48 protein-coding genes and 1 other annotated feature (2 of these 49 cut by a window edge) are annotated in these 57,671 nt (G+C 38.9%); of the genes, 9 read left to right on the top strand and 39 right to left on the bottom strand.

Annotated features, from left to right (window positions below; genetic code table 11):
* On the top strand, nt 1-121 hold the final stretch of the coding sequence (locus T408_RS0100505) for a DUF368 domain-containing protein (RefSeq protein WP_028118208.1). Its footprint begins 734 nt before the window's first position; only the last 121 of its 855 coding nucleotides appear in the window; its start codon lies beyond the left edge, outside the window; its stop codon occupies nt 119-121.
* A 262-nt stretch (nt 122-383) separates the two neighbouring features.
* Nucleotides 384-2,675, top strand: coding sequence for a glycogen/starch/alpha-glucan phosphorylase (locus T408_RS0100500; protein ID WP_028118207.1), 2,292 nt, complete (start codon nt 384-386; stop codon nt 2,673-2,675).
* A 54-nt stretch (nt 2,676-2,729) separates the two neighbouring features.
* On the opposite strand, the gene T408_RS0100495 is transcribed toward T408_RS0100500, so the two are convergent.
* From T408_RS0100495 to T408_RS12305, 21 genes are all read right to left on the bottom strand, one after another.
* Nucleotides 2,730-7,037, bottom strand: coding sequence for a PolC-type DNA polymerase III (locus T408_RS0100495; protein WP_028118206.1), 4,308 nt, complete (start codon nt 7,035-7,037; stop codon nt 2,730-2,732).
* A gap of 64 nt (nt 7,038-7,101) precedes the next feature.
* Nucleotides 7,102-8,367 (bottom strand): RIP metalloprotease RseP, encoded by a 1,266-nt coding sequence (rseP, locus tag T408_RS0100490; RefSeq protein WP_028118205.1) that lies wholly within the window; start codon nt 8,365-8,367, stop codon nt 7,102-7,104.
* 16 nt (nt 8,368-8,383) lie between these two features.
* The gene (locus T408_RS0100485; RefSeq protein ID WP_028118204.1) at nt 8,384-9,181 is read right to left on the bottom strand and encodes a phosphatidate cytidylyltransferase; all 798 of its coding nucleotides are present in this window, start codon (nt 9,179-9,181) and stop codon (nt 8,384-8,386) included.
* Between the two features lie 19 nt (nt 9,182-9,200).
* Nucleotides 9,201-9,923, bottom strand: a complete 723-nt coding sequence (locus T408_RS0100480; protein ID WP_028118203.1) for an isoprenyl transferase — start codon at nt 9,921-9,923, stop codon at nt 9,201-9,203.
* 161 nt (nt 9,924-10,084) lie between these two features.
* Nucleotides 10,085-10,645 (bottom strand): ribosome recycling factor, encoded by a 561-nt coding sequence (gene frr / locus T408_RS0100475; RefSeq protein ID WP_028118202.1) that lies wholly within the window; start codon nt 10,643-10,645, stop codon nt 10,085-10,087.
* 68 nt (nt 10,646-10,713) lie between these two features.
* Nucleotides 10,714-11,466 (bottom strand): UMP kinase, encoded by a 753-nt coding sequence (gene pyrH / locus T408_RS0100470; protein WP_051444690.1) that lies wholly within the window; start codon nt 11,464-11,466, stop codon nt 10,714-10,716.
* Between the two features lie 36 nt (nt 11,467-11,502).
* Nucleotides 11,503-12,381 (bottom strand): translation elongation factor Ts, encoded by an 879-nt coding sequence (tsf, locus tag T408_RS0100465; RefSeq protein ID WP_028118200.1) that lies wholly within the window; start codon nt 12,379-12,381, stop codon nt 11,503-11,505.
* Between the two features lie 111 nt (nt 12,382-12,492).
* Nucleotides 12,493-13,263: a 30S ribosomal protein S2 gene (gene rpsB / locus T408_RS0100460; RefSeq protein WP_028118199.1), complete on the bottom strand. Its 771-nt coding sequence runs from the start codon at nt 13,261-13,263 to the stop codon at nt 12,493-12,495.
* Between the two features lie 178 nt (nt 13,264-13,441).
* A complete protein-coding gene (locus T408_RS0100455) occupies nt 13,442-14,593 on the bottom strand; it encodes an AI-2E family transporter (RefSeq protein WP_028118198.1) in 1,152 nt (383 codons plus the stop codon).
* 143 nt (nt 14,594-14,736) lie between these two features.
* A complete protein-coding gene (gene rny / locus T408_RS0100450; protein ID WP_028118197.1) occupies nt 14,737-16,296 on the bottom strand; it encodes a ribonuclease Y in 1,560 nt (519 codons plus the stop codon).
* 196 nt (nt 16,297-16,492) lie between these two features.
* On the bottom strand, nt 16,493-17,548 hold the full coding sequence (gene recA / locus T408_RS0100445; protein WP_028118196.1) for a recombinase RecA: 1,056 nt from the start codon (nt 17,546-17,548) through the stop codon (nt 16,493-16,495).
* Between the two features lie 78 nt (nt 17,549-17,626).
* Nucleotides 17,627-18,883: a competence/damage-inducible protein A gene (locus tag T408_RS0100440; RefSeq protein WP_028118195.1), complete on the bottom strand. Its 1,257-nt coding sequence runs from the start codon at nt 18,881-18,883 to the stop codon at nt 17,627-17,629.
* A gap of 109 nt (nt 18,884-18,992) precedes the next feature.
* Entirely contained in the window at nt 18,993-19,574 is a 582-nt protein-coding gene (gene pgsA, locus T408_RS0100435) for a CDP-diacylglycerol--glycerol-3-phosphate 3-phosphatidyltransferase (protein ID WP_028118194.1), read from the bottom strand.
* A gap of 13 nt (nt 19,575-19,587) precedes the next feature.
* On the bottom strand, nt 19,588-20,634 hold the full coding sequence (locus T408_RS11595; RefSeq protein ID WP_051444689.1) for a helix-turn-helix domain-containing protein: 1,047 nt from the start codon (nt 20,632-20,634) through the stop codon (nt 19,588-19,590).
* 91 nt (nt 20,635-20,725) lie between these two features.
* Nucleotides 20,726-22,009 carry an EF-P 5-aminopentanol modification-associated protein YfmH gene (gene yfmH / locus T408_RS0100425; protein WP_028118193.1) on the bottom strand — a complete coding sequence of 428 codons (1,284 nt, stop codon included), beginning with the start codon at nt 22,007-22,009 and terminating at the stop codon, nt 20,726-20,728.
* A complete protein-coding gene (locus T408_RS0100420; protein WP_028118192.1) occupies nt 22,002-23,270 on the bottom strand; it encodes a M16 family metallopeptidase in 1,269 nt (422 codons plus the stop codon). The genes yfmH and T408_RS0100420 overlap by 8 nt, the downstream gene beginning before the upstream one ends.
* Nucleotides 23,271-23,335: 65 nt before the next feature.
* Nucleotides 23,336-24,289, bottom strand: a complete 954-nt coding sequence (locus T408_RS0100415; RefSeq protein ID WP_028118191.1) for an ABC transporter permease — start codon at nt 24,287-24,289, stop codon at nt 23,336-23,338.
* Complete coding sequence (locus T408_RS0100410; protein WP_028118190.1) at nt 24,282-25,367, bottom strand: ABC transporter permease; 1,086 nt, start codon at nt 25,365-25,367, stop codon at nt 24,282-24,284. Before T408_RS0100410 ends, T408_RS0100415 begins: the two co-directional genes overlap by 8 nt.
* Nucleotides 25,360-26,919, bottom strand: coding sequence for an ABC transporter ATP-binding protein (locus tag T408_RS0100405; RefSeq protein WP_328285582.1), 1,560 nt, complete (start codon nt 26,917-26,919; stop codon nt 25,360-25,362). The genes T408_RS0100410 and T408_RS0100405 overlap by 8 nt, the downstream gene beginning before the upstream one ends.
* A gap of 66 nt (nt 26,920-26,985) precedes the next feature.
* Nucleotides 26,986-28,011, bottom strand: coding sequence for a BMP family lipoprotein (locus T408_RS0100400; RefSeq protein ID WP_028118188.1), 1,026 nt, complete (start codon nt 28,009-28,011; stop codon nt 26,986-26,988).
* Between the two features lie 109 nt (nt 28,012-28,120).
* Nucleotides 28,121-30,877: an FtsK/SpoIIIE family DNA translocase gene (locus tag T408_RS12305; RefSeq protein ID WP_035419612.1), complete on the bottom strand. Its 2,757-nt coding sequence runs from the start codon at nt 30,875-30,877 to the stop codon at nt 28,121-28,123.
* Between the two features lie 96 nt (nt 30,878-30,973).
* Here T408_RS12305 and T408_RS0100390 point away from each other — a divergent pair, with 96 nt between their 5' ends.
* Nucleotides 30,974-31,249: an acylphosphatase gene (locus tag T408_RS0100390; protein WP_028118186.1), complete on the top strand. Its 276-nt coding sequence runs from the start codon at nt 30,974-30,976 to the stop codon at nt 31,247-31,249.
* Nucleotides 31,250-31,330: 81 nt separating this feature from the next.
* Complete coding sequence (gene yidC / locus T408_RS0100385) at nt 31,331-32,266, top strand: membrane protein insertase YidC (RefSeq protein WP_028118185.1); 936 nt, start codon at nt 31,331-31,333, stop codon at nt 32,264-32,266.
* Between the two features lie 53 nt (nt 32,267-32,319).
* Here yidC and T408_RS0100380 read toward each other — a convergent pair whose 3' ends face one another.
* From T408_RS0100380 to rpmG, 7 genes are all read right to left on the bottom strand, one after another.
* Complete coding sequence (locus tag T408_RS0100380; RefSeq protein ID WP_028118184.1) at nt 32,320-33,786, bottom strand: sensor histidine kinase; 1,467 nt, start codon at nt 33,784-33,786, stop codon at nt 32,320-32,322.
* Nucleotides 33,786-34,487: a response regulator transcription factor gene (locus T408_RS0100375; RefSeq protein WP_028118183.1), complete on the bottom strand. Its 702-nt coding sequence runs from the start codon at nt 34,485-34,487 to the stop codon at nt 33,786-33,788. The genes T408_RS0100380 and T408_RS0100375 overlap by 1 nt, the downstream gene beginning before the upstream one ends.
* 412 nt (nt 34,488-34,899) lie before the next feature.
* A complete protein-coding gene (locus T408_RS0100370) occupies nt 34,900-35,295 on the bottom strand; it encodes a rhodanese-like domain-containing protein (protein WP_028118182.1) in 396 nt (131 codons plus the stop codon).
* Entirely contained in the window at nt 35,295-36,281 is a 987-nt protein-coding gene (locus T408_RS0100365; RefSeq protein WP_028118181.1) for an ROK family glucokinase, read from the bottom strand. Before T408_RS0100365 ends, T408_RS0100370 begins: the two co-directional genes overlap by 1 nt.
* An 8-nt stretch (nt 36,282-36,289) precedes the next feature.
* The gene (locus T408_RS0100360) at nt 36,290-36,958 is read right to left on the bottom strand and encodes a rhomboid family intramembrane serine protease (protein ID WP_028118180.1); all 669 of its coding nucleotides are present in this window, start codon (nt 36,956-36,958) and stop codon (nt 36,290-36,292) included.
* A complete protein-coding gene (locus T408_RS11590; protein WP_051444688.1) occupies nt 36,948-37,535 on the bottom strand; it encodes a 5-formyltetrahydrofolate cyclo-ligase in 588 nt (195 codons plus the stop codon). Before T408_RS11590 ends, T408_RS0100360 begins: the two co-directional genes overlap by 11 nt.
* A 124-nt stretch (nt 37,536-37,659) precedes the next feature.
* The gene (gene rpmG / locus T408_RS0100350) at nt 37,660-37,812 is read right to left on the bottom strand and encodes a 50S ribosomal protein L33 (protein ID WP_028118179.1); all 153 of its coding nucleotides are present in this window, start codon (nt 37,810-37,812) and stop codon (nt 37,660-37,662) included.
* 196 nt (nt 37,813-38,008) lie between these two features.
* On the opposite strand from rpmG, the gene T408_RS0100345 reads away from it, so the two are divergent.
* Both T408_RS0100345 and T408_RS0100340 read left to right on the top strand, forming a co-directional pair.
* The gene (locus T408_RS0100345; RefSeq protein WP_028118178.1) at nt 38,009-38,389 is read left to right on the top strand and encodes a hypothetical protein; all 381 of its coding nucleotides are present in this window, start codon (nt 38,009-38,011) and stop codon (nt 38,387-38,389) included.
* An 18-nt stretch (nt 38,390-38,407) separates the two neighbouring features.
* Entirely contained in the window at nt 38,408-39,010 is a 603-nt protein-coding gene (locus T408_RS0100340; RefSeq protein WP_028118177.1) for an endolytic transglycosylase MltG, read from the top strand.
* Nucleotides 39,011-39,278: 268 nt separating this feature from the next.
* On the opposite strand, the gene T408_RS10320 is transcribed toward T408_RS0100340, so the two are convergent.
* Nucleotides 39,279-41,396 (bottom strand): peptidoglycan D,D-transpeptidase FtsI family protein, encoded by a 2,118-nt coding sequence (locus tag T408_RS10320; RefSeq protein WP_035419607.1) that lies wholly within the window; start codon nt 41,394-41,396, stop codon nt 39,279-39,281.
* A gap of 191 nt (nt 41,397-41,587) precedes the next feature.
* Here T408_RS10320 and T408_RS10315 point away from each other — a divergent pair, with 191 nt between their 5' ends.
* A complete protein-coding gene (locus T408_RS10315) occupies nt 41,588-44,230 on the top strand; it encodes a YfhO family protein (RefSeq protein ID WP_051444687.1) in 2,643 nt (880 codons plus the stop codon).
* A 38-nt stretch (nt 44,231-44,268) separates the two neighbouring features.
* Nucleotides 44,269-45,210 carry a DUF1189 family protein gene (locus tag T408_RS0100325; RefSeq protein WP_028118176.1) on the top strand — a complete coding sequence of 314 codons (942 nt, stop codon included), beginning with the start codon at nt 44,269-44,271 and terminating at the stop codon, nt 45,208-45,210.
* A gap of 69 nt (nt 45,211-45,279) precedes the next feature.
* Here the strand turns inward: T408_RS0100325 and T408_RS0100320 are convergent, their stop codons facing one another.
* From T408_RS0100320 to hisS, 8 genes are all read right to left on the bottom strand, one after another.
* A complete protein-coding gene (locus T408_RS0100320; protein ID WP_051444686.1) occupies nt 45,280-46,500 on the bottom strand; it encodes a sodium/glutamate symporter in 1,221 nt (406 codons plus the stop codon).
* 155 nt (nt 46,501-46,655) lie between these two features.
* Nucleotides 46,656-47,471 (bottom strand): phosphonate ABC transporter, permease protein PhnE, encoded by an 816-nt coding sequence (gene phnE / locus T408_RS0100315; RefSeq protein ID WP_028118174.1) that lies wholly within the window; start codon nt 47,469-47,471, stop codon nt 46,656-46,658.
* 10 nt (nt 47,472-47,481) lie between these two features.
* Complete coding sequence (phnE, locus tag T408_RS0100310; protein WP_028118173.1) at nt 47,482-48,303, bottom strand: phosphonate ABC transporter, permease protein PhnE; 822 nt, start codon at nt 48,301-48,303, stop codon at nt 47,482-47,484.
* Between the two features lie 10 nt (nt 48,304-48,313).
* The gene (gene phnC, locus T408_RS0100305) at nt 48,314-49,072 is read right to left on the bottom strand and encodes a phosphonate ABC transporter ATP-binding protein (protein WP_028118172.1); all 759 of its coding nucleotides are present in this window, start codon (nt 49,070-49,072) and stop codon (nt 48,314-48,316) included.
* Between the two features lie 81 nt (nt 49,073-49,153).
* Nucleotides 49,154-50,185 (bottom strand): phosphate/phosphite/phosphonate ABC transporter substrate-binding protein, encoded by a 1,032-nt coding sequence (locus T408_RS0100300; RefSeq protein ID WP_028118171.1) that lies wholly within the window; start codon nt 50,183-50,185, stop codon nt 49,154-49,156.
* A gap of 131 nt (nt 50,186-50,316) precedes the next feature.
* The gene (locus T408_RS0100295; protein WP_028118170.1) at nt 50,317-51,213 is read right to left on the bottom strand and encodes a deoxyribonuclease IV; all 897 of its coding nucleotides are present in this window, start codon (nt 51,211-51,213) and stop codon (nt 50,317-50,319) included.
* Nucleotides 51,214-51,223: 10 nt separating this feature from the next.
* Nucleotides 51,224-53,005, bottom strand: coding sequence for an aspartate--tRNA ligase (gene aspS, locus T408_RS0100290; protein WP_028118169.1), 1,782 nt, complete (start codon nt 53,003-53,005; stop codon nt 51,224-51,226).
* A 5-nt stretch (nt 53,006-53,010) separates the two neighbouring features.
* Nucleotides 53,011-54,321, bottom strand: a complete 1,311-nt coding sequence (gene hisS, locus T408_RS0100285; RefSeq protein ID WP_035419646.1) for a histidine--tRNA ligase — start codon at nt 54,319-54,321, stop codon at nt 53,011-53,013.
* 56 nt (nt 54,322-54,377) lie between these two features.
* Nucleotides 54,378-54,559, bottom strand: a binding site (T-box leader).
* Nucleotides 54,560-54,662: 103 nt separating this feature from the next.
* Here hisS and T408_RS0100280 point away from each other — a divergent pair.
* A complete protein-coding gene (locus T408_RS0100280) occupies nt 54,663-56,114 on the top strand; it encodes an N-acetylmuramoyl-L-alanine amidase (protein WP_028118167.1) in 1,452 nt (483 codons plus the stop codon).
* A gap of 47 nt (nt 56,115-56,161) precedes the next feature.
* On the opposite strand, the gene dtd is transcribed toward T408_RS0100280, so the two are convergent.
* Both dtd and T408_RS0100270 read right to left on the bottom strand, forming a co-directional pair.
* A complete protein-coding gene (gene dtd / locus T408_RS0100275) occupies nt 56,162-56,614 on the bottom strand; it encodes a D-aminoacyl-tRNA deacylase (RefSeq protein WP_028118166.1) in 453 nt (150 codons plus the stop codon).
* Between the two features lie 12 nt (nt 56,615-56,626).
* Nucleotides 56,627-57,671, bottom strand: the 3' end of a protein-coding gene (locus tag T408_RS0100270; protein ID WP_028118165.1) for a RelA/SpoT family protein. 1,151 nt of this gene lie beyond the right edge of the window; the window shows 1,045 of its 2,196 coding nt (coding positions 1,152-2,196); its start codon lies beyond the right edge, outside the window — the gene reads right to left on this strand; it ends in the stop codon at nt 56,627-56,629.

Below are 57,671 nucleotides of genomic sequence, written 5' to 3'. Positions count from 1 at the left end.
GATTATTCCAACTGATTACCAAGGCTTTACATTTGTTCAATACCTTCTATGTCTTTTGATGCTAATTCTAGGAACCGCGCTTGGTCATTGGATGGCGCAACTAGAAGAAAAATATAAATAAAAGTCTTTTAAGAATTATTTGATTTGTTTTGATGATTTAAGTTTTCCATTTATTTCTTGCGCATACATAAATAAATGGAAATCAAAACAATTAAATAATTCTTTTTTGTCAATTTTATACAAGCGACTACCCCTTTTAGAGATACTAAAAGGATTCTTTCCTTTAAACTATGATTATATTGACTTTTAAATAAAACTGGTCTTATCGAATATTCATGGTATAATATAATAAAATAATAGTTTTTTAGAATAAGGAGATAACTATGGCAAAACTAGAATCCTATGTTACTAAGGCTTTCAATAAGCCTATTCGCGAATGTTCGGATGCTGAACTTTATAAGGCGATTCTTGATTTAGTAGCTGACCGCTCAGATGGCTTGAATACCCACCACAACCAAAAGAAAAAGCTCTATTATTTCTCAGCTGAATTCTTAATTGGTAAACTACTTTCCAATAACCTATTGAATTTGGGTATTTACGACGAGGTCAATAATGAATTAATAGCTAATGGTAAAAGCTTAATGGCGATTGAAGAAGCTGAAAATGAACCTTCTCTTGGTAATGGCGGTCTAGGACGACTGGCTGCTTGCTTTGTCGATTCAATTACCACTTTAGGTATTAATGGTGATGGCGTTGGTTTGAATTATCACTTTGGACTTTTCCGTCAAGTATTTAAAGACAACAACCAAAAAGCAGTTCCTGATGCATGGATCACAGAAAATAGCTGGCTTAAAAAGAACAAAAAATCATACGAAGTTAAATTCGGCCGTTTTAGTTTGAATTCAACCCTTTATGATATCAACGTTTTAGGCTACAAGCATAACAAGCGGAACCGTTTACGTTTGTTTGATCTTGATTCTGTCTCATCAGACATTATTGAAGAAGGTACGATTCACTTTGATAAGGGAAATATTGAAGAGAACTTAACCCTATTTCTATACCCTGATGACTCTGACCACTCAGGTGAATTATTACGTATTTATCAACAATACTTTATGGTATCCAATGGGGCCCAATTAGTTATTGAGGAGGCTATCGAAAGAGGATCTAACGTCCATGACCTAGATGAATATGCCGTTATCCAAATAAACGATACTCACCCAGCACTAGTTATCCCTGAATTGATTCGTTTGATGATTACAGACCATGGTATTAAATTCGACGAAGCAGTCGGTATTGTTAGACGCATGGTAGCCTATACCAACCATACGATTCTAGCTGAAGCCCTAGAAAAGTGGCCGATGAGTGATTTAGATTTGGTATGTCCAGATGCTGCCCATATTATTAGACGATTAGATGAGCTAGTTCAAAACGATTTCCCTAATAACAATGCGGTTAAAATCATTGACGAGCATGGACGTGCTCATATGGCTAATATGTCTATTCATTACGGATACAGCATTAACGGCGTGGCCCGCCTTCACTCTGACATCTTAAAAAATACAGAATTAAAACACTTTTATGATATCTATCCTGAAAAATTCAACAATAAAACTAATGGGATCACCTTCCGTCGTTGGATTATGGACTGTAACCCTGAATTAGCTACTTATTTAGATCAATTAATTGGGTCAGAATGGCGTACTAATTCAGATCTGACCCCATTACTTGACTATCAGGATGATATTAGTGTCAATACTAAATTAAGAGCCATTAAATTTACCAATAAACAAAGATTAAAGGCTTGGTTAGACGTACATCAAGGTGTTGAAATCGATGAGCATTCAATCATTGATATTCAAATCAAACGTATCCACGAGTACAAACGTCAACAAATGCTAGCCCTTTATGTCATTCATAAGTATTTCTCAATCAAGAGTGGCAATATTCCAAAAACACCTATCACTATTATATTCGGAGGTAAAGCGGCCAGTGCTTACACAATCGCGAGAGATATCATCCACATGATTCTCACCCTCTCTCAGATCATTGATAATGATCCAGATGTTAATAAGCACTTAAAAGTTGTCTTTGTTGAAAACTATAACGTAACGGCTGCTCAATACCTAATTCCTGCCGCGGATATATCCGAACAAATCTCTCTAGCCTCTAAGGAAGCTTCGGGTACAGGAAACATGAAGTTTATGTTGAATGGCGCCCTAACCTTATGTACTCTAGATGGTGCCAACGTAGAGATCGCTGAACGCGTTGGACGAGAAAATATTTATATCTTTGGAAAGCAAAGTTCTGAAATTGTGGATATTTATGCTAATAATAGCTATAACGCTCACGATTACTACTACCGCGAAAGAATTAAGCCTTTAGTTGACTTTATTTTAAGTCCGGGTATGCTTTACCTAGGAGATGAAGAAAGACTTCGCCGTCTACACAGTGATATTTCTAACAAGGACTACTTTATGGCCTTAATCGACTTAGAAGAATTCATCGATACAAAAGAAAAAATGTATGCTGATTATGAAGATCATGATAGGTGGACCCGCCGTGTGATTAAGAACATTGGTGAAGCAGGTTACTTCTCAAGTGACCGCACAATCAATGAGTACAATGAAGATATTTGGCATCTAGAACAAGAAAACAAGGCTATCAAGAAATAAATAAAAATCGGACTATCGTTTGAAACGGTAGTCCGATTTTTTTGAGGATAATAACTAAAACAAGCTCAACTGATCTTCATCTGGTAAACCATCTAAAACACCATGTTCCGTGAGATAATCAATAATCGTCTTGGATACCTTACCTCTTTTTTGTAAATCTTCTTTTGAAAGGAAGCTTGCCTCTTCTCTAGCTTTAACAATTTGCTCAGCAACATTAGTTCCCAAACTTGGGACTGCGCGAAACGGTGGAATCAGAGAATCCCCTTCAATAATAAAGTTTTTGGCATCTGATTTTTCCAAATTAACCATCTGGAAATGATAACCACGTTCCAACATTTCATTAGCGATCTCCAATTCAGTAATTAAAACATTTTCCTTGTTAGTGGCGCTAAAACCTTTGTCTCTAATTTCTCTAATTCGTCGTTTGACCATTTCCTTGCCTTGATACATTGCAACCAGGTCAAAATCCTTGGCCCGAACTGAGAAATAAGCAGCATAATAGAGCAATGGGTGGTAGACCTTGAAATAGCCCACTCTCAAAGCCATGATGACATAAGCTGCCGCATGAGCCTTAGGGAACATGTATTTAATTTTTAGACAAGATTCAATATACCATTCAGGTACCTCATGCGCTCTCATTTCTTCTTGCCAATCATCAGGAATTCCCTTCCCTTTACGAACACTCTCCATAATCTTAAAGGCTAGTCCATCGTCTAGGCCATAATGAATTAAATTAACCATAATATCATCACGACAGCCAATAACCTCCGCAAAAGGAATCACATTATTACGGATAAGTTCTTGAGCATTTCCTAACCAAACATCTGTCCCATGGGAAAGACCTGAAATCTTTAATAATTCAGCAAAAGTTGAAGGTCTTGTCTCTGCTACCATGCCTCTAACAAAATTAGTTCCGAATTCTGGAATGCCCAGCGTTCCAGTCTCGGAGTAAATCTGTTCAGGGCTAACCCCTAGGACTTCAACTCCTTGGAAGAGTTGCATGATTCCAGGATCAGTGACATTAATGGTCAATGGATCAATACCGGAGAGATCTTGGAGCATCCGAATCATTGTTGGGTCATCGTGACCTAGAATATCCAGTTTCAAGACATTCTCATCAATAGAATGGAAATCAAAGTGTGTGGTCCGCCACTCGGCTCCTAAGTCATCTGCGGGATATTGAATTGGTGTAAAATCAAAAACATCCATGTAATCAGGAATAACAATAATCCCACCAGGGTGCTGGCCGGTAGTTCGTTTGACTCCTTCAATTCCATGAGCCAACCGTTCCTTCTCGGCTTGGGGTAATTGACCACCCGTATGCTCCAAATAACCTCTTACATATCCAAGGGCTGTCTTTTGTGCGACTGTTCCGATAGTTCCGGCTCGGTAAACGTAGTCTTCACCAAAAAGCTCTTTGGTATAGGCGTGAGCTCGGGCTTGATATTCACCTGAAAAGTTCAAATCAATATCTGGAACTTTGTCACCATGAAAACCTAAAAAAGTCTCAAATGGAATATCCTGTCCTTCACGTTTTAAAGCTTTGTGGCAATGGGGACATTCTTTATCCGGTAAATCATAACCTGAACCGTATTCCCCTTCAGTAAAGAACTCATTGTAATGACAATCCGGACAATAATAATGAGGGGGCAAAGGATTCACTTCTGTAATTCCTGTTAAAGTAGCGATCAAACTTGAACCTACGGATCCACGAGAACCAACTAGGTAGCCATCTTCATTTGATTTGAGTACTAACTTTTGCGAAATCAAATAAATAACAGCAAAACCGTTGGATATGATCGAGGCCAGTTCTTTTTCTATTCGATCTTCCACTAATTGAGGTAATTGATCGCCATACATTTGATGTGCCACTTTGTATGAATAGTCAGTAATTTCTTGCTCTGCCCCTTCAATCTTCGGAGTATATAAATCTGATTTGATGACCTGAATCTCATCAATTGAATTAGCAAGAGCTTGAGGGTTCTCAATAACAATCTCCTGAGCCACTTGACTACCTAAGAAGGAGAAGTCTTCTAGCATCTCATCAGTTGTTCGAAAATGCAATGGAGGTAACTTGACTTGACGGTTTGCGTTGACTTTAAGAGATTGGACAATAACTTCTCGGTAAATACTATCTTTAGGATCGAGGTAGTGAACATTTCCGGTTGCAACCACTGGAATCTTCAATTCCTTACCCAAGTCTATCATCTGTTGTAACAAAGCCTGTAAATCTTCTTGAGATTTGATCCGCTCTTCGTCAATGAGTTGCTGATAAGCCTGAGGGGGTTGCACTTCAATATAGTCATAATTTTTGGCTAATTTTAATGCCTCATCATAGCCTTTTTCTAACAAGGCCGAGAAGACCTCGCCTTCACTGCAAGCTGTACCAATCAATAAATGCTGACTGTATTTGTTTAACAGGCTTCTGGGTACTCTTGGTACACGGAAGAAATAATTCAAGTTAGATTCAGAGACTAGCTTAAAGAGATCTTTGAGTCCTTCTTGGCTCTGAACAAGTAAGCTAGCGTGGAAGGGACGGGCCTGTTTGTAGGCATCGTTTTGCCCCATAAAGTCATTGAGTTGCTGATGATTAGTGATATCATAATCCTCCCGGGCCTGCTCCAACATTTTATAGAGCAAGTAACCGGTTGTCTGAGAATCATAAACGGCACGGTGGTGCTGCTCAAGTGGAATATTATAGCGTTTAGCCAACGTATTTAACCGGTGAGCTCTTAGCTCTGGATTTACTAAGCGTGATAATTCCAATGTATCAATGACTGGATTTTTAGCTTCTTCCATACCTAAATTCTTGTAGGCCTTATTAATAAAACCCATATCAAAACTAGCATTATGGGCCACTAAAATACTTCCTTGGCAAAATTCTTTGAAGTCTTGCATAACCGAATCAATATCCGGTGCGTCAGCTACCATGCTATTAGATATACCAGTTAAATCAGTGATTAAAGCTGAAATTGGGCGATGAGGATTAACAAAGGTTTCAAAGGTATCTACAACTTCACCCTCTTGCATTTTCACCCCGGCTAATTCAATAATAACATCATAAACCGAAGAAAGACCTGTTGTTTCCACATCAAAAACCACATAGGTAGCCGTATCAAGTACTTGATCGGTTAAATTATATGCTACCGGCTCGCCATCATTAACAACATAAGCTTCCATCCCATAAAGCACTTTGATGCCGTGGGCCTTACCTGCTCGATAGGCTTCAGGAAAAGACTGAACCGTTGCATGATCAGTAATAGCTACTGCCGGGTGTCCCCACTTGGCAGCTTGAGCAATAATATCCGTGGCAGAGTTGGTTGCATCTAATTGACTCATTTGAGTGTGAGCATGTAGTTCTACTCGGCGTTTACCTTCTGGTGCTTGATCTTCTCGAACCATCTTAGGTTTAATATTTCTAACACTTCGAGGTCGAAAGTACAGTTCCGAAGTATAATTATCAGGAACCATATCTCCTTCTAATCGGATCCAATCTCCTTTATTATAGAGATCAAATGAAGAAGCCTTGATGCGTCGTCCTGAGATCAACTTAACAGTAACAGAACTGGTATAATCAGTGACTTGCATTATAAGCAAGATGTTCCCACCCTTAAGTTCCTTAGACTCTTTGTGGAAAATATAGCCCTCAATAATCTGACGATATTGATTATCCTCCAATTCATTCATAGGTAGGATTGGACCATTGGGAATGTCCTTACCAATCGGTTCAATTTCTTGATCTATTGGACTGATTTGTGCCAGTTCTTCTTTTCGTGATTGAGCTTCTAAGGCCTGCAAAAGATTTTCTTCATCTTCTTGGGATTGGCGGTCTCTAAATGAACCGATTTCCTGGTCTTTGAGAGATTCATCCAAATAATAATCAATCTCTAAATCACTGATAGCTACTTGTTGTAAACGTTTCATTAATAGTGGATGATACTTGTTGATTAATAAATCTACTGAATTTTGACTAGATAAGCCGACACTAAGTTTTCCATCGTTGTAAGTATAGTTAGCGTGGTCTAAACATGCCTTAATGAAGGGCTTTTCTTTATAAAGACTAGATAGCATAGCAAACCAATAGTGTTGGATTACTTCTTGATCCGGAGAATCTTCGTCGAATTGCCAATAAACCTCAATGTCTCCAACTTCATGGAAGGCTGATTGAATCTTCTCTTGAAAGATTTGGTAAGCATCTGGATGGATCCGTTTAGGATTTCTTAGATAGAAGTGCCAAGCCTTTGACTGAACCATTATATCAACTTTTACTACACTGGCTGCCTGTAAGTGGTCACGTAAATCTTCATTATTTAACTGAATTTGATCTAAAAGCACCTTAAATAAACTTCTTTTATCTTCCAATTAATTGTTGACCCCTTTCGATAAAAGAAAGGATGCTAAGGCTAACCATAACATCCTTCTCTTATTAATTAAATAAACGACTGATATCATTCCAAGTAACTAGGACCATCAGAATCAAGAGTAAGATAACACCAATGAGACTAATGATTCCTTCTTTTTCCTGACTTATTGGTTTACCTCTGACCAGTTCAATTAGATTAGACAGAATCTTACCACCATCCAATGCTGGTATTGGAAAGAGGTTGAGCATTCCGATGTTAGCTGAAAGCATACCCAAAAGCTCTAAAACTGAAAGCCAACCAAATTGAACAACCTGATTAGTCATTTGCGCCATAGCAACCGGTCCACCCAACATATTTAAGTCAAAGTTAACAAATATCAGGCGATAGATGGCTATTACAATGGAAGTCATAATGGCCCATGTGGTCGTAAAACCATACTTAATTCTAGAAAATAAGTCTTTAGACAGACTTTGGGTAATGCCAATTTGTCCATACTCTTGTCCTGTCTGTTCCTGGGTAACCGACCGAGTTTTAACAGTTAAGCTTTTTTGCTCTCCTCCACGTCGAACCATTAAATCGAGTTCTTGGTTAGGATGTGGTAATATTTCGCCTTGAACATCCGACCAAGTTTCAACTTCGACACCATTAATTGACAAAATCTGGTCGCCGGCTACTAGACCAGCTACTTGAGCTGGGGAGTCTTCAATCACTTCCCCTATAACATTACTGCCACTAGGTATTCCCGGCAATAATAGACCCACAACAATAAAAGTTATGACAGACAAAATAAAGTTATTCATTGGTCCAGCAAAGTTAGTCATTAATTTATGACCAACACTGGCGCTTTCATAACGAGTAGATCGAGGAGCCACTTGAATAATTGTTCCATCTGCTTCAATAATTTGAGCATGATCCGATACCTGATATCTAATTAAGTCGTCGCTATTTTGAGGATAGGCTTCGATAACCATTTCATCCAGTAGGTCAACATAATCTACCCGAACAGGTAATTGATTACCATCCGATTGATCTTGCAGATTGATCGTTACCACCTGATCATCCTGACCAAATTCAAGGCCCACTTGCATTCCTGCTTGAATCTCTTCCTCTTCATTCACCCCCGCCATACGGACATAACCGCCCAGTGGCAACATTCTTAGGGTATAAGCTGTTCCGTCGGATCCTTGCTTACTAAATAATTTGGGACCCATGCCAATTGCAAACTCCCTAACGCGAATCCCAGCTCTCTTAGCAAAATAAAAGTGTCCAAACTCATGGATGATTACGATTACTGAAAAGATTAATAAAAAAGTTAAGACTGTCGTCATTTACTCACTCCATCATCTAAGAAAATATATTCAACCACATCATAAAAATAAAACTGGTAAAAATCATACTATCAAAACGATCCAGTACTCCACCATGACCCGGCATAAAATTACCCGAATCTTTTACCTTGAAATGACGCTTAATCATCGATTCCACCAAATCACCTAACTGCCCCATAATTGACATCACAATCGTCAAGATCCAAACATTCGTTAACATGACAAAGTTTGGGTTAAATAAGTTAACATAAATGATCCCAATAACAGTTGATAAGGCTATTCCTCCCAGAGATCCCTCAATGGTTTTATTGGGCGAGATGTGGGGTGCCAATTTTCTCTTGCCAAATTGACGACCAAAGACATAAGCGCCAATATCAGTCGACCAAACCACTAAGAATTGGTATAGAATAGTTAAGATTCCTAGTTCACGAATTTGAACCAAAAAACCAAATCCATAACCAATATATATCATTGCAAAAATAATACCCGTAATATCAGCAAAAGCGATTTTCTGGTTCTTAATGACCATAAGTAAAAGTAGAAAAACAGTCGACAGGTAGAAAAAATAATCTAAATGAATCGTAGCTAAGGGTGCGGGCAATAAATAATTTGGAATTAATAAGGCTAGCATGCCAAACGAAGCAATTAGACCAATCCCATAATCCATAAAACTTAAGCCACTCATCTTAATAAATTCATAAATAGCAACGATTCCTAACACAGCCATACAAAATGCAAAATAGCCCCCACCTTTAATGACAAAGGGGACAAATAAAATAATTGCAATGATGGCACTCACTAAACGTTGTCGCATATTATGCTCCTTAATTAAATTATTTTAGCCGGCCAAAACGACGATCTCTTTGAGTGTAAGCAAGTACCGCCTCTTCAAGTGCTTGTCCATCAAAATCTGGCCACAAAATATCAGTGAAATAAAATTCACTATAAGCTAATTGCCACAATAAAAAGTTACTTAAACGTAACTCGCCACTCGTCCTAATTAAAAGATCAGGATTGGCTAGATCACCATACCGACTTGTTTCTAAATGATCAGCAATTAAATTTTCATCAATTGCTTCTGAGTCTAACACACCCAGTTGAACCTCTTTGGCAATATTTTTAACTGCCTGGGTAATCTCCTGCTGGCTACCATAATTAATCGCAAAATTTAGGATTAACCCCGTATTGTCTTTGGTCTGGTCTAATACTTTATTTAATATGTCATGAGTGGACTCGGGTAAACCAGCGATATCTCCCATTACTTGAACCTTTACATTATTTTCCATAATCTGAGGTAAAAAGTCAGTAAAAAAATCTTTTGGCAAGTTCATTAAATAATTGACTTCTTCCTTAGGGCGAGCCCAATTCTCTGTGGAAAAAGCATAAAGTGTCAATATTTTTATGCCTAATTGATGGGCTTTAATGGTGATACTCTTAATGGCTTCGACTCCCTTACGGTGGCCCATTACTCTTGGCATGAATCGCTTGGTAGCCCAACGGCCATTGCCATCCATTATAATGGCTACATGATTGGGGATTTTTAATTCTCTATCCATGAAACGACTCCTTCATGATTGATTACTTGATTAATTATAACAAACTAGAGGAAAAAAGTATCCCTTTTACCGGATAATTTATCCTAGCACTTGATAGCCTCTATTCGATTAGATTTATCCATAATAAAAAAGCCAATGGCAGGCATTGGCTTTAGTTAAAATTAGTCATTCATAATTTCTTCTTCTTTTTCTTTTGTAATTGCTTCTACTTGTTTGATAGCATCATCAGTGATTTTCTGGATATCTTCTTCAGCTTGACGAAGATCATCTTCAGTTAATTCGTTATTTTTTTCAAGTTTTTTCGCTTCATCAATCATATCTCGACGAATATTACGGATGCTAATCTTAGCATTTTCTTGCTCTTGACTAACTACCTTAACTAATTCCTTACGTCTGTCTGTCGTTAAAGCCGGAATTACTAATCGAATGACGTCACCGTCATTGTTTGGTGTGATTCCCACATCACTTTTTTGGATAGCTTTTTCGATTTCGCCTAAACTTGATTTATCGTAAGGTGAAATGACCAACATTCTAGCTTCTGGAATCGTAATGCTTGCTAACTGATTTAATGGCGTAGGCACCCCATAATATTCCACTTGAACTCGGTCTAAAATACTAGCATTTGCTCTACCAGCACGAATAGTAGCTACTTCACGACGATAAGCCTCAACTGATTTCTGCATACGGTCTTTTGTTTTGGGTAATAACTGGTCAGCTGACATAAATAAATCCTCCTTGATGTGATTATATTAGATTAATTATAGCAAATTTTTCCCGATAAATCACTCTACTAGTCCCTAGAAACAGTCGTTCCGATATTTTCGCCTAATACCACTCGTCGAATATTTCCGGGCTCGTTTAAATTGAAAACAACTAGAGGAATGTCATTATCCATACTTAGGGAGCTAGCTGTCGCATCCATCACTTTTAGCCCTTTGGCAATAACATCAAGATGGGTTAGATTTTCATATTTAATCGCTTCTTTGTTGATAGATGGATCTGAATCATAGACCCCATCGACATTATTTTTAGCCATTAAAATAACGTCAGCATTAATCTCAGCGGCTCTCAGGGCTGCCGTCGTATCAGTCGTAAAATAAGGGTTCCCTGTACCACCAGCAAAGATAACCACACGATCTTTTTCCAGATGGCGAATCGCTTTACGACGAATATATGGTTCAGCTATTTGACGCATCTCAATGGAAGTTTGCACACGGGTTGGAACATCATTATTTTCAAGAACATCTTGAAGACCTAAAGCATTCATAATCGTTGCTAACATGCCCATATAATCAGCTTGAGCACGTTCCATACCCATCTCTTCACCTGTTGATCCTCGCCAGATATTACCGCCACCTACGACAATAGCAATCTCGACTCCTAAATCATAAATATCCTTGATTTCTTGAGCCATCATTTGGATGGTAGCTGGATCCAATCCAAAGCCTTTACTCCCTGCAATAGCTTCTCCACTTAATTTCAAAACAACGCGCTTGTACTTCGGTTGCAAAAAAGCCACTCCCCTTCTTTGTAATCCTAACATTCCCTAAAAAAAGCCCCAGTAACTGGGGCAAATAAATTATTTCATTTGTGAAGCAACTTCTGCTGCGAAATCTTCTTCACGTTTTTCCATACCTTCACCAACTTGGTAACGAACAAATTTTGTTACGGTACCATTCTTGCTAGCGGCATATTGACCAACTGTTTGGTCACCATCTTTGATGAAAGGTTGTTCCGTTAAGCTAATTTCAGATAGGAACTTATTCATACGACCCTTAATCATTTTTTCAACGATATTTTCAGGCTTGCCTTCGTTTAAGGCGATTTCTTTTTGAATTTCTTCCTCTTTATTATATACATCCTCAGGAACTTCATCACGATTAACATAACGAGGATTAATAGCAGCAACGTGCATCGTAATGTCACGAGCTAAATCAGAGTCCGTGGTTCCTTCCACTAAAGTAAGAGCAGCAATCAAGCCACCATTATGTAAATATTCACCGAAAGCATCATCATCTGATTTTTCCAATAATTCAAAACGGCGGAATGAAATCTTTTCACCGATTTTATTGGTGGCTTCTGTCACTAAATCAGCAATTGATTGGCCATCCACTTCTAAGGCTAAGGCTTCATCCATATTAGCTGGTTTGTTTTTAGCAACGGCTTCAGCAATAACTTTAACATAATTTTGGAATTCTGCGTTTTTAGCTACGAAGTCAGTTTCAGAGTTCACTTCAATAATAGCAGCAGTATTTCCATCAACATAGGTAGCAGCTAGACCTTCAGCTGCAATACGATCTGCTTTTTTTGCTGCTTTTGCTAGGCCTTTTTCGCGAAGAAAATCGACTGCCTTATCCATATCTCCATCAACTTCGGTTAGGGCATTCTTTGCATCCATCATCCCTACACCTGTCATATCGCGCAACTCTTTTACTTGTTTAGCAGAAATTTTTGCCATTCAATACTCCTCCTCAAATTTTAAGTCATTTAACAAAAAACTGACTTAATACAGGTCCAAGGTCAGTCCCTGTTGATAGCCTGAATTAAGTCAGTTACATTTATAATTCGATTATTCTTGGCCAGCTTCTTCTTCTGAATCGAATAAGTTATCAAAGAACTCTTTATCAGATTGTTCTTCTTCACCAGCATCTTGACTTTGACCTTGGTTACCTTCGATAACTGCATCAGCCATAGCTTGTGTAATTAGCTTGATAGCACGGATCGCATCATCGTTTGAAGGGATAACATAGTCTACAACATCCGGATCACAGTTAGTATCCACCATTGCTACGACTGGAATTTGAAGTTTCTTAGCTTCGTTGATCGCAATATGTTCTTTACGAGGATCAACGATGTAGATTACGTCTGGTTTACGTGGCATATCTTTAATACCACCTAAGTTACGTTCGAGACGCTCTAATTCCTTGCGCAATTCAAGAACTTCAAGGTTTGGTAATACTTCAAACATACCGTCTTCTTCCATTTTTTCAATTTCTTTAAGACGCTTGATACTTGTTTGAATTGTTTCCCAGTTAGTCAATAGACCACCTAACCAACGGTGGTTAACATAGTATTGACCTGCACGTTTAGCTTGTTCTTCAATTGATTGTTGAGCTTGTTTCTTAGTTCCTACGAATAAAACGACAGCTCCATCAGCCGCTTGATCACGCACAAAATTGTATGCATCATCTACTAATTTAACGGTTTTTTGTAGGTCGATAATGTAGATACCATTACGCTCTGTGAAGATATATTTCTTCATTTTTGGATTCCAACGACGTGTTTGGTGACCAAAGTGGACACCGGCTTCTAATAACTGTTTCATTGAGATTACTGACATTATAATTCCTCCATTTGGTTTTTTTCCTCCGCTTGCTTCGCCTAGCTCTTAAACTCCCGTGAGAAAGCACCTTAAGAGTTATCCAACAAGCGTGTGTTTTGGTTTAATACCGTCTATTATCTTACATGAAGCACTGGCAAAAAGCAAGACGGTAAAGTCGCTTTATCTAAATATTCTCCTAAGCTTCAATCTGCTCGTTCATTTTGCCTGCTCTTTCGCGATATCGAATATTATTTTGCAAGAGTTTGTAAAGTGCCGAAGCAATAGGAACACCTAAAAGCATACCCATCACGCCCCACAAACCACCGCCAACTGTAATTGAAGCAAGAACCCATATAGATGGTAGACCAATCGAATTACCAACCACTCGAGGATAGATCAAATTACCTTCAATTTGTTGAACAACCAGGATAAAAACTAAGAAGGCTAAAGCTTGAAGCGGAGACTGCACAAAAATCAGCAAGAAACCTACCGCCCCAGATAGATAGGCACCAATAATTGGTATCAAGGCAGTGAACCCTGTTAAGGCTCCGATCATAGTTGCATATGGAAATTGAAAGATCCACATTCCTACTGTTACCATACTTCCAAGAATAAATGCTTCAATAACTTCTCCAGTAATAAAGTTTGAAAAGGAATAATCAAGAACATCTAAGACATAGAGAATCCGTTTGTTCCACTTAGGTTGAGTATAAGCACTCAAAAATCGTTTGAATTGCTTGCCTAATTTTTCTTTTGATACTAGTAAATAAATAGCAAACATCAAAGATAATAAAAAGTTAACCAAGAAGCTAAATAGAGAGGTTACTGTAGAAAGGGTTGTTCCAATTAAATTTCCAGTCATATTATTGATTAAGTTAATCGCTCTTCTTACAATTTGTTGCCAATTAAAATCAATTTGTCCAATATAATCCCCAATAACCGGAATCAATTCTCGGTTCTTATTCAACCACATTTGCAATTGATTAAGGACTAATGGAATGATTCGAATAAATTCTTGAATAACTGAAATTAATTGCGGAATAATTAAGCTCATCACGATTACAACTGTCATTGCTACCACAATAATTGCTAAAGTAATAGCCACCGGCCGTCGAGTTTTCTCTACCCAATCCTCTTCGCTTTCAGGGAAATAATACTTTTCAAAGAAGACCATCAAAATATTTAGGATATAAGCCATTCCTGCTCCAATAAGAATCGGACTAAGGATAATAACAACTTTATCTAACCATTGCCTAATCCAGTCAAACTTTAAAACCAATAGAATAATGACGCCCGCAATGAGCAAATATTTCATGATTAATCGATCTAATTGTCTCCAATGATTCAAATAATCACCTCTTTCTAATGTATTAAATAAATTATAGTGGTTTTTTCTTTTGAAATAAAGATAAAGCCACTCTTTATCCCTTAATTAAAGCTAGCTACCCCCTTAAATAATAAAATACCAGGCTGAAGCCTGGTATTAATTTCTTATTTAGCAACTTCAATCGCTCTTGTCTCACGAATGACCGTTACTTTCACATTACCTGGATAGTTCATTTCAGATTCAATACGTTTCTTAATATGGTAAGCTAATTTCGCTGCTTGTGGATCATTGATCTTATTCGGTTCAACAATAACTCTCAACTCACGGCCCGCTTGAATTGCGTAACTATGATCGACTCCATCAAAACTGTTCGAAATTTCTTCTAACTGTTGTAAACGATGAATATAATTTTCAAGAGATTCACTTCTAGCACCCGGTCTGGCAGCAGACAAGGCGTCAGCTGTAGCAACAATAACCGAAATGGCATTGGTTGCAGGAATATCACCATGGTGTGAAGCTATCGCATTGATTACAGTTTCGTTTTCTTTATAACGTCTTGCAATTTCAGCACCAATTTCCACATGGGTTCCTTCCACTTCGTAATCTAATGCCTTACCTAAGTCATGTAGGAGCCCCGCTCGCTTAGCCATATTCGTATCTTCTCCAAATTCACTCGCAATATAGCCAGCTAATTTTGCAACTTCGATACTATGTTTCAATACATTTTGACCGTATGAAGTTCGGTAGGCCAAGCGACCAACTATCTTGATTAAATCAGGATGCATCGAATGAATGCCTAACTCAAAAATAGCTTCTTCGCCCATTTCGCGAATCTTCTCATCAATTTCTTTGCGAGCTCGTTCAACCATCTCTTCAATTCTAGCTGGGTGAATACGCCCATCTTGAATTAATTTTTCAAGTGCAATCTTAGCAATTTCTCTACGTATCGGATCAAATCCACTTAATACGACTGTATCTGGAGTATCATCAATGATCAAATCAATTCCAGTTAAACTTTCAAAAGTACGAATATTTCGTCCCTCTCGCCCAATGATCCGACCTTTCATATCGTCATTAGGTAAGTGAACAACGGATACCGTATTATCTGTTACAACATCTACTGATGTCTTTTGAACTGCTGCTAAAATAATATCTTTAGCTTTACGAGTGGCCTCTTCTTTGGCTTCTTGTTCTCGGTCCCGAACCATCACTGCTAAATCATTGTCTAGTTCAACCTTTGCTTCTAACATAATCGTCTGACGCGCTTCTTCTCTAGACATCATGGCAACCCGTTCAAGTTCTTCCTCTTGCTTAGAGATGAGCGCCTCAACTTCTTGACCTCGTTGTTCAAGATGATTAGCTCTTTCAAGAAGATCCTGTTCTTTGGTTTCCATATTCAATTCGCGTTGATCCAAAGTATTACTTTTTGTATCTAAGTGTTCTTCCTTTTGAATCAAACGTTGTTCGGAACGAGACACTTCCATTCGTCGTTCTTTTAACTCTTCTTCTATTTCATTACGGTACTTTAAATTTTCTTCCTTCGCTTCAAATAAAGCTTCCCGCTTCAATGATTGTGCTTGCTTAATCGCATCATCTACAATAGTTTCAGCATTATTTCTAGCATTATCAATTTGGTTTTTATCTGAAATATTCTTAATAAGAAAGCCAACAACTATCCCAATAATCAATGCAACGATCACGAAGGCAATTGACATAAAGTCCATAAATTCACCTCCGAATCTATATTGAATAATTTTTAAATTGGATATTTAGCTATGTATTTCTACATAAGACTATCATACTTTTTAATTTAAAATTAGTCAATGAATTACTAAGTGAAATCAATCGATGATCGCTTTGATAGCTTTGAGCGAATTATTTAAATAAGCTAGTCTAGGAAGTCCCAAACTAGCTTTCATATTAGTCTAATTCTAATTGCGTTGCTTCTTCGGCTGACTCTTCTGCTTGTTCATCTTCAACCTCTTCACCAATATTATAATGAGCCCGCACCTTTTGTTCGACAATCTTTTTGATTTCCGGATTATCAATCAGGAATTGTTTAGCACTCTCTCGGCCTTGTCCAATCCTTTCTTCACCGTATGAATACCAGGATCCAGCTTTTTTAATAACATCGATATCCGCAGCCATATCAACAAGTTCACCTTCTTGTGAGATTCCTTGGCCATATATAATATCGACCATGGCTTCTCTAAATGGAGGAGCGACCTTGTTTTTGACCACTTTAATTCGAGTACGATTTCCAATCATCTGACCTGAGTCTTTAATTGTTTCAGCTCTTCTGACTTCCAACCGGATCGTTGAGTAGAACTTCAAAGCGCGCCCACCAGGCGTTGTTTCAGGATTACCAAACATAATACCAACTTTTTCCCGGATTTGGTTAATGAAGAAACAGATTGTCTTAGTCTTATTTACGGCTCCAGATAGTTTACGCAAAGCTTGAGACATTAAACGTGCTTGAAGACCAACGTGGGCATCTCCCATCTCTCCTTCAATTTCTGCTCGAGGAACTAGAGCAGCTACAGAGTCAATAACGATAATATCAATCGCACCGGAAGCAACAAGTGCATCGGCAATTTCAAGTCCTTGCTCGCCTGTATCCGGTTGAGATAGAAGCAATTCATCAATGTTGACCCCCAAATTTTTAGCATATTCTGGGTCTAAGGCGTGTTCAGCATCAATAAAAGCCGCCACCCCACCATTCTTCTGCACCTCAGCGATCGCATGAAGGGCAACAGTCGTCTTACCTGAAGATTCGGGTCCATAACACTCGATAATCCGACCTCTTGGGTAACCTCCAACTCCTAAGGCAACATCCAGTGCTAAAGATCCGGATGGAACAGTTGAAATTTGGGTATCACTCTTATCACCCAACTTCATAATGGCTCCCTTACCAAAGTTTTTTTCTATATTTTTTAAAGCCATATCTAAGGCTTTTTGTCTTTCTTTATCAGCCATAATTTACCTCCGATTCGTAGTTCTATTTCATTTTATACTTATACTAACTAATAAGCAAGCAAAAAGGGAACGTATGTTCTAATTTTCTCTGTTTTCAACTAAATCTTTTAGGTAGGTTAATATTTCTGTCTTGGCTACATCTTTAACGACTTGTCTTGGTCGGCCGGTAATCGTTAATTCCTTAGAAACAGTAGGATAGCCCTTTTGAGCAATCGCAATAAAAACCGTTCCTGGTTGAGAGCCTTCTAGCGGATCCGGTCCTGCTACCCCAGTGAGGGCTAGACCAAAATCCGTTTGGGCTTTCATTTGGATAGCTTGTGCCATGGATTGGGCTACTTCATGACTAACCACGGTATATTCATTGATTAAGTCTTGCGGCACACCCAGCAAATGAACCTTTGAGGGCGTTTGATAGGTTACCATGCCTCCATATAATACCTTTGAGGCGCCGGGTACGCGGGACAAGGATTCCATTACTAATCCACTGGTTAAACTTTCCGCGGCAGCAAGTGTCAATTTTTTTTCAGCTAAAAATTCAACTAAATACTTTTCAATGGATTGCTCTTCGCCATAACCAATAAAATATTCGGAAAGGATTGTCAATACTTCTTGGGCCATTGATTGATTTAGTCTGTCAACTGACTCTTGATCCTTTCCGCTTGCTGTAACCCGAACGGTGACTTTTCTTGGTTGAGCATAGATAGCCAAGGTTGGATTAGATTGTTCAGCAATCAAATGATCTAGTCGATCAGCCACATTTGATTCGCCTATCTGGTGAAAATTTAAATACAAGGAATCAATAATTTCATGACTAGCATTTTTCTCCTTAAGTAGGGGGAGCAATTCTTTTTGCAGAACCTCATTCATCTCAAAAGGAGGACCTGGAAGAACCACATACATTTGATCTTTTTGATTTGTGTAAGCGAAGCCACAGGCAAGACCTGCTTCATTATCTAGAGTTAGACCATTTGATATGGTTAGACCTTGGCGGAAGTTGTTAGAGGTTGGTTTTCTCCCTCTTTCAGCAAAATAAGTATTAATTTTTTCTATTTGCTGGTCGTCCTCAATCAATGTTTCTTCCAGATAATCTGCTAAGACATCCTTAGTAATATCGTCTTGAGTCGGGCCCAAGCCACCCGTTAAAATAATTAAGTTTGACCGGCTGGAAGCTAGTTCAATTGCTTCACGCATCCGATCAGGATTATCACCTACCACTTGTTGATAGTAAGTTCCGATACCAATTTCTAGTAGCTTCTTAGCAATATCGCTAGAATTAGTATTAACAGTATAGCCCATTAACAATTCAGTGCCCACAGCGATAATTTCTGCTTTCATATTATCCCCCTATTATATAAATACACATTTTTTTCAGTTTTACATTATTTATTTTATATTTTTAAACATAAATAAACAATCCAAGCAACTTGCTTGGATTGTCGATAAACTAGTCGACGTCGTAAAAGACGAAGCGACCATGATAAAAGTAGTCTAAACCAGAGTAGACCGTAAAGAAAAGGCAAATATAGAGAAAACAATCAGCAATGGAGAAAGGTAAATAGGTGAAACCTGCATTATTAAATAAATAAAAAATAATCGCTAACATTTGCGTGGTTGTCTTAATTTTTCCTGGTAGGGCCGCAGCTAATACCTTTCCATTGGATCGAGCCAAAAGAACGCGCAAGCCTGTCACTAGCAATTCCCTAGAAACAATAATAATAACCACCCAGGCAGCTACTTGTCCTTTTTGGATTAAGAGTAGCAGAGCAGAAATAACTAGTAGCTTGTCAGCCATGGGATCAAAAAATTCACCAAAGGCCGTAATTAATTGGTACTTTCTGGCCAAATAACCATCTAAATAATCGGTCAAACAAGCAAAGATAAAAATAATACCCGCCACTAATTGCTCCAGCGAAAGAAGAGCCCCTAAAAATTCAACCTGACCCCAATTAAAATCTACCATCATTAAAATTACAAAGATCGGAATCAAGCACATTCTTAATATTGTTAATTTATTAGCTATGTTCATAAAAATCCTTCTTCTAAGGTGCTAAAACAGCAGGCCCTTCATACGAAGTAGCCGCTTGTTCTGTCTGGGTCTCCTGATCAACTGCTTCAACTTGACTCTCATCCGTCGGAACATCTAAAGCAATGGTTTCTTGACTAGCTGGATTGTCAGTAGGATTCGAAGCATCTTCTTTTTGGAAGGTGAAAATCTCAGCAGTATATGGATTAAGTGCCTTCACTTCTACACCATTCACATAGACTTGACCACCTTCAGGATACCCCAAGCGAATTTGTACTTGTCTCACGCCAGCAGACGGTTTATGTTTAACGGAATCATCAGCACTAATAGTCGTATCCTGAACAATACGATCATCTTCAAAGACTCCAACCCAAGCAAATGAATTTCCCTTAACTTCAAATTCATAATCCTCTGGATTACCATCCATCAAATAGATTGATTCACCTGATTCTGAGGTCTGAATTGTTAAGGTCTGATTACCAACTTGAATTTGATTTTCTGCAAGATTTGTATTGGATGATACCACGCTCGTTCCTTGAGAAGCAACTTCCTCATCGCTAACCTCAGACGCACTCTCAGGACTTAATACACTGACAGCGGTTGTTGTGATTTGACTTTCTTGCGCCACTTCCTTGTTCTCGGAACGGGATATCTGTTGAATAGCCATTAATAACATAGCCATTATCAAAATAATAATTAAAACCAATCCTGCAATGGGTGCATAGGATAGGAGAACCTCAAAGGTTGACTTTTCAGCAGAATTATTGCGTTTGAGTCGAGACGGCAGATCGTCTTGTCCGTCTTGAACCAGAGGCGTTTCTTCCTCATCATCCAGACTATCAGCCTCGTATTCGAGTAGTAGCTCATCACCATTCAATCCCACAACATCTGCATATTGCTTGATAAAGGCACGAACGTAGAAGCTTCCGGGCATCGCTTCATAGTTTCCTTCTTCAATCGCTTGCAAATATTTTTTTTGAATTTTTGTCATTTGTTGTAAGGTATTTAAAGTGTAACCCTTCTCAATTCGGGCCTTTCTCAATTTACTTCCTAAGTCACTCATAATCTTACTCCTTTATCATGATACATCTAGAGAACATTATAACATATTCTCATTAGAAACATATCTAACTGGGTCAAAAAATTAAGAATCTTTAAAAAGGTTGCCCAATCACATGAGACCATTTTCCTGAAGGAATATATTCTAGCCCGTATCTAATCAAATCCTCTAGTTGTATGGTTGCTAATATATCGGAAGCTCGTAGACTATCATACCCATTAAATTGGCTATCTATCAAATGATAAGCAATCGATTCTAAGGAATTGAAATCTTGCAAGAGATCTCCCCTTTCACCTCGTATGAGGCTTTCTAATTTTGCTTGGGTTAAATCTGGGCTATCTTGCCAAGTGGATACAGCTTCTTGAATAGCTTTCTGTAAAGCCAATGGATCCTTACTTGTACCAATGGCTAAAAGATAGTGACCTTGGTCTTGGCAAATAATGGCAGAGGCAAAACTATCATCAATCAAGTCTTGCTCGTACCATTGATGATAGTAGTTTGAACTAGGTCCTAATAGTAGCTCGGCAAATAGTTGCCCTATAATTATTTCTTTCAACAAATCTGAACCTGACAAGTCGACTGGTTTCATCCGCAAGCCTATTGCCAACATCGGCTGGCTCACCCTTAATGAAATCTCCTTACGATCTACTTGATCAGCTGGAAGGTCTAATTTCATTACCTGTAGGGAGGATTTTTCAATCGTTTTGTCTCTTTGATGTTTTTCAACCATGTCATAAATTTGAGCAGGATTAACCGCTCCTACAACCATCAGTGACATGTTTTCAGGATGATAGAAGGTCTGATAAGCCGTCATTAAATCCTTGTAGGTCATATTTTGAATCGATTGGGCCGTCCCTATAATATCTTCACTCAAGGGATGATTTGGATATAAGGCCGTCATTAATTCTTGATGAAGTCTCGTCGTGGGTTGATCTTGATACATTTTCATTTCTTCAAGAATGATCCCCTTCTCCTTTTCAATCCCATCAGCTGTAAAAGAAGGCGTTTGGACAAAATCGAGTAATTGTTTCAAATTTAAGTCTAATTCATAGGATCCTGAAAATAAATAACTGGTCTGTTGCTTGGAAGTAAAGGCATTAGCGTTAGCACCATGCTTCATAAATAAAGAAAAAGCGTCCAAGCCATTAGGACCTTCAAATAATTTATGTTCTAAAAAGTGGGCTGCTCCAGCTGGCACTTCAAAAGAGTGATCATTGGAGGGATCTATTAACCACCTATCTAAGGAGCCAAATTTTGCAGATAGAACCCCATAAAAACGATGGTAATTAGCTTTGGGTAAAACTTGAAGATGTAAACCATTACTGATTTGATAACGATAAACGGTCTCGTCTAACAATGGATAAAATTCTTTATTCATGAATGGGCCCTCCTTCTAAGAAATAAGCGCCTTGAACGGTTAAATTTGCCAAGAAATCATGAATTTGATTGCTATTAATTTGCTGAATTACTTGTAAATATCGATCCAATGAATGGTCTTCTTCAGGGCGAGTAAATTCACTAAATAATAAGTCCGTCTCATTAGATTGAAAGTCTCTGGCTTGAATATTATTACTCTTGAAGGTTAGTTTAACATCGTCCAAGGTCAATCCTGAAGCTAGATCTTGGACGAGTTCCTGACGCTGGGCTTCAATTGCTCGATAGACATATTCCCCCTTATCAAAAGGGATTCCAGCTGAAACAAGAAGTAATTGACGCGTCAAATTAAGACTGGAATGTATACTATAAGCAAGACTTTCTTGTTCGCGAATCGTCATAAATAATCTTGATGTGGGTAAAGCGCCAAATAAGCCATTAGCGACAAGGGCCAGAACCCTTTCTTCAAAGTTCAATGACTTAGGTATTCGGTAAGCCATTAATAAATTTCCTTGTTGAGCCTGGATCTTTTCTTTCTTGAAACCGATGGGCTGATCAGGCAGAGGGATAATATTAGATTGAAAATCAAGTTCTAGATCTCTGGATTGGACTGGCCAACCATTAATCCAACTTTCAAGTTGCTTTTGCTCAAATTCGCCGTGAACCAATACGACTATATGACTTTTTGTGAGCAATGTTTGATAAGCCTCTTGAATATCCGATGAAGTGATGGCTTCAACGGCTTCCTTAGTGCCAAAAGAACCAGCCGCAAGAGATTTATCCGATTGATAAAGTGTATCTATTAATCGCCTTGTCACCAATCGAGCTGGTAAATCTTTCAACCGGTCAATATATTGCAATAAGAGTGATTTTTCCAGCTTAAATCGCTTGTTAAAATTGGAATTTTCTAGCGAAAATTCTTGATTAAACAATAGTTCTTCTATCAAGTTAAACCAAGGCTCAGTTAAGTTATCCTGGACAAGCTTTTCTCTAATAATGGTACTTGAAAGGGAAACTTCATAATAATTGCCCCGTCTTTGACCTGAAATAGACAGGTCAGCTCCATACAAGTCAGCAAGAATCGCTTCAATCTCTGACTTACTTGAAATCTCTTTAGATCCTGCTTCCATCATCCTAGCTAGCAAGGTCATCTGACTTGCAGTTTGAATGGTATAGGGGAGCAAGAACCGGATTGAGATTCGTTGAGTTTTGTATTTGGTTGAAGGCTGAAAGATTAAATAGCTTTGGTTCTTAAGTTGTTTCATTGATTCACTCCTAAAAAAGAAACCAGTACTCAAAGTACTGGAAACTTTTATTGATTTAATTTTCTCTATTTGCTCTTAATGTACGTGGTACCGTTAGCAGCAGGTCCAAGTGATTGACCAACCACTAAAACCAATACAACTATTGTAATCACATAAGGCGCAATTTGCAAGTATACAGATGGAATACTATCAATCACTGGAAGTTGAGAACTGATCACCGCTAAACATTGGGCAAATCCAAAAAATATAGCTGCGCCCATCGCTCCTAAAGGATTCCACTTTCCAAAGATCATGGCTGCCATCGCCATAAAACCTTGACCCGCAATCGTTGAAACAGAAAAGTTTAGCGAAATGGATTGAGCTAAGACTCCGCCTCCCATTCCACCTAGAAATCCAGAAATCAATACCCCTGCATATCTCATGGCGTAGACATTGATTCCTAAAGTATCAGCTGCCAAAGGATTTTCTCCCACCGCTCTTAAGCGCAAACCAAACCGTGTCTGATTCAAAATCAGCCATGCTAGAATAGCCAGCAAGATCCCCACATAGGCAGGTAGAGAAGTGCCCTTGAAGAAAATTGGACCAATAATTGGAATTTGCGCTAGTACTGGAAAATTAAAATAGCCGAACGATTGACTGATCATTTCCGTTTGGCCCTTGCCATCAAACATTAAACGCGTTAGAAACACCCCTAATGCAGGAGCAATTAAATTCAAAACCGTACCAGAAATAACATGGTCCGCTCTTAAATGAACCGTTGCTACCGCATGAATGCTCGCATAGACAAGTCCAACTAATCCGGCAATGGCAACCGCAATCCATGGCGTCCAAACACCAAATTGGTCGGCTAGCATCAAATTACTAATAACAGAGCTAAAGGCTCCCATGACCATAATTCCTTCCAAACCGACATTTACAATCCCACTACGTTCACTAAAAACACCGCCTAAAGCAGTGAAAATTAGTGGGGCCGAGTAAACGAGCGTTGAGGAAACAATAAGTGATAATGTGTTAAGCATCTTGGCTTCCTCCTTGATTTTGGTTAACTTTATGCATGTGAGCACTCTTATCAAAGAAATAGGTGATCACATAATTAGCTCCCACAAAAAAGATAATAATACCTGTTACGATATCAACAATTTCACTAGGAACCCCCGCTGCTAGAGGCATCAGATTCCCTCCTGTTTGCAAGGCTCCAAGAAGTAAGCTAGATAAGACCGTACCAACCGGGCTCAAGCCTCCAAGTAGGGCCACAGCCATCCCATCAAATCCGATAGCCGGTGCAACACCTTGAGTCAGGAAGATATTTCTAAATTCTCCCAAACCATTCATGACCCCACCTAAGCCAGCTAGAAGGCCTGATAAACACATTGACAAAATAATATTTCGCTTAGCATCCATTCCAGCATAAGAAGCTGCCTGAGGATTCAGCCCAACGGATTTCAATTCAAAGCCAAGCGTGGTCTTATTTAATAGGATTGATACCAAGATAACTGCAAGAATAGCTAAGAAGATCCCCCCATGAAGGGTGGAGCCCCCACTTACTTGAGTCAACCAATCGATTCTCAAACTGGCATTATCTGAAATAAAATCCGTGGCATCTGCCCGATCAGTGAGAATATTACGGATCAAATAATCATTTACATAAACCGCAATGTAGTTCAACATTATGGTTACGATCACTTCACTCGTTTTGAAATAAGCCTTCAAATACCCAGCAATTCCAGCCCAAAAGGCCCCTGCTAGCATCCCAATAACAATTGATAATGGCAGTAAGATGAATTTAGGTAAATCTGGAAAAGCCAAAGCAAAGGATACCGAAGCCAACCAGCCCATGAGAGCTTGGCCTGCCAGACCGATATTAAAGAATCCGGCCGTGTAGGCAACAGAGAAAGCTAGACCCGTACAGATCAAAGGAGTTGCAGCCCTCAAAGTTTGGCCGATGTTAAATGGAGTGCCAACTGCACCCTGGATTAAAGCCTGATAACCGGTCCAAGGATGGTAACCAGAAATCCACATAATGAAGGCTCCTACCAGAAGACCTATCAAAACAGATAATAGAGAGATTAATAATTTTCTCTGTCCATTTTTATGCATAAACTTGTCCCCCCTGCTTTAATCTCGGGATATCTTCTAATCTTGTCCCCGCCATCAACAAGCCTATCTCTTCTTGGTTGGTTGAGGATGCTTCTAGGTTTGCGACGATCTTTCCTTCATACATAACTAAAATTCGATCAGATAAGTTCATTATTTCATCCAGTTCAAAACTCATTAGGAGAACTGCCTTTTGGCTGTCTCTTGAGTCAATAATGGCTTGGTGAATAAACTCAATCGCCCCTACATCTAAACCACGAGTAGGATTGGCTGCTAAGAGCAGGTCTGGTTTTTGAGAGAGTTCACGGGCGATAATTGCTTTTTGTTGATTACCACCGGAAAGCGAACGAATCGCTACTTGCTCAGATACAGTTCGTACATCAAATGCATTGATTAATTCTTTGGCCTGCTTAGTCATCGGCGCATCCTGAAGTAAACCATGATTTGCATAGGGCTCATGATAGTAATCCTTGATCAATAAGTTCTCTTTAACGGTCATATCTAATATTAAACCATGCTTATGGCGATCTTCAGGGATATGGGCTAGACCAGCTTCATTAATTTGGCGCGGGCTTAAGCGAGTCATATCTTGATCTTTAAGACTCAACTTACCACTTTCAACAGGTAGAAGACCATTTAAAGCCAACATCAACTCGGACTGGCCATTGCCATCGATTCCAGCAATTCCTACGATTTCGCCTGAGCGAACTTCCAAGGACAAGTCATTGACAGCTAAGAGACCTCTTCCATCCTTCACCTTAAGATTTTCGACTTGAAGGACAGTTTGTCCAGGATGGGCCACTTTCTTTTCAGTTTGAAAAGAGACTGATCGACCAACCATTAAGCTGGCTAGCTCTTGTGAATTGGTGTCTTCAATCCGGCAAGTAGCCACTGATTCTCCTCGGCGAATAACCGTACAGCGATCAGCAACCGCCATAATCTCTTCTAATTTATGAGTGATGATTATGATTGATTTGCCTTCAGCGGTTAGGGCCCGTAAGGTATCCATTAAGTCATCGATTTCTTGAGGAGTTAAGGCAGCTGTAGGTTCATCAAAAATTAAAAGGTCAGCCCCACGATAAAGAACTTTTAAGATTTCGATTCGTTGTTGCATGCCCACGCTAATTTGCGAAACTCGAGAGTCTAAATCTACTTCTAAGCCATAACGATCAATGAGGGATTGAACTTTTTCTCTGGCCTCATCCTTATCTAACCAGCCAAATTGATTGGGTTCTTGACCCAAAATAATATTTTCAAGAACAGTAAAGGCATCAACGAGCATAAAATGCTGGTGAACCATACCAATTCCAAGTCGGTTAGCTTCATTGGGTGAATCGATTGTCACCGCTTGACCTTTAATAAAAATTTGTCCGGATGAGGGCTCTAATAATCCAGACAAAATATTCATCAAGGTAGATTTCCCAGCACCATTCTCACCTAGTAGTGCATGTACTTCCCCTTGATACAGATTTAAATTGATATTTTTGTTGGCATAGAAACCATCAAATTCTTTGGAAACATGGGCCATTTCCATCACTATTTCCTGTGGCAAAATTGTCTTCCCCTTCCTTAAAAAAGACCGAACCCACACATCTCGTGGTGTTCGGTCCGCAATTTTCAATTAATTTTTTGGTGTTTCAGGAACTTCGATTTCACCATTGATTAGTTTTTCTTGGTATTCTTCCACTAACTTGAAGACATCATCGCTTAATTGTCCGCGGGTGATTCCAACACCACCATCTTCAAGACCAAATTCACGGTAGCCAGCCTCAAAGTTTCCAGCTTGAGCTTCTTCAGTTAGTTGCTTAACTGCAGCGCCGACCCCTTTCAAGGTAGAAGTAAGGGTTAAATGACGTTCTTGTCCATCCACTTCCACAATACCTTCAGCATCTTGGTCTCTGTCAACGCCAACTACCCAGATCTTACGTTCTGGATCATTTTCTACTAAATGTTTGGCTTCAGCAAACACTCCGTTACCAGTTTCTCCCGCTGCTGAAAAGATGATATCAACATCATTGGCATACATCGCTGCTGCCATTTGCTTACCAAGTGAAGCATCATCAAAGGATCCTGCATATTCAACATTTACTTCAATATCCGGATTAACAGCCTTAACCCCTTCTACGAAACCAGCTTCAAATCGGTCTAAGATAACACCTTCTACCCCACCGATAAAGCCAATTTTATTTGTTTCAGTGGTTGACGCCGCTGCAACTCCAGCAAGGAAAGCTGCTTCATGGTCTTTAAATTGAGCTGATACAACGTTTGGAAGATCTACTGTTGCATCAATAATTCCAAATTTTTGATCAGGATTTGCTTCTGCCACTTCTGCTAAAGCATTCTCTAACTTGAAGCCAATCCCAAAGATAATATCAAAATTAGCTGCCATTCCTGAGTTTAGATTAGTGATAAAGTCTGAATCACTATTGGATTGAAGATAATCGTAACCTTGAGGTCCTTTTTCTTTTCCATTTTCTTCACCCCAAGCAGTTAGCCCTTCCCAACCACTTTGGTTGAAGGATTTATCGTCAACACCGCCAATATCAGTGATCATCAGTGCAGAAAAATCATCCTCAGCTGCTACCATTACAGGACTTAGAGCTCCTAAAATTGCTGAAGTAGCCATCAACGCCTTAAATTTTTTCATTCCATTCCCTCCCAAATTTTTAACCTAAAATAATTATATCGATTATGCCAATGGATAACAATCCAAAGAAATATTCCACCTTCATTTACTGGCGAACGTTCGTGTTTTACTAATCGATTAGTACTTTTCTTGGCTTGCTGCCATCTTGTCCACTGACATAACCAATGGCTTCAAGATCATCAATCAAGCGCGCGGCTCGATTATAGCCAATTCTAAAGGACCGTTGCAACTGAGAAATTGAAATGGTTTCCTGTCCCTTAATTAACTCGATTGCATCTTCAAAATACTCATCTTCAGAGATTTCGGCCTGCTCCATCTCTTCTTCACTAACGATCATATTTTCATCATAGTCCGCTTCTCGTTGGGCCTTAATGAAATTAGTCACTCGCTCCACTTCATCATCTGAAATAAAGGCTCCTTGCACTCTCAGGGGTTTGTTCATCCCCATCGGTTGAAAGAGCATATCTCCTCGGCCTAGTAATTTTTCAGCCCCATTACTATCTAGGATGGTTCTAGAATCTGTCCCACTTGACACTGCAAAAGCTAGTCGTGACGGAACATTTGCTTTAATGATCCCTGTAATGACATCCACAGAAGGTCTTTGGGTGGCAATAATCATATGTATGCCTGCCGCACGAGCCATTTGCGCTAAACGAATAATCGAATTTTCTACTTCGTTACTAGCGACCAGCATCAAGTCCGCTAACTCATCAATAATGACCACAATCTTTGGTAACTTTTGATAACCTGTTCCCTCTTCTTTGTTAACTTTTTCTACATAATCATTATAGCCTTCTTGATTTCTGACCCCGACTGAAGCAAACAACTCATAGCGATGCTCCATTTCTTGAACTACCTTGTTCAGCGCTTGGGCTGCTTTCCGTGGATTAGTGACCACTGGACTTAGTAAGTGAGGAATATCGTTATATAAATTTAACTCGACTTGCTTGGGATCAATCATTAAGAATTTTACTTCTTCAGGACGGGCTTTCATGAGTAAGGAGACGATAATAACGTTAATTCCTACAGATTTACCACTCCCTGTAGCCCCTGCTATTAGCAGATGGGGCATCTTGGCTAAGTCCGCTAAGCAGACACTTCCTGAAACATCTCTCCCCAAGGGAACTTCTAACAGTTTATCAGATTCAAGCCCTGCTTCCACAACCTCATGGAAAGAAACCGCACTGACCTGCTTGTTAGGAACTTCAATTCCTATTAAGGATTTTCCTGGTATAGGAGCTTCCATTCTGATATCAGGTGCCGCTAAAGCTAGGGCGATATCATCTGATAGTGATACAATCTTAGAAACTTTTACACCAATGGCAGGTTCTATTTCATACTTGGTTACTGCAGGACCTAAGTTAGCCTTGACCACTTTAGCATCGATATTGAAACTATCAAAAGTTCGTTCCAACTTCTCAATATTGTGGTTAATATGTTGATATTCTTCTGATTGGTCTGCGACTGGTCTTTTAGTTAGTAAGTCCAGACCTGGTAGTTGATAGCTCCCAGCTTTCACCTTATTTTTAGGGAGTGTTTGGTGGCTAGTGCTTTCTTCTTCCCTCAATAGTTCATCCCAGTCATTACTACCTACTTGGTGCTTGGTATGAGCGGCATCTTGCCAATGACTAGCCGCTAATTTTGGTGATTCAAAGTCTGGGTTGAAGCTGCTAGATTCCTCTTGAGCTCGAGAGTCCTTTTGCTGGTTTGTCTCTGCTTCATCTTCATCTAGTTTAGAGTGATTGTCCTGAATGTTAGTCTGATTATAAGTGGGAATTACTTGATTATTAGTTGATATTGGAATGTCCTGATAATTATTATGTTCATTGAATACTTGAGAAGGACTGGAATTGACTTGTTGATTAATCGAAGAATCAATACCACTGTCCATCTGATCAAAATAATCCATATCCAAAATAACATCTTTTTCACGACGTTGTTTAGCAGCTGTTCGAGCTTTAGGAACTCCTTGGTTGTAATCTTTCCATTCCTGATTCTTGTCTTCCTTAAAAGCTGGTTGGTAACGGTGATGATAGAGGTCCTCAGGACTTGCTTGTTTATCTCTTAGAAAACTTGATTTTATTCGATTAAGAAAACTTGTTGAATTTTTTTTATTTTCTTCCCCTCGATAATAATTTGTCAATTGATCATATCCTTCTTCATTTAATTCCGCTTCTGAACCAATTTCAGAATGATCGCTTGCGTCGTCATCAACACGAGTATCTCCCGGTGCCCCGTACTGAAAAACTTCTTTCATGTGACTCAAGCTAGTTCGGGATTTTTGGCCCATTATTCTTAAGTAGTGACCTAGGGATTGAGTAGCTTGGATTAGGTCTCTGTGGCTAATTCCTACTAATAAACAAAAACCGATAAGAAAGATCAGAACAAGCAATAAATAGCTCCCCATAAATCCTAATAATGGCGTTAATAAGGTATAAGTTGAAGCACCAACTACACCACCACCGAGCGGTTGATTAGCTTGTCCCGTTAAAAAGTCATCCTTAAATAAATCAATGACTTGACTAATCATACGATAACCTTGTGCTCGGTAAGGACTAAACCTTTGAAAATGAAGAAAACTTGCTAATGATAAAGTTACCAAAGAAAAACCTAAAAGCCTTGGCCAAGCTATGATTGGTCTACGTCCTTTGATAATCATATACAAGGATAGAGAAATAATTGCTACCATTATTAGTGGGTAGAATTCACCAACAACAAGCCGATATAGATTCGTTATCATCATCCCTAAAAATCCCCAATGCAATAAAGCCACTGTGTGGATAAACAATAAGATTAAGCCAGCAATTACATAATTTAATTGATAAGTTTTAGCCGATTGACTTCTTGATTGTTGTGACTGTGCCATTGATTCCCCCCTCGCTAGTCGAATAGGTATTTGCTATAATAAACCAAGATCTAGTATAGCATGATGATTGAATTTTTTCGAATAGGATGATAGTAGATGAAGACATATGAAATACTTTTTACAGGCCAGGTTCAAGGGGTCGGTTTTCGCTTTCACGTTCAGGAATGCAGCCGCCATCTTCCTGTCTATGGAACGGTCAGAAATTTGAGTGATGGTAGAGTCAAGGTCATCGCTCAAGGCGATCAGGGATCTATCAGAGAGTTTATTCGACTGATCAAGATACCCCGACACCGAATGATGAAAATCAAGCAAGTTGAAGTCCATGAAATTGAGCTCGCTAAACAGTATCACGACTTTAGAATTATCTATTAAAGACTCTTTTATTTTCATTGAAAAATTAATGCAAGTTCAGTATAGTTGTCTAGTATGAATATTTGATGATGGAGTGAAGATATGAACAAAAAAACGAAAAGATTATTACAACTTGCAGGTTTGCTGATGCTAGTCTGCTTAGTGATGACTGGTTGTGTCTCATATGACTCAGCTGGTAACCCTTCAGGTTGGGTCTATGAATATATTGGGCGACCAATGGCGCATTTTTTAGACTGGATTGCTAACCTCTTTGGCAATAACTACGGAATTGCGATTATTATCGTGACCATCTTAACTCGAATCCTTATGATGCCAAGTTCTATGAAGATGACTAGGGATTCCATGATGTCTCAGGCTAAGATGAAGTTTGCTCAGCCTGAAATAGATGAAATAAATGCAGAAATCCAAGCCAGCAAGGATCCTAAAGTTCAAGCAGAACTACAAAATGAATTAATGGGTGTTTACAAGAAATACGACATTAACATGATGGGAGGACTGGGTGGATGCTTACCACTACTCCTTCAGTTACCAATTATTTCAGCGGTATATGCCGCCATTCGTTCTTCTGAAGCGATTAAACAAAGCACCTTCCTCGGGATTCATCTAGGAGAACGTAGCTTGGTGATCGTCGTTGCAGTCGTTATTGTTTACGCTCTTCAAGGCTGGTTGATGACTAAGACCATGCCACAAAGCGATAATGAGCAGGCTGCTTCTACTAGCCGAACCATGATGTTAATGAATCCGATCATGCTTGGTTGGATCTCTTATTCTTCTGCTGCTGGTTTAGGTCTTTATTTCTTAGCTGGTGGAATCTGGGCTGTTATTCAACAATTATATATGAATCAAGTGGTACGTCCAAAAGCCCAGCAACAAGTTGAAGAAGAAATTGCCAAGTACAAGCAACAAATCAAACCTCGTAAAAAACGAGTAAATCCTTCTCATGAAATTGATTCAGATCGACTGGTTCCTACAAAGAAAAACAAAAGACGTAATGAAGGTAAACAAAATCGCAAATAATTAAAGACTATAAAGCCCTCAGAATTCGATACGATTTCTGAGGGCTTTAAATTTTAGAAGCTATCTCTTTCGGCTTCAATTTTTAACAATTTATTAATGGTTTCAGTGTTTGTTATCAAGGGTAGTTCGATATAGAAGATCGATCCATGATTAAGTGAACTGTCTACCCAAATCTTACCACGATAGGTAGTCACCAATTGTTGCGCAATACTCAGACCTAATCCATTACCACCCTTATCTCTTGAGCGCGCCTTATCAACCCGGTAGAAACGACCAAAAACCTTATCTTTATCTTCTTCACTCATGCCTTCGCCAAAGTCTTGTACAGCAATTTCAATTTGGTTAATGCTACGACTAACGGATAAATGAATTTCCTGACGATCGGTGCTATACTTAACAGCATTATCGAGAAGAATAATTAAGATTTGTTCAAAGTGATTACGATACATCCTTACATATGCCGGTGTTGAATCCTCATCGCTATCCAAGAAAATATTAAAATCAGGGTATAAAATAACAAAATTATTATACACTTGCTTGGCTGTGGAGTATATTTCTGTGATCGAATCTTTATAGTCCACATCTACATGGTCAGCTCTTGACAGGTCCAGCATTTCTTGAACGAGTCCCTTCATGCGTGTGATCTCTTGTAGAGAAGCATCAATGGATTCAGCTAAAACCTTTGGATCATCCTTACCCCATCTTTGTAACAGCTTCAAGTGTCCTTCTACAATAGCAACTGGGGTCCTCAACTCATGCGAGACATCTTCAACAAATTGCTTTTGATTGGTTACATAGCTATCGATTTTATCAAGAAGACGATTCACATGCAGACTTAAATCACTCCACTCATCATCACTTCTGGGTTTACGTACTCGAATATCGGATAGACTTTCTTCTTCTACTAAGTCCAGTGAATTATTCAAATAAGTTAAAAATCTCAAGAAACGATGACTTAATAAAAATGAAGCAATTAGAGTCAGAATCACTGAGACGAGGATCAAATAATTAATCAAACGATCCTGGTCGTTGACGAGGGCTAACAATCTTCTAGGATGGGCATAGTATTCAATTTGTAAGGCATTCTGCGGGTAGTTATAAGGGAGCAAGGTCCGAACTCCGACCAAATATTCCTCGCCATTACTTTCCACCCAGCCCCATTCATGGTCAGGTTCAAGTTCAGGCAATGAGACAGAGGGCCTCGTTTGATAGAGAATTTCATTGTTAGGGCTTTTGATTACGATTGTCACTTCATCCAAAGACAATCGCTTCAAAGTCTGCGTCAAGCCTTGAAGATCTGTTCGGTCTTGAGACAAGTGATTGATCATGTAGTTTTGAACACGAATGAAGCTCTCTTTTTCTTGCTCTTGATAAGCTTCAATCTGGATCTTGTGTGAGTAATGAGAGTAGGTCTTTAATACTAGGAAAAATAGGGAACTAAATATTACAAATAAGAAAATTCCCCATTTCCAACGCAAGGAAAGGGGTTGTTTTCTTTTACCATTAGAATCTTTCATCATTAAGTTCTCATTACATAACCAGTTCCACGAACCGTTTGAATATAAGATTCTTGATCAGGCTTATCAATCTTATTACGCAAGTAACGAATATATACATCGACGACATTCGTTTCCACTTCAGATGTATATCCCCATACCTTATCTAATAGAACATCTCGCGATAAGACCATATTAAGGTTTTCCATCAAATAAAGAAGCAATTCATACTCACGCTTAGTCAGCTCAATCACTTCTTTACCGCGTCTAACAACCCGGTTGGCCTTTTCGATGGTTAAATCGCGGTAAGTAACAGTTGGCTGTTGAGTGGCTCTCTGCTCTTCTTCATGATGAATACGGCGGAATAGGGCCCGTAAGCGCGCCAATAATTCCTCAATAGCGAATGGTTTAACAATATAATCATCCGCTCCTTGATCAAGACCAGAGACGCGGTCAATCACAGAATCTCTAGCAGTCATAATAATAATCGGCGTGTCTTTGACAGGACGAATCCGGCGACACACTTCAAGACCATTCAATTCTGGCAACATCAAGTCTAGAAGAATGACATCCCAATCCTCCTCCAGGGCAGCTTCGAGTCCACTGCGGCCGTCATTGCAGACCATTGTTTCATAGCCTTCGTGTGCAAGTTCCAAATCAACAAACCGAGCTAAATTATCCTCGTCTTCGATAATTAGTACTCTTGGTTTTTTTTCTTTAGTCATGCTACTCCCTCTTTCTATATAATTTGATTGATTTCACTAACCCAAGTTTACACAATTTCATTAGAAATATCCACTTTTTGACAGGTCTTACTCATATTTTTCACATCTTATAGGTTGAGTTGCCAATCACGCAAAATTCTAGTACAATCTAAAAAAAGAAAACATTGGAGATGTAAAAGATTGAGTAAAAAATATCAAAAAAAGAAAAAATCTCGGATGGATCGTTTAGTAAAAGTATTGGCTCTTAGCATTGTACTCGTCACCCTCGCTTCAATTGTTATGAGTCTAGGTCTATCTATTTATTATAACTTATTAGCTAAATAAGGGCCCTATCGGCTCACACAAATCCAAAAGCAAGAATGGTTCGGTTAAATCAATATTTAATCGAACCATTCTTGCTTTTAATTAATAATTAAATATTACTCTTGGTTTTACCTGTCCAAGATTCAAAACCATCCTCTAAAATATAGATCTCACTATAGCCAGCTTTGCGCAATTGATTCGCCGCACGAGACGCTTGAGTCAGATCATCATCATACAGATAAATAGGCTTGTCCTTTCTCAGCTCGCCCAGTCTTAGCTTAAATTGGGATGAGGGTATATTTCTGGCACCTAAAATATGTTTGGCGTTAAATTCAGGCTCTTCTCGAACATCAATGACCTGAACACGTCTAATATCTTTAGCTAATTCATATTGGTTAACCATCTCTGCTGATCGCTTTCGCATAACTAACATGGTTAAATAATAGATTCCATAAGCCAAACTTGCGATTACTAAAATAGCCATTAAAGCATAAATTAAACTCATTAAATTCTTCGACCTTCTTCCGTTACTAATTGATTAATTAATTGGGCTGCCCCCAGGACACCCGCTTGATTTCCAAGCTCAGCCAAGCGAACACTCGTCGCTGCTCGCAGGGGTTCAAATACATAAGGGTAACAATTCTCCTTAACCTTACCTAACAAGAAGTCACCTGCATTTGAGACGCCTCCACCTAGTACAACAATAGCTGGGTTGAGGATATTGATGATGTGAGAGATAGCTAAGCCTAAATAATAGCTATAGAAATCAACCATTTCCATAGCAAAGTAATCTCCCGCCTTGGCCGCTTCAAATACATCTTTAGCCTCAAACTTCTGATTATCACGCACCAGCTGACAGAATTCAGATTCACCTTCATAAGATGCTTGATAATGGTGGACTAAATTGATTAGACCAGTTGAAGAGGCTAAGGCTTCCAAGCATCCTGCCTTCCCACAAGTACAAGTAATCGGGCTGTCTGGTAAGATAGTGATATGACCAATCTCTCCCGCACCTCCACTTGATCCTTCTACGATCTTTCCATCAACAATTACGCCTCCGCCAACACCCGTACCTAGTGTAACCATCACCAGATCTTGAACCCGATCACCAGCTCCCAACCACTGTTCTCCTAAGGCTGCGACATCTGCATCATTAGCTATTGCAAATGGTAGCTGAAAGGCTTCTCTAAACTGAGCCCCAACTTCTTGTCGGTTTTTCCAATTCAGATTATAGGCCCCAATAACCGTCTCATCTTGGGACGAAACTGTTCCCGGCGATCCCATTCCAATACCAAGTAAATCTTGAGAATGAATATCTAAATTCGATAAGGTTGAACGAATTGAATCTATTAAATTGGGAACAATCAAAGAACCCTGATTAGACTTATCGGTATCAACGATCCACTCATGCTCAATCGCTCCGTCTACCCTAATAATCGCTAATTTAGCAGTAGTACCACCTAAATCAATGGCAATAATTTTATCTTTCATGACTCCTCCTAATAAGTAAAACTCATTTTTCCGTATCCCAGTATTACAAAGGAAATAAGAACAAGCAAAAGCATCGCAAAGATTGAGACCTTACTGATCGACTTTTCACTGGTACTAGATCCCAATACAAACGTAACTATAAAGCCATACAAGGCACCGCCGAAATGCCCCCAATTGTCAATCCCAGGACTTAGAAAACCATTGATAAAATTAATCAATATTAAGACCGAATAGCTGGTCGCGCGTGCTTGTAAAAATTCTAAGTGGCTATTCATCTTAGCCAGGCCAATGTAGGCTGCAAACATCCCAAATATAGCTGTAGAAGCCCCTGCTGAAACAGCCCCGGATGAAAAAACAAGCGAGAATAAGTTTCCTCCAATGGCTGATACCATATAAAGGATTAAAAATCGCCAAGGTCCGATAATCTTTTCTAAATCTTGACCAATAAAATAAAGAGAAATCATATTCATCAGCAAGTGAGTGATACCAATATGAATAAAGGCTGCTGATATAAGTCGCCACCATTCACCTTCTATCCAGACTAAGGGGGCAAAATTCGCTCCCATCTTCATCAAGACCAGTGAATTTTCTGTCGTACCAAATTTAAAAAGCATGAAGAAATAAACAGCAAGGTTGATAACTAATAGTAAATGAGTGATATAAGTTTTAGATTTCAAAACGGTCCCTCCTGCAATGAACGATTTGCCCTCGATGTATTAATAGTTTGTCAACTGGCAAATCATACCGGTCTTGGCTCCAAGATGGGGCTTCAAACACTTGTACCGGCAGAACCAGGGATAATGTAGCTACCGAGTTTTGGGCAAGGTAACGATCATAATAGCCGCCACCAAAACCAATTCGATTGCCTTCCAAGTCAAAAGCCACACCAGGCACCACCAATAAATCTATTTGAGCTCCCTCAATCATCGGACACGATGATTTGGGTTGGCGAATTCGTTTTTGAACTATCTCAATATGGCTATCCCCTTGATAGAGGTGGAAGGTCATCTGCCTATCATCTTGAATACGCGGCAAATAAATTTCTAAACCTAAGTCTAATAGCCTTTGCATCATTGGATAGGTATCAATTTCAGGATGAAAGCCGTAGTAAAAGCCAATTTTTCGAATTTTATTTTGCTTCACATAATTTAGTAAATACTCAGATAAGTCAGCTTCCCATATTTGACGCTGACTAGGATGTATATCACGCAAAAGATCTAAAACTCGGCAACGAATTGCTTTTTTATTTTCCATAAGCGCCTCCTTTGCCATACTAGACACATTCTATCATATTCAATTAATGATAACCACGTTTAATAACAAAGACAATGATTGACAAAAAAAGCTACCCAATATTGGGTAGCTTAAAATCATGAGCTTATTTTTTCACTTCACGGTGTAAAGTTACTTTGCGCTCTCTTGGGCAATATTTTTTCTTTTCAAGACGGTCTGGGTTATTACGTCTATTCTTAACTGTCAGGTAGTTACGTTCACCACATTCAGTACATTCCAAGTTAATATTTACTCGCATGTTCAAACCTCCTAATGTCAGATATTTTCTTCGTTTAAATTAAGAATACTAAATTATTATAGCAAATAGCCTTTTTACTTACCAGTCTTTTTTAAAATATTCTCAGAAATTTAGCGAATTGATCCAGCTTTAATATTGGAATTGCATGTTATATCTGTTAAAATAGTTAATGATTACTAATAGAAAGAGGTGTCCTATGGATATTTGGATTTTAGTCATTATTTTAGTTGTTATTGCTATCATTTTAATGATTGCATCCTTCTTTGCAGATAATGATCTAGATGAAGTAGAAGAACAAATTGATGAATACACAGCTCAACAATCAGAAGAGTTATTTACTATTAAGCAACGCCTAACTGATTTAGAGCAATACATTGCTAGTGGTGAAGGACAAGATGTCTTAGTGGCCCAACCTGCTGAAGTTGAGATGGTATTAGAACCAGTATCAGCTGAAGCCCGGGATCAGATTATTCAATATTATTCCCAAGGATATACAATGCATGAAATTAGTCAGTCGGTTAACTTAAATACCTTGACCATCCAAAAAGTGGTCGATGACTACATTGAAAATCGTTAATTTGAAAGGAAGTGTCGAATGAATAGACAATCATTACGTTCCTTAGGTATCGGCTTCCTAATTGCTGCAATTTTGACTGGCGCATTTGCTATCTTTGCCCAAGGAAACTCTCCGATGGGAACAAAAGTCAATCAACTCGTTTCTAACTCTAACGCCGAATCGCAATTAGCTTCCCAGGAAAAAGAAATTATCTCGCTTAAAGATGAGAATGCTTCTCTTCAAGAGGCACAATCTGCTAATCAGGAAGCTAAACGTAGTTTAAGTGAGCAATCTTCTAGTTCAACTACCGCTCAATCAAGTTCAACGGCGAGTCTAGCGTCTAATGCTAACCCTAACGATGAGAGCAATACTGAAGAAACACCGGAAAACGCAGGTGAACCTGCCCAAGCTCAACCTGAACTTGATGGTAGCTTTGAAGTGGTCAGTGGACAAACCTCTTCAGAAATTGCTAGTCAATTAGAAGCTGAAGGCTTCATCAATTCTGCAAGTGAATTCCAAGCCTTAATCGATGAATGGGGACTCGATGCAGCTATTCAAACTGGAACCTACGAATTAAACTCTGATATGAGTATCCATGACATAGCTTCTATTATTACTAATGGTGCCTATTATTACTATTAATTTATCTATTTAAACAGATCAAATACATAGCTTAATAATTAAATCAAAAAGTCGTACATTTTGTTTTAGTGGACTACGGCAGATCCCATTGAAGGGATTTGCCCCGTCCCTGATTGCTAACAAAATGTGCGGCTTTTTTAGGAAATTATTTGTAACACTTCAAAACTGTCGGAAGTTATAAGAATTTTTAAAGTAAAAACTCCCTGCTTAGCAATCCAATCCAGTCATCATTGATTGTCGGTTTCCTAAGCTGGGAGTTATATTTTTATTACGAAGCGGGTTCTTGGAAAGTGGATAGATAAGATTCAATTTGAGCTTTCGTATCACTCTTAGAACCAAAGTAAGCATTCATCACTCGGTGAGCAATTCGGGTTGATTCACGTCCCCAAGACGCTTCTTCAAGGTAAGGAACAATAACACTAATCGCAATTTCAGGGTTCTCAAAAGGTGCATACCCTACATAAGTCGCATTAGTTACCGGTTGATTAGCAGCGTACTTGATTGGACCAGCATAGAAGGCCTCGGTCGTACCAGTTTTAGATCCGACATGGAGCGGATAATTTTGGAAATAGTATCTGGCCGTTCCGTCATTGGTATGTGATACTTGATACATCCCATCTTGAATCCGTTTCATAGCTGCCGCATCAATCGGGATAACGTTCATCACTTTCGGTTCAATATCTTCTAGAACATCCCCTAAGTGACCATTGGCATCAGTACCTCGAATTTGTTTAACTAGTCTTGGTGAGTAACGAATACCCCCATTAGCAATAGTTGAGACATATTGCGCCATTTGAAGCGGCGTGTAAAGGTCAAACTGACCATAGGACAAGTCTAAGGCAGAAACTAACTGGTCGCTATCTGGGCTGAATCCTTCCGATTCATTCGGAAGGTCAATTCCTGTCTTGGTTCCTAGTCCGTACTCAGCAAAGTGACCTCTCAAAATATCGATCGTTGAGGCTTTAATCGTCAAGCCACCATCACGTTCATACTCGGTTTGTCCCCCAATACGCATCGCTAGCTTGATCATATAAATGTTTGAAGACTTTTGTAAAGCTTCAATATCATCAATCTCCATCCGTCCGGATCGGTTGAATACAGAGGACTTCTCCTGAGAGGCTTGGAATTTCAATGGCTCATCGATAATGCGATTATTATCTAAGCTAATCACACCTTCTTGGTAGCCCATGGAAACCATGGCGGGCTTCACTGAAGATCCCATACCATAACTTGTATTAATTGCACCTAAGGCATCATCAACGATTTTGTCATAATTATAGGAGTCGGTTTTTTCATCGTATTCAAATCGTTTACCAGCTACACCTAATACATCCCCATTTTTAGGATTAATAGCCGTGATGTAGACTCGGTCATTGAGGCCACGGTTGGTCATGTTTTTTAACTCATCTTCAGCTATTTCCTCAATCTTCTTTTGAAAATCGCGGTCAATAGTCATGACCAAATTGTCACCCTTGCGCCCCTCATAAATAACTTCATTTGATAAGATATCATCAGCAGAATTGGTAACAATATTGTATTCAGCCTTAGTTCCTCTCAAAGCATCCTCATATTCTTGCTCTAGATAAGAAATTCCGACCCGATCATTCATAGCATAACCACGCCCTAAGTAGGTCTTGGCTTGTTCACTAGGTAAGCCGAGCTGTTCGGAAGAAACCTGACCAAATATGGATCGTAACATTTGTCCTTCAGGGTAAGTTCGTTGCCAGTCAGTACCAATTGTGATCCCTGGTAAATTCCCCAGCTGTTCACTCACCCTAGCCACTTCCTCTTGAGTTACGTTCTGGTTCTTAACCGTAACCGTTGACAAGGCATAGGCACCATTCATCCGGTTAAACAAGACAATAATCTTTTTCTCAGCATCTGAAAAGTTTAAATCTTGAGAATAAATATGATCCAATTGAACTTGATAGAGTTCCGGTCCAGGTAGTTGCTTTTCGTCTTTACTAAGTCGGCTATTCACTAGATCCTCATTCTTCACTAAAAAGTAATCTTTCATCTCCCGTTCAGTTAATTGAGAGATAGGCACTTCAATCAAGGAAGCCAACTCTGTAGCTGTCTTAATTAGATCTTGAGAAGAGACTTGAGAATCCCGGTCCCGGGTAAATAGAATCGCCAATTCCGGCTGATTACCTACCATGATCCGCCCTTTACTGTCATAGATCATTCCTCTAGGTACAGAGCCGGTCGACACGGTCGATTCCGTTCTTTCCACCATCTTAGAAAAAGCAGCCCCGTTATATAATTGGAGATATCCTAAACGAACAAAAAGAGCGCCAAACAGCAAGAAGGCAACAAAAAATAGCAAGTTTAATCGTTTAGGGATATGCGATTGATTTTTATTTTTTTTGATTTTATATCTTGGCATTCTCTCACTCGTTTCTATTAGTCTAGTCACACTTTTAGTGACATCTAACCTAGTATATCAAAAGATCCAATTAATTATAGCAAATAATCCTTCCTTTCACAAAAAAATCAAGATTCATTTAATGATGCTTTAGTGAACTTGACTGCTTTTTTTGCTATGATAGTTGACAGTGAAAATAGAGAGGTGAAAATATGTTTTACAAATTGAAACCATACTTTATAAATTTTGCCTTACTTTCCCTCATTTTAATGGGAATAGCCATCTTCTGCAAATTTATACCCTTTGGCCATGAAACATTATTAACGGTTGACTTAGGCCAACAATATATTGATTTTTTTAGTTTATTTAAAGAAACTTTAACCAAGGACCCTACCATGTTTTTATATAGCTTTCAAAAGGCCATTGGGGGTGAGATGTTGGGCCTTTGGGCTTATTATTTAATGAGCCCTTTTAATCTCATTCTACTCTTCTTTAATGAAAGCAATTTCGATATGGCTGTCACCTTGCTTACCTACTTAAAAATTATTGCTACAGGTTTGAGTTTTCAATATTTTGCTCGCCATAAATATCAATTACAATTTCCAATGGATACTGTTTTTTCTTTAAGCTATGCCTTGATGAGTTATATGGTTGTCTTTGTCCTGAACATTATGTGGTTAGACGGTTTGGTCCTACTTCCGCTTATTGCTTTGGGCTTAGACCGATCACTCCAGCAAGGTAAGAGTGGGCTTTATATTACTAGTCTTGCCCTAATGCTAGTTTCTAACTATTATATTGGCTATATGATATGTCTCTTCCTAGCCATGTATGCCATTTACCTGATTAGTGAAAACCAAGTCAAATGGAACTGGAAGCAAAGCTTAGGTCAGTACTTAATTTTTATCAAAAACTCCCTATTAGCTGTTTTATCCGCTGCTGTCGTTTTAATCCCTACCCTTTACTCGATCACTAAGAATAAGGGAGCCAATTTAAAATGGGAGTTTAACCTAGAAACCGCCCATGGTATCCAAGACGTTCTATCCAAGATGTTTATTGGAGCCTTTAATTTCGATGAAATGTCATCAGGTTCTCCCAATCTCTATGTTGGAGCCCTAGTCCTTGTCTTGCTTGGCATTTATTTTTTAAATCGCAAAATCAAATGGTCCGACAAGATCATTGCTGGTTTAATTTTTCTAGCCTTTTTTATCTCTTTCCGGTACCGAATTGTTGACCGAATCTGGCATGGGGGGCAATTTCCCATTTGGTATCATTTTAGATTTTCATTTACAACCAGCTTTTTTATGGTTGTTCTAGCGATTCAATCTTATGTGAAGCGACCACAATCCTATAATATTAAGAAATTATTGGCAATCTTGCTTTCGTTTAGTGGTGTTTGTATTTTTTACTTATGGATCAATGCCTATAGCTTCCTAGAGCCGGTAAAGATTTTAATTACACTAGTATTCTTTATTACTGGTCTAATTATCTTACAAGCCCCCAGCCCATCTATTAGATGGAAGGAAGGCTTATTGCTCCTATTGGTCAGCGTAGATCTAGCTGGAAATGCTGCTTTTATATTAAATGAAATGTCTTATGTCGACCAATCCAAGTTCAGAGACTACACTCAGTTATTGGATCAGGCAGTCACAGGCTTGCGACATGACGAATCTGACTTTTACCGCATCAACAAGACCTTTATGCGTACAAAAAATGAAGCCATGTATAGTCATTACAGTGGACTTGACCACTTTGGTTCAACCATAGAAGCTCACGTCCCACGTCTTTATGGTCATTTAGGCCTACCTGATGGCACCGGATTTGCTGTCTATACTAATGGAACTTTATTCACAGATGATTTGTTTAATGTTCGTTACCTCATTGACAAAACCGCCAACGCTTCATATTATACCAATGATGACCAGTATCAACTCTATCAAGAAGCAACAGATTTAGATAATGAAGCCTATCCGATTATTCAAGAAGCTGATCGTTATTTAATCAGAGAAAATATTGACAGACTAGGCCTGGTTATGGAAGTTAGCCCAGATATCGTACTTGAATCAAGTCAGTTTCAAGAGAATCTCCCGATTCAAAACCAGGAATTACTCTTAAGATTGATTGACTACAATGGTAGCGGACAACCCTACTTCCAAAAGCAAAGTTTTGATTCTGTTGAATATGACCATGTAGAAGTAACTGATCAGGGCGACGGAGACTATTACACCTACGCTAACTTAGCAGGAGATGATCAGGAAGCAAAAGTCACCCTTAACTTTACTACGACCGATCGACCTTATTACTTCACCTTACCTAGTCAGTTTAGTGGTAAAAATGTCGAGCTTAAACTTGATGGCTCCAAATATAATTTCTATGGAACCTTTAGAAAACGCCAGCTTACCAATGCAAGTTATCACCAAATGGGCCAGCATGCCTTTAGTTTCAGCTTAAAAGAAGACGAATTAAAAGCCAATCTAGTCCATCTTTATTCATTTGACGAAGAGCGGTACCAGCAGATGATTGCAGAAAAAAAAGATCAATTATTTAAAGTAGACCACTTTTCTAACACCCATATCAGTGGTTCTATTCAAACGAATCAAGACCAAGGCTATTTGCTGATGACCATTCCCTATGACGAAAGTTGGCAAATTCAATTGGATGGCCAAGCGGTCGAACCCCTACCCGTTTTGGATGATACTCTGATGGCTATCCCCGTAAACAAGGGATTCCACCGTGTCGAATTAAGCTACCGACCAAAAGCAGTCATTTATGGTGGTCTAACTTCCCTTGCTGGTTTCGTATTAGTCGGGCTCAATGCTCTTTATGAGAAGAAGCGTTGCAAAACATTCCAGAATTAGTTACTATAATTCTACGCATATAATTAAAGGATGATAAAATGAAGTTTCTCTATAACTTATTGACCCAGGCTTTACTAAAGCCTCGCTATTACGTAGAGTCTGTTCGCATCAAGGGTTGGTCTTTGATTCTCCTATCCTTGATTGCTACGCTATTTATGACTACTACAAGTTACAAACAATTAGTGCCTATCATTAGCCAACTAAACCAAGACAGCCAGCATGTGCAAGAGTATATTCCTGACTTTTCTTACCAGGAGGGTGAGTTGAAACTAGCTGAAGGGAATAAGAGTCTTTATTATTCTTCTCCCACCTTCCAATTAATTATTGACTCAAGCATTGAAAGTCAAGAGGATGGCCGCTCAATCCCTATTTCAAGCCAACGTAAGCAATTAATTGAAGCGGACAAAATGTTTACCCTCTTACTTTTTAAAAATAATGCCTACTTTATTACGGGTGGTATCATTAATCAAATTCCTATTTATCAGGAATTATTTAAGAATAATCAAGCCCTAGTCACAGCTTTAAATGTGATGGCAAACCAAACCGACCTGCTTAAGATCTATGGTTTTATCATGATTTTTGTGACTTGTTTTATAATTTATTGGTTGCAAATTCTTATTCTTTCAAGTCTAATCTTTATCGTATTTAATCGACGCCTGTCCAAACCTATGAATTTCAAGCAACGTATTAAAATTGCTGTTGTTACCTCATTTGTTCCAATTATCTTGGCACAAATTGTCACTTGGCTAATCCCAAGCCTTCACTTTGGCTTTGTAACCATCGCTACTACTACCATTGTCATCCTAATCTATAGCTTCCGGAGCCATACCTACTTCATTGTTCATCTTTTGACGAAAATGGAAGACGATGAAGATGATATGTATCAGAAGTTAGTAGAAGATGAAAAAGAAAATTCTCTCTATCACCAAGTCTCTAAAGATAAAGATGATCAGAAGAAGGATACAGATTCTAAAAAATAATCACTTGAAAAAAATAGCATCTCTCAGTTTGAGAGGTGCTATTTTCTATCAGATATACTTGTTCAATAATCAAGACAAAACATGAATAAAAGCAAAGATAATAAAAATATTAAAGAAATCAATAAAGAGTGCTCCTACAATAGAAACTGCTAGAAAAGCCAAGGGGCTAGGACCATATTCATCGGTAATTGATGTCATACAGGCCATCGCATTAGAAGAGGATCCCATTCCAAATCCTGCAAATCCAGCTGTCATGACCGCAGCATCGTAATTTTTCCCCATCAGACGGTAGACAATAAACCAAGCAAAAAGCAAGGTCAGGACCATCTCAGCTAAGAGGACAAGAAGCATTGGTAGCGCGATTTCAAGAACGGTCCAAAGTTCCAAACTAACCATGGTTAAGGATAAAAATAAGTTCAAGGCCAAAGTTGAACCAACATTAATAGCAGGTTTATCAACAATAGCGTGCTCGCGGTTATCTGAAATATTTCTTACAATCGAAGCAATGATCATCGGACCAATATAAACCGGAAAGCTCATTCCAGAAGCAATAAAGCCTAGTCCCCAATTAATCAATTCAGTTAAGTAAGTTCCTAGAAACATACAAATAAATGTCAAATAAATCATTTTGGCTACGCGATCAGTTGTTAAGTAATCTACTTCCTCGTGAATTTTGATTTTTTCGACTCTTTGGGCGCTAGCATCTAAATCTGTGGAAGAAAGTTGGTATCGTTGAACTAAACTTGAACCAATAGGCCCTCCAGAAACACTCCCCATTATGATGCCCATTGTAGCTGCAATAACACCCACAGATGTCGCACTTGATAAGCCTAAATCAGCGATAGTTGGCGAAACAGCTGCTGCCGTTCCTGGCCCACCTACCATTGATGGTGACCCGAGTAGTAAGGCAATTAAAGGCTCGATACCCACAAGACTCCCTAATGAAACTGCTAAAATATTTTGAACAATAATAGCAATAACTGAAATAAGCAAAAATTTAATGACAATATTTTTGGATTTTAACAGGGCTTGAAAGCTGGCATCAAATCCGATAGTTGTAAAATAAATTACCATAAAAAATGAAGACAATGATGTATCTAACTCAAAGTTGACTAGATTAAATAATCGTAAAAACATGTTAATTACTGCAAAAAACAAGCCTCCGGTAATTGCTGCAGGTAAAGAATAAGCTTCCAAAATTGGAAATTTACGGCCCAACCACCTGCCAAATAATATAGTTAATACGGCGACTCCCATTGTTTGAATGAGATTTAGTTGAATTGTAATCATGTTATTTCCTCCAAATTTAATATTGTATGTTAATTAATACAATTTTAACATAGGAAATCGGCTAGATAAACTAAAAAGTATATCTAGTCTGCTAAACAAGAAAACGCTGATCTGAAAGATGAATCAGATCAGCGTTTAAAGAGAACGACTAAAGATTATTCACCGTAGGCTAATCGGCGACGCATTCTGGTTGAGAAGGTCTCAACGATTAAGACTAGTAGAATCAAGCCAAGCAAGATAGCTCCAACTTGATTCCATCGGTAGGAGTTAATCGCAAACATAAGTGGCGCTCCAATACCCCCCGCTCCCACTAAACCTAAAGTCGTAGCATCTCGAATATTCATATCAAATCGATAAATCAATGTAGATAAGAAGCTAGCTGAGAGTTGAGGAACGACACCAAAACGAATTTTTTGCCAGACTGTCGTCCCCATTGATTCAAAAGCTTCCAACACCGATCCATCGATATTAGCAATGGCTTCTGAAAATAGCTTAGTCAACATACCAATTGAAGTAAAGGTCATAGTTAAAACCCCAGCAGCAGGCCCTGGCCCGGTTACTCGGATAAACATCAATCCATAGACAATAGCTGGCATCGTTCTAAGCATCATAATTAGGAAATTAACCAAAAAAGCTAACCATGACGGGACTATATTAGAAGAAGCGAGGAAGGCTAGCGGTAAAGCTAATAAACCACCAATAATTGTACCAATAAAAGCGATACAAACGGTCTCAAACAAGAGATACCATAAACCTCCATCACTAAAATCCGTCAGCATCTCCATATCAGGTGTAAACAACCCTTTTACAATCGATAAGGCCACTTGCCAACCATCACCATTATAGTTACTTAAATCAACGACAGAAGAAGACCAAATCAAGCCAACAATCACTAAAACCGTCACAATCGTTTGAATGAGGCGATAGTTAGGCTCTTCATCAAATACCTTTTTAATTCTATCCTTAGACATACTCATCCTCCTAACTTAAGCGACGTCTAGCCCAACGGCTGATTTGTTCAATGATAAATACAGTAATTAAGAGAGCAAATAAAATCGTCCCCACACGATTATAATCACGCCAGCCAATATTTTCATTGATAATAAGGCCCAGTCCCCCTGCTCCTACATAACCGAGGATAGAGGCATAACGGACATTACCTTCAAAGTTAAAGAGGCTCGTTGAAATATAGGTAGGCATAATTTGTGGAATAATACCTCTAAAAAAGGCTTGGAATGGAGTGAAGCCCATAGAAATCATTGCCTCATGAGCTCCCATGTCCACGGTTTCAATCGCCTCATACATAATTTTCCCTACATAAGAGAAAGAGAATAAAAAGATAGCAACCGTACCGGCTAAAGTCCCCAAACCAAAAATGTAAGTAGCGATTAGTGCGGACACTAGAGTAGGAATCGTACGAATAAAAGTAAAGAGTAATTTGACTAACCAATTGATAACATTATTGTCCACCATATTGGAAGCGGCTAAGAAGGCAGCAGGTAGAGCAAACATGGCCCCTAAAAATGAGCCAAATAATGACATCTTGATAGTATCAAGCAAGGGTTTAACTACTTCTGGTAAGTATCCCCAATTAGGCTTAAATATATCCTTAATAATATTTAAAATGTTACGTCCATTTTCCATAATTTGTTGTAGCGAAAAGTCAGTGACATTCAAGGAAACTACAAGTGCAATTAGTAATACAATAAGAATTAGCGGAGTTCTCGATTTTTTCTCAAGCACAACCTTACCATTAGCTAAGGTATGTTTATGTGGCTTGAAAATTTTATCAAATAGATTCATGATTATCCCCCTAATCCACAATTATTTCATCAGGATTACCATCGTAGATTAAATCCAAGACGGCTCGGTCTACTTGATCAGGGTGCCCTTCAAAGACAACTTCCCCTTTTTTGATTCCGATGACTCTGGTAGCATATTCTAAGGCAATATCCACATCGTGAATATTTAAGAGTATCGTGATACCGTCTCTTTGATTGAGTTGTCTGAAATACTCCATTACTTGTTTAGAAGTAATAGGGTCTAGGGAAGCAATCGGTTCATCCGCTAAGATAATACTTGGATTTTGAACGATAGTTCTAGCTAAGGCCACCCGCTGCTTTTGTCCCCCCGATAGCTGATCCACTCGTGTGTATGCTTTATCAAGAATATCTACACTATCCAAAGCTTCTAAAGACTTAACCTTCATTTCATCGCTATAAATCCCTAAAATTTGTTGCCAACTATTTAACTTAGGTACAAATGAAGTCAGAACATTTTGCTGGGCAGTTATTTTCTCGACTAGATTAAAATGCTGAAAAATCATACTAACATCTTGACGGAAACTTCTTAATGAATCGCCTTCTAAACTCGACACATCTTGACCATTAACAATTAAGGACCCACTAGTGATTGGGTGCATCTTATTAATCGTACGCAATAAAGTAGACTTACCTGCCCCAGATCGACCAATAATAGCCAAAAATTCACCATCTTCAATCGTTAAATTGACATTGGAAAGCCCTTTATAGCCACCAGGATAAACTTTATCGACATTCTTGAATTCAATCATAATTTTCTCCTCTTCAATTCTAAATAAAAGGACCGCATTAATTCAACGGTCCTAATATTTAATCTATTCTATTGACTGATTTTAGTTCATTTCACGAAGTAATTTTTGAGCTTCCCTTTCGACATCATAATCTTCTGGGTTTGCTTCCACATAGCCTTTATGAGTGTATACATCAATAACTTCCTTACCTTCTGGGGTATTACCGATGTTAATCATGGCTTGTTGAATAGCTTCAACTAATTCAGGCGTTAGCGTCTTAGAATTCTTCGATACTGAAATAGTGTCATTCATCATTCCCTTAGTAACACCAATGACATCTACATCCGTCCAAATATCATTCTTACCACCGAATTCCCCTTGCCATTGATCAGCGTAATCAATACGAGCATCAGCAAATGTCACTAGAACATCTACTTGACCAGAAGCTAAACGAGCAAAGGCTGAAGCATATGAATCAGATTGGACAGCTTTTTGTAGATCAGATAAGGTCTTACCATCAAAATTTTCACGCATCCATAATGAAGGATAAATATAACCAGCTGGTGAAGAGGTCCCCATTACAGACCAGTTAGCTGAGTTGATGTCATCCCAAGTCAATTGTTCACCCTTATTAATTTTGTCCGCTAATTCGCGTCCTTTTTCGGATGGACCGGCTAGAATTAAACCACGGTAGTAAGTTACTTGATCTTCCGTCTGCTCAGTAGGCTTGTTTTCATTCCATTCCTTAGGATCTTCAGAATCAATGGATAGACCGTCACGGGTAGCAGTTAAGATAACTTCAGCCCCGTCATCATAAAGAACATAAGTCCCACCTGGAATAAAACCGATATCAACAGTTCCAGCTGCTAAGGCTTCACCGGTCGCTTCATAGTTTGTTCCAACTGAAATATCCACTTTGCCAACTTCGTAACCTAGATTGGCTAACTCTTGAGTTAGTAAATCTGCTAAAGGTTCAGTTTCAGTCAAGATCTCTTGAGGATCTCTGGATGGTACAAATTGTACTTTTAGTTCATCCACTTGAGTTTTTTCTTGAGCATTAACAAGGGGTGTTGTTAAGAGACTCAAACCCGCTAGAGCAGCCAAACTGCCAGTAAAAAATTTCTTGAAATTCATATGCGAATTCCTCCTTATATTTTATACACTCTTATTATAAACGATTATTGTAAATTTTGTGTAAACTTTACGTAAATATTAGGTAATATTTTACCCCTTTCTAATTTGACCATTAGAAAGGGGTAAATCTATTAATCAATTGTATTTACCGGAAATAATTCAGGATCGAATTGCGATTTTTTAAACATATCGATTTCTTCTTTATAGGGAGCGACTTTCTTCTTAGAACCTGGCTCTAGGGTCAACCATGGTGTTTCTAAGATTTTCGGTATTTCCTTAAATTCGCTTAGATGAACGATTTGATTTAAACAGTCAAAACCTAAGTGACCATAACCGATATTGGCATGGCGATCTTTATGGCTAGCGATGGGATTCTTGCTATCATTAATATGAATCACTTGAATGCGATCAAGCCCAATGACGCGATCAAACTCTTGTAGAACTTGATCCAGCTGATTTTTGATATCATAGCCAGCATCATAAACGTGACAAGTATCAAAGGTTACTGACAGCTTCTCATTATGAGTGACACCGGCAATAATTTCAGCCAATTCCTCAAAATTTCTTCCCAGCTCTGTCCCCTTGCCTGCCATAGTCTCAAGGGCAATTTGAACCGGTAGACTAGGGTCAATGACCTCATTTAGACCATGAATAAGTTGGTCTAAGCCCTTTTGAACACCTGCTCCCACATGAGCGCCTGGGTGAAGGGTCACTTGACTCGCTCCAAGAGCATGAGCGCGTCTCAACTCTTCTTGCAAGAATTCAATTGCAAAGTCATGATAGCCTGGCTTGGTTGTATTAGCTAAGTTAACAATATATGGCGCATGAACGGTTAAAGTTTCAATGCCAGTAGCTCTCATATATTCATGCCCTTCACGAATTCTAAAAGAATCAATGGATTTACGCTGAGTATTTTGAGGAGCCCCGGTATAGACCATGAAGACATTCGCCCCGTAGGAAGCCGCTTGCTTAGCCGCTCCTAGCAACATCTCTTCACCCTTAAAAGATACATGAGATCCGATATACATTGACAGTAACCTAGTCCTTTTTAGGTGCTTTGACCACAAGATTTAATTCTTTTAATTGTGAGCGGTCCACTCGGTCAGGTGCATTAGTCATTAAATCAATTCCACGGCCAGATTTAGGGAAGGCGATGACTTCACGGATATTTGGTTGACCAGCAAGGATCATAACCAAGCGATCAAGTCCAAGTGCCAGACCTCCATGAGGAGGGAATCCATAGTCAAAGGCTTCTAACAAGAAGCCAAATTGACTTTCTGCTTCAGCAGGTGTAAATCCAAGTAGTTCGAACATTTGCTCTTGCATTTCACGCGTATGGATACGGATGGATCCGCCACCAATTTCATAGCCGTTTAAGACAACATCGTAGGCATTAGCTAGAGCTTGACCTGGATTTTCTTTGAGTTCAGCTACTTGGTCATTTTGTGGTGAGGTGAATGGATGGTGCATAGCTACATAACGCTTGGCATCTTCATCATATTCTAGCAGTGGCCAATCCGTTACCCAGACAAAGGCCAGTTCTTTAGGGTCATATAAGTCATGAACTTTACCAAAATAATTACGAAGTTCGGCCAAAGAATTAGCAACCACGCTGGCTGAATCAGCCATAAAGAAGATAATATCTCCAAGCTCTGCATCTAAAGCCTCAACCATCTCGTCATACAAGCCATCGATATTAAAGAACTTAGCAATAGGTCCTGTAAAGCCTTCTTCAGTCACTTTAGCCCACGCTAGACCTTTGGCCCCATAAGGTTTAACAACAGAAATCAAATCATCTGCAGTCTTACGCGTATAACTATCAGCCAGTCCCTTTAAATTAATGGCCTTAACTTGGCCACCTCTTTCGACTGCTCCCTTAAATACCGTGAAATCAGACTTAACTACGACATCAGATACATCCTTCAACTTCAAGCCAAAACGAATATCTGGTTTGTCAGTTCCGTATTGGTCCATTGCTTCTTGATAAGTAATAGTAGGAAAGGCTTGTTCAATCTTTTCGCCTCGAGTAGTTAAGACAACTTCCTTCAACATTCCTTCAACAATCTCTTGAATTTCTTCTTGACTCAAGAAACTTGTTTCTAAATCGACTTGAGTAAATTCAGGTTGACGATCCCCTCTTAGATCCTCATCTCTAAAACAACGAACAATTTGATAATACCGATCAATACCGGCACCCATCAATAATTGCTTAAACAATTGAGGTGATTGTGGCAAGGCATAGAAGGCTCCCGCTTCTCTACGGGTTGGAACTAGATAGTCTCTGGCTCCTTCAGGAGTAGATTTTGTTAGATAAGGGGTTTCCACATCAATAAAATCCAAACGATTCAAATAAGAGCGAATAGCTTGAACCACATCATGACGCAAGCGAATATTAGCCAGCATTTCTGGACGACGTAGGTCCAAGAAGCGGTGGCGTAAGCGAACTTCCTCGTCTGTTTCAATAGCGTCTTCAATATAGAAAGGTGGCGTTTTACTCTTGGCTAGAACATTTAATTCTTGAGCCATTAACTCAAACTGTCCTGTCTTCAAGTTCGGGTTTACTTGATCGCTAGAACGTTCAATTAATTCCCCCGTTACTTCAACCACATATTCACTTCTTAAGTGGTCAGCTGCTTGAAAGTCTTCATCTGAAAGGTTTTCAGCGTTAAAGACAACTTGACAGATACCTTCGCGATCTCTAAGATCGATAAAAATAACTCCACCTAAGTCCCGACGTCTTTGAACCCAACCTTTAAGGGTTATCACTTGGCCGACGTTAACTTGACTTACTAAACCTGCATACTGGCTTCTCTTCTTCATAATAATTAATAGCCTCCTTTAAAAAATTCATCAATCACGGAAGTGTCTTGGGTAAACTTGCGATAATAGCTGGCAAAATCTGAAAGTAAATCTGATAACTGAACATCAAAAGTCTTCCCTGTTTTTTGATTTTTAATGGTTAATTGTCCTGACTCTAATTCATTGCTTCCCACTGTAGCAACTAATACCGCATTCAAGCGGTCAACGGTCTTGTACTGAGATTTCAAGCTACGACCCAGATAATCACGTTCAGCCGAGTAACCTTCGCCTCTGGCTGCTTGAACCAATTGTAGACTCACTAAATTAACTTCATCACCCAGTCCCAAGACATATAAATCTAAAGGATCCGGTTCTGGGATTTCAACTGACTGTTGATCCAATAAAAGTAACAGTCTTTCCATACCAATGGCAAATCCAAATCCAGGAGACGCTGGGCCACCTAATTGCTTAGATAATCCATCGTAACGTCCCCCACCACAAACGGTTGATTGAGCACCAATCGAATCATCTTCAACAATAATCTCAAAAATTGTATCTTGATAATAATCAAGTCCACGTACAATGGTTGGATCTACTTGGAAGGGAATCTCTAAGGCTTGCAAGTAATCTTGAACCGCTTGAAAATGAGCTTTACTTTCTTCTCCTAAATAATCTAAGATTTTAGGCGCATTAATAGCTAACTCTTGATCTTTAGGATCTTTACTATCAATAATCCGCATCGGATTGGCCGATAAACGATTTTGTGAATCGGGACTTAATTGTTCCTTCAGTGGTGTAAAGTAATCAATTAGAGCTTGTCGATACTGAGCTCGCTCCTCATTTTTACCCAGAGAATTGATGTAAATCTTTAGGTTTCTAACGCCTAATTCTTGGAAAAAGTCCCAGGCTAAAGCGATTGCCTCAACATCTGTTGCTGGGTTAGAACTTTCGAATACTTCAACACCCAATTGATGAAATTGACGTTGACGGCCAGCTTGGGGTCTTTCATAGCGAAACATGGGGCCCATATAATATACTTTATAAGGTTTAAGGTATTCTGGGCCAAATAACTTATGCTCAACATAAGCACGAACGACAGGAGCTGTTCCTTCCGGTCTAAGCGCTAAATGCCGATCGCCCTTGTCATAGAAATCATACATTTCCTTGGATACAATATCACTCGTATCACCGACCGAACGGGCAAATAATTCATAAGCTTCAAACATGGGTGTTCGAATTTCATGGAATTGGTAACTATCAAACAAATCACGAGCCAAGTCTTCAACATACTGCCAACGATAGGACTGTCCAGGAAGAATATCTTCCGTCCCTTTCATTTTTTGAATCACACGAATCCTCCTCTATTAAAATAAAAAATCCTACGGCAAAATCGCCATAGGACGCTGTCGCGTGGTACCACCTATTTTCATAGTAAAAATACTACCTTAATCGATAACGCCGAATAGCGGAATAAGTTTTGCTTATTCATCTCCATAGTGTCTTCATCTCCTATAACCTCTCAGCAAACGGTTATTCTCTGTCATTGAGACTACTTAGCTACTTCATTGATATTATTCTTTATTAATTTACCGATTTTACCCCTGATTGTCAAGAATGAAAGCCAAGCTAGGGCGATTTTTAGGCTATCTATTTAATTAAGATTAAGTTACAATATACTATGTATATTATACTTAGTATCCAAGCAACCGCCTATTATTATCCACTCCCCTTTCTATTAATTATAGGCTATCTATTTAGACAAGGAGTGATTAGCATTAGTCAAGTTAAATCCATTCTATCCAAAATCTTTACACAGAAATTCTTTCCTCCGATTTTGACCTTAACGATTCTATTATTCTCTTGCATAACCCTAAAGGTTATGACCTCTAACTCGAGCATTACGATTAGTCGACCCGGCTTAGTACTAAGAAGTAAGCCAGCTACCAATGCTCAAAAAATTGAAGACCTATCAGAAGGCCAAGAGATTTACTTGATAGATCAACAAGACCATTGGCTTAAAATTCAAACCAAAAGCCACAAAGGCTGGGTGCCTCAATGGCTAATTGACCATCCGGAGATTCAAACCGATCAAAATCTCGCCCTCATTACAAAAGGTGAGACGACTTTACATAAAGAAGCCGATAGTCAAAGTGACCGCCTAGCTGTTATACCAACTAATACCGAATTAATAGCCAACTTTGAAGCAGGTGGCTGGATTCAAGTCGATTACAAAGACCAAATCGGTTACGTCCAATTACAAGAAGTAGAGTTGATGGACCAGTCTCAAGTCAAACGTGAAAAGCCTGAAAATCAAACTGAACCCCAGACCGACCTGAGTCACTTGGTTATTGTTCGTCAATCCAACCAAGCCTTCTTAAGCCAACCTGATATTAATTCAGAAATTATTTATTCTCCTCATTTGATGCAACGATTTAAATTTATTGAGAGTTATGATTCTGCTAGTGGCGAAGAGTTCTACAAGGTTGAAGATGAGAACGGTAATATTGGATACCTGGAATCTCGGATTGCTGCTTTTGGTAATGCTTCGAATAATCATATTGGCTCAACGGACGCCAAATCAATTGCAGAAGCAACTATTGTCATTGATCCAGGTCATGGAGGGAGTGATCCCGGAGCCATAAGTGATGATGGACAGACTTACGAGAAAGAAGTCGCGCTTAAGAGTGGCCTCATGTTAAAAGAAAAACTTGAAAAATTAGGGGCCCAAGTCGTAATGACAAGACAAGAAGACCGCTTGGTAGACTTCCCGGATATAACAGGAACCAGCCAAGAAGCTCAAGCCGATATCTTTATCAGTATGCACTTTGATGCCTCACCTGTAGCTGATTGGCACGGGACAACCACTTATTATTTCCATGAAGCTGATGAACCCCTAGCACGAGCAGTTAATAACCGGCTCAAAGAATTAAATCTGCCAAACAATGGAATAAATTTTGGAAACTATTATGTACTCAGAGAAAATACACGCCCGTCTATCTTGTTGGAATTAGGTTACATGTCTAATCAAGAAGACTTAGAACAAATCCGGTCAGTCGATTACCACGACGCCATGACAGACCAAATCATTGCTGGTCTTGAGGATTATTTTTCTGAGAAATTAGAAAATTAATAAAATAAGCGACTGGGTCCTTTATTAGGACTTCAGTCGCTTATTTATTATAAATCTTTATTTTGTGAGTCAAGGATAATGGTCATCGGACCATCATTGACTAGATAAACCTGCATATCTGCTCCAAATTTACCTTCTTCAACATCAAAACCTAAATCTCTTAATGATTGGTTAAGCTTGAGATATAATGACTCTGCTAACTCTGGGTTTCCGGCCCGCGTAAAACTAGGTCGATTGCCTTTTTTTGTGTTAGCGTACAAGGTAAATTGACTGATCGACAATATTTGTCCTTCCACAGCTGCTAAATCTAAATTAGTCTTACCGTCTTTATCTTCGAAAATCCTCATTTTTGAAATCTTTCGAGCCAGATACTGAACATCCTCTTCACTATCCTCTTGGCAAACTCCCACCAATAATACAAATCCTTGATTGATGGAGCCGACCACTTGACCTGCGATTTCGACTCGCCCTTGTGATACCTTTTGAATAATGACTCGCATAGGATCTCCTTTCTAACTTACGACTCGTTGAACCCGATAAACATCTGGGATGTTACCTAATTTATTCATTAAATCCTTTAATTGTTTGGTATTGGCGACAGAAACTTTTATATTAACTACAGCATTACTATTTTGATCCGATTTACCATTTACACTAATAAGAGACTGGCCCGTATTATTGACCATATGAAGAATATCATTAACTAAACCATTGCGGTTAAAGCCAATAATCTTAATTTCAGTTTCGTATTGTTCTGTCTCATCTTCCTCATTAAACCAGTGGACTGCTATGGTCCGATTAGATAAATCTTCTTCCCCTTTAAGGTTAGGACAATCACTGCGATGGACAGAAATCCCTCTCCCTCTGGTGATATAGCCAATAATATCATCGCCAGGAACCGGGTTACAGCAGCGGCTCAAGCGAATCATTAAATTATCTGCCCCTTCAACGACCACACCACTATCATCAATTGTCCGCTGATGAGGGCGGTGACTTTGCTTTTGAATGGAGCTAGGATCTTCTGGGACCTTCTCTTCTTCAGCTCTTAATCCTAGATAATTAACAATATTTGTAGCTGAAATTTCTCCCAAACCAATCGCCGCATACAGATCTTCCATCGAATTAAAGTTGAAACGAGTTTTTAGATCATCCTCAACCCGTCTCTTTTCGATTTCTTTCATCGTATGGCCATTTTTCTTTAGTTCTGTTTCAAGTTGCTGCTGACCGATATGGGCGTTTTCTTCTTTGTTCTCCGTTTTGAAGTAACGTTTGATCCGGTTCCTAGCCTTACTGGTCGCCGTAACTTTTAACCAGTCGCGACTTGGTCCTGGGGAATTCGAATTGGTTAAGACTTCAACTATATCGCCGTTCTTAAGCTTGTAATCCAAGGAAACAATGTTTCCGTTTACTTTGGCTCCTACCGTTTTATTACCAATTTCTGTATGAATATGATAGGCAAAGTCAATTGGACCGGCTCCTTTAGGTAACTCAATCACATCCCCATTAGGAGTAAAGATATAGACTTGGTCTTTAAAGATATCCTCTTTAACAAAATCC

The organism is Hutsoniella sourekii ATCC 700629, from assembly GCF_000518205.1.
Taxonomy (GTDB): Bacteria; Bacillota; Bacilli; order Lactobacillales; family Aerococcaceae; genus Hutsoniella; species Hutsoniella sourekii.
This window is presented reverse-complemented; position numbering and strand designations above follow the sequence as displayed.

Bases quoted from the DNA above. Each gene is read 5' to 3' on its own strand.
- T408_RS0100320 (WP_051444686.1), bottom strand. From the start codon at position 46,500: ATGATTACAATTCAACTAAATCTCATTCAAACAATGGGAGTCGCCGTA.
- dtd (WP_028118166.1), bottom strand. From the start codon at position 56,614: ATGCGAGTCATTATTCAAAAGGTATCACAAGGGCGAGTCGAAATCGCA.
- T408_RS0100420 (WP_028118192.1), bottom strand. From the start codon at position 23,270: ATGAAACAACTTAAGAACCAAAGCTATTTAATCTTTCAGCCTTCAACC.
- T408_RS0100500 (WP_028118207.1), top strand. From the start codon at position 384: ATGGCAAAACTAGAATCCTATGTTACTAAGGCTTTCAATAAGCCTATT.
- tsf (WP_028118200.1), bottom strand. From the start codon at position 12,381: ATGGCAAAAATTTCTGCTAAACAAGTAAAAGAGTTGCGCGATATGACA.
- T408_RS11595 (WP_051444689.1), bottom strand. From the start codon at position 20,634: ATGAGTGACTTAGGAAGTAAATTGAGAAAGGCCCGAATTGAGAAGGGT.
- hisS (WP_035419646.1), bottom strand. From the start codon at position 54,321: ATGAAAGGGACGGAAGATATTCTTCCTGGACAGTCCTATCGTTGGCAG.
- T408_RS0100370 (WP_028118182.1), bottom strand. From the start codon at position 35,295: ATGAGTTTAATTTATGCTTTAATGGCTATTTTAGTAATCGCAAGTTTG.
- T408_RS0100415 (WP_028118191.1), bottom strand. From the start codon at position 24,289: ATGCTTAACACATTATCACTTATTGTTTCCTCAACGCTCGTTTACTCG.
- aspS (WP_028118169.1), bottom strand. From the start codon at position 53,005: ATGAAGAAGAGAAGCCAGTATGCAGGTTTAGTAAGTCAAGTTAACGTC.
- rpsB (WP_028118199.1), bottom strand. From the start codon at position 13,263: ATGTCAGTAATCTCAATGAAACAGTTATTAGAAGCCGGTGTCCACTTT.
- recA (WP_028118196.1), bottom strand. From the start codon at position 17,548: ATGGCTGATAAAGAAAGACAAAAAGCCTTAGATATGGCTTTAAAAAAT.
- T408_RS10315 (WP_051444687.1), top strand. From the start codon at position 41,588: ATGTTTTACAAATTGAAACCATACTTTATAAATTTTGCCTTACTTTCC.
- T408_RS0100390 (WP_028118186.1), top strand. From the start codon at position 30,974: ATGAAGACATATGAAATACTTTTTACAGGCCAGGTTCAAGGGGTCGGT.
- T408_RS10320 (WP_035419607.1), bottom strand. From the start codon at position 41,396: ATGCCAAGATATAAAATCAAAAAAAATAAAAATCAATCGCATATCCCT.
- T408_RS0100375 (WP_028118183.1), bottom strand. From the start codon at position 34,487: ATGACTAAAGAAAAAAAACCAAGAGTACTAATTATCGAAGACGAGGAT.
- T408_RS0100340 (WP_028118177.1), top strand. From the start codon at position 38,408: ATGAATAGACAATCATTACGTTCCTTAGGTATCGGCTTCCTAATTGCT.
- phnC (WP_028118172.1), bottom strand. From the start codon at position 49,072: ATGATTGAATTCAAGAATGTCGATAAAGTTTATCCTGGTGGCTATAAA.
- T408_RS0100300 (WP_028118171.1), bottom strand. From the start codon at position 50,185: ATGAATTTCAAGAAATTTTTTACTGGCAGTTTGGCTGCTCTAGCGGGT.
- yidC (WP_028118185.1), top strand. From the start codon at position 31,331: ATGAACAAAAAAACGAAAAGATTATTACAACTTGCAGGTTTGCTGATG.
- T408_RS0100410 (WP_028118190.1), bottom strand. From the start codon at position 25,367: ATGCATAAAAATGGACAGAGAAAATTATTAATCTCTCTATTATCTGTT.
- T408_RS0100280 (WP_028118167.1), top strand. From the start codon at position 54,663: ATGTATATTATACTTAGTATCCAAGCAACCGCCTATTATTATCCACTC.
- T408_RS0100380 (WP_028118184.1), bottom strand. From the start codon at position 33,786: ATGATGAAAGATTCTAATGGTAAAAGAAAACAACCCCTTTCCTTGCGT.
- T408_RS0100325 (WP_028118176.1), top strand. From the start codon at position 44,269: ATGAAGTTTCTCTATAACTTATTGACCCAGGCTTTACTAAAGCCTCGC.
- T408_RS0100440 (WP_028118195.1), bottom strand. From the start codon at position 18,883: ATGAAAGCAGAAATTATCGCTGTGGGCACTGAATTGTTAATGGGCTAT.
- rny (WP_028118197.1), bottom strand. From the start codon at position 16,296: ATGGACTTTATGTCAATTGCCTTCGTGATCGTTGCATTGATTATTGGG.
- phnE (WP_028118174.1), bottom strand. From the start codon at position 47,471: ATGTCTAAGGATAGAATTAAAAAGGTATTTGATGAAGAGCCTAACTAT.
- rseP (WP_028118205.1), bottom strand. From the start codon at position 8,367: ATGACGACAGTCTTAACTTTTTTATTAATCTTTTCAGTAATCGTAATC.
- T408_RS11590 (WP_051444688.1), bottom strand. From the start codon at position 37,535: ATGGAAAATAAAAAAGCAATTCGTTGCCGAGTTTTAGATCTTTTGCGT.
- pgsA (WP_028118194.1), bottom strand. From the start codon at position 19,574: ATGAACATAGCTAATAAATTAACAATATTAAGAATGTGCTTGATTCCG.
- T408_RS0100295 (WP_028118170.1), bottom strand. From the start codon at position 51,213: ATGTATATCGGATCTCATGTATCTTTTAAGGGTGAAGAGATGTTGCTA.
- frr (WP_028118202.1), bottom strand. From the start codon at position 10,645: ATGTCAGCTGACCAGTTATTACCCAAAACAAAAGACCGTATGCAGAAA.
- T408_RS0100400 (WP_028118188.1), bottom strand. From the start codon at position 28,011: ATGAAAAAATTTAAGGCGTTGATGGCTACTTCAGCAATTTTAGGAGCT.
- T408_RS0100485 (WP_028118204.1), bottom strand. From the start codon at position 9,181: ATGCGACAACGTTTAGTGAGTGCCATCATTGCAATTATTTTATTTGTC.
- T408_RS12305 (WP_035419612.1), bottom strand. From the start codon at position 30,877: ATGGCACAGTCACAACAATCAAGAAGTCAATCGGCTAAAACTTATCAA.
- T408_RS0100365 (WP_028118181.1), bottom strand. From the start codon at position 36,281: ATGAAAGATAAAATTATTGCCATTGATTTAGGTGGTACTACTGCTAAA.
- yfmH (WP_028118193.1), bottom strand. From the start codon at position 22,009: ATGAATAAAGAATTTTATCCATTGTTAGACGAGACCGTTTATCGTTAT.
- phnE (WP_028118173.1), bottom strand. From the start codon at position 48,303: ATGAATCTATTTGATAAAATTTTCAAGCCACATAAACATACCTTAGCT.
- T408_RS0100480 (WP_028118203.1), bottom strand. From the start codon at position 9,923: ATGGATAGAGAATTAAAAATCCCCAATCATGTAGCCATTATAATGGAT.
- pyrH (WP_051444690.1), bottom strand. From the start codon at position 11,466: ATGTTAGGATTACAAAGAAGGGGAGTGGCTTTTTTGCAACCGAAGTAC.
- T408_RS0100345 (WP_028118178.1), top strand. From the start codon at position 38,009: ATGGATATTTGGATTTTAGTCATTATTTTAGTTGTTATTGCTATCATT.
- rpmG (WP_028118179.1), bottom strand. From the start codon at position 37,812: ATGCGAGTAAATATTAACTTGGAATGTACTGAATGTGGTGAACGTAAC.